48 protein-coding genes and 3 pseudogenes (2 of these 51 running past the window's edge) are annotated in these 57,671 nt (G+C 70.8%); 22 read left to right on the forward strand and 29 right to left on the reverse strand.

Annotation, left to right across the window (positions count from 1 at the left end; translation table 11 throughout):
• The 3 genes in view from AB0F77_RS10430 to AB0F77_RS10440 are tightly spaced (at most 54 nt apart) and all read left to right on the forward strand, a layout consistent with a single transcriptional unit that may run on beyond the window.
• Window positions 1-538, forward strand: partial view of a carboxylesterase family protein gene (locus AB0F77_RS10430; RefSeq protein WP_361944603.1) — the end only. 887 nt of this gene lie to the left of the window's left edge; only the last 538 of its 1,425 coding nucleotides appear in the window; its start codon lies beyond the left edge, outside the window; it ends in the stop codon at window positions 536-538.
• Between the two features lie 54 nt (window positions 539-592).
• Entirely contained in the window at window positions 593-1,774 is a 1,182-nt protein-coding gene (locus AB0F77_RS10435) for a CaiB/BaiF CoA-transferase family protein (protein ID WP_361944606.1), read from the forward strand.
• Window positions 1,771-2,616 (forward strand): mesaconyl-C4 CoA hydratase, encoded by an 846-nt coding sequence (locus AB0F77_RS10440; protein ID WP_361944609.1) that lies wholly within the window; start codon window positions 1,771-1,773, stop codon window positions 2,614-2,616. The genes AB0F77_RS10435 and AB0F77_RS10440 overlap by 4 nt, the downstream gene beginning before the upstream one ends.
• Here the strand turns inward: AB0F77_RS10440 and AB0F77_RS10445 are convergent.
• From AB0F77_RS10445 to AB0F77_RS10455, 3 genes are all read right to left on the reverse strand, one after another.
• Window positions 2,600-3,361: an IclR family transcriptional regulator gene (locus AB0F77_RS10445; RefSeq protein ID WP_361944612.1), complete on the reverse strand. Its 762-nt coding sequence runs from the start codon at window positions 3,359-3,361 to the stop codon at window positions 2,600-2,602. The genes AB0F77_RS10440 and AB0F77_RS10445 overlap by 17 nt on opposite strands.
• 112 nt (window positions 3,362-3,473) lie before the next feature.
• Complete coding sequence (locus AB0F77_RS10450) at window positions 3,474-4,298, reverse strand: CoA ester lyase (RefSeq protein ID WP_361944615.1); 825 nt, start codon at window positions 4,296-4,298, stop codon at window positions 3,474-3,476.
• A gap of 112 nt (window positions 4,299-4,410) precedes the next feature.
• Window positions 4,411-5,859, reverse strand: coding sequence for an aldehyde dehydrogenase (locus AB0F77_RS10455; RefSeq protein WP_361944618.1), 1,449 nt, complete (start codon window positions 5,857-5,859; stop codon window positions 4,411-4,413).
• 245 nt (window positions 5,860-6,104) lie between these two features.
• On the opposite strand from AB0F77_RS10455, the gene AB0F77_RS10460 reads away from it, so the two are divergent.
• Window positions 6,105-6,620: a flavin reductase family protein gene (locus tag AB0F77_RS10460; RefSeq protein WP_361944620.1), complete on the forward strand. Its 516-nt coding sequence runs from the start codon at window positions 6,105-6,107 to the stop codon at window positions 6,618-6,620.
• A 128-nt stretch (window positions 6,621-6,748) separates the two neighbouring features.
• On the opposite strand, the gene AB0F77_RS10465 is transcribed toward AB0F77_RS10460, so the two are convergent.
• Window positions 6,749-6,883, reverse strand: a complete 135-nt coding sequence (locus AB0F77_RS10465; protein WP_361944623.1) for a hypothetical protein — start codon at window positions 6,881-6,883, stop codon at window positions 6,749-6,751.
• Window positions 6,884-7,012: 129 nt separating this feature from the next.
• The gene (locus AB0F77_RS10470; RefSeq protein WP_361945111.1) at window positions 7,013-7,645 is read right to left on the reverse strand and encodes an aldehyde dehydrogenase family protein; all 633 of its coding nucleotides are present in this window, start codon (window positions 7,643-7,645) and stop codon (window positions 7,013-7,015) included.
• A 364-nt stretch (window positions 7,646-8,009) separates the two neighbouring features.
• Here AB0F77_RS10470 and AB0F77_RS10475 point away from each other — a divergent pair, with 364 nt between their 5' ends.
• From AB0F77_RS10475 to AB0F77_RS10485, 3 genes and pseudogenes are all read left to right on the forward strand, one after another.
• Entirely contained in the window at window positions 8,010-8,897 is an 888-nt protein-coding gene (locus tag AB0F77_RS10475) for a helix-turn-helix transcriptional regulator (RefSeq protein ID WP_361944626.1), read from the forward strand.
• A 13-nt stretch (window positions 8,898-8,910) separates the two neighbouring features.
• Window positions 8,911-11,145 carry an ATP-binding SpoIIE family protein phosphatase gene (locus tag AB0F77_RS10480; protein WP_361944629.1) on the forward strand — a complete coding sequence of 745 codons (2,235 nt, stop codon included), beginning with the start codon at window positions 8,911-8,913 and terminating at the stop codon, window positions 11,143-11,145.
• A 179-nt stretch (window positions 11,146-11,324) separates the two neighbouring features.
• Window positions 11,325-12,205: pseudogene (locus tag AB0F77_RS10485) on the forward strand (NADH:flavin oxidoreductase/NADH oxidase).
• Between the two features lie 15 nt (window positions 12,206-12,220).
• Here AB0F77_RS10485 and AB0F77_RS10490 read toward each other — a convergent pair.
• From AB0F77_RS10490 to AB0F77_RS10510, 5 genes are all read right to left on the reverse strand, one after another.
• Window positions 12,221-14,803 (reverse strand): glycoside hydrolase family 2 TIM barrel-domain containing protein, encoded by a 2,583-nt coding sequence (locus AB0F77_RS10490; RefSeq protein ID WP_361944632.1) that lies wholly within the window; start codon window positions 14,801-14,803, stop codon window positions 12,221-12,223.
• The gene (locus AB0F77_RS10495) at window positions 14,800-15,678 is read right to left on the reverse strand and encodes a carbohydrate ABC transporter permease (protein WP_361944635.1); all 879 of its coding nucleotides are present in this window, start codon (window positions 15,676-15,678) and stop codon (window positions 14,800-14,802) included. Before AB0F77_RS10495 ends, AB0F77_RS10490 begins: the two co-directional genes overlap by 4 nt.
• Complete coding sequence (locus AB0F77_RS10500; protein ID WP_361944638.1) at window positions 15,675-16,694, reverse strand: sugar ABC transporter permease; 1,020 nt, start codon at window positions 16,692-16,694, stop codon at window positions 15,675-15,677. Before AB0F77_RS10500 ends, AB0F77_RS10495 begins: the two co-directional genes overlap by 4 nt.
• Window positions 16,695-16,751: 57 nt before the next feature.
• On the reverse strand, window positions 16,752-18,065 hold the full coding sequence (locus AB0F77_RS10505; RefSeq protein WP_361944641.1) for an extracellular solute-binding protein: 1,314 nt from the start codon (window positions 18,063-18,065) through the stop codon (window positions 16,752-16,754).
• Between the two features lie 172 nt (window positions 18,066-18,237).
• Window positions 18,238-19,098, reverse strand: a complete 861-nt coding sequence (locus AB0F77_RS10510; RefSeq protein WP_361944644.1) for a substrate-binding domain-containing protein — start codon at window positions 19,096-19,098, stop codon at window positions 18,238-18,240.
• 86 nt (window positions 19,099-19,184) lie between these two features.
• On the opposite strand from AB0F77_RS10510, the gene AB0F77_RS10515 reads away from it, so the two are divergent.
• From AB0F77_RS10515 to AB0F77_RS10525, 3 genes are all read left to right on the forward strand, one after another.
• Complete coding sequence (locus AB0F77_RS10515; RefSeq protein ID WP_361944647.1) at window positions 19,185-20,561, forward strand: ROK family transcriptional regulator; 1,377 nt, start codon at window positions 19,185-19,187, stop codon at window positions 20,559-20,561.
• A gap of 146 nt (window positions 20,562-20,707) precedes the next feature.
• Entirely contained in the window at window positions 20,708-23,044 is a 2,337-nt protein-coding gene (locus tag AB0F77_RS10520; protein WP_361944649.1) for a discoidin domain-containing protein, read from the forward strand.
• A 16-nt stretch (window positions 23,045-23,060) separates the two neighbouring features.
• Complete coding sequence (locus tag AB0F77_RS10525) at window positions 23,061-25,991, forward strand: glycoside hydrolase N-terminal domain-containing protein (RefSeq protein WP_361944652.1); 2,931 nt, start codon at window positions 23,061-23,063, stop codon at window positions 25,989-25,991.
• Between the two features lie 102 nt (window positions 25,992-26,093).
• Here AB0F77_RS10525 and AB0F77_RS10530 read toward each other — a convergent pair whose 3' ends face one another.
• A complete protein-coding gene (locus AB0F77_RS10530) occupies window positions 26,094-27,614 on the reverse strand; it encodes an NAD(P)/FAD-dependent oxidoreductase (RefSeq protein WP_361945114.1) in 1,521 nt (506 codons plus the stop codon).
• 585 nt (window positions 27,615-28,199) lie between these two features.
• Here AB0F77_RS10530 and AB0F77_RS10535 point away from each other — a divergent pair.
• From AB0F77_RS10535 to AB0F77_RS10550, 4 genes and pseudogenes are all read left to right on the forward strand, one after another.
• Window positions 28,200-29,275: pseudogene (locus tag AB0F77_RS10535) on the forward strand (Glu/Leu/Phe/Val dehydrogenase dimerization domain-containing protein); the annotation flags it as partial.
• A gap of 183 nt (window positions 29,276-29,458) precedes the next feature.
• Window positions 29,459-29,995: pseudogene (locus AB0F77_RS10540) on the forward strand (acetate--CoA ligase family protein); the annotation flags it as partial.
• Between the two features lie 52 nt (window positions 29,996-30,047).
• Window positions 30,048-31,649: a thiamine pyrophosphate-binding protein gene (locus AB0F77_RS10545; protein WP_361944655.1), complete on the forward strand. Its 1,602-nt coding sequence runs from the start codon at window positions 30,048-30,050 to the stop codon at window positions 31,647-31,649.
• 34 nt (window positions 31,650-31,683) lie between these two features.
• Window positions 31,684-32,841 carry an acyl-CoA dehydrogenase family protein gene (locus AB0F77_RS10550; RefSeq protein WP_361944658.1) on the forward strand — a complete coding sequence of 386 codons (1,158 nt, stop codon included), beginning with the start codon at window positions 31,684-31,686 and terminating at the stop codon, window positions 32,839-32,841.
• Between the two features lie 43 nt (window positions 32,842-32,884).
• Here AB0F77_RS10550 and AB0F77_RS10555 read toward each other — a convergent pair whose 3' ends face one another.
• Both AB0F77_RS10555 and AB0F77_RS10560 read right to left on the reverse strand, forming a co-directional pair.
• Window positions 32,885-33,532, reverse strand: a complete 648-nt coding sequence (locus AB0F77_RS10555) for a TetR/AcrR family transcriptional regulator (RefSeq protein ID WP_361944661.1) — start codon at window positions 33,530-33,532, stop codon at window positions 32,885-32,887.
• Between the two features lie 39 nt (window positions 33,533-33,571).
• Window positions 33,572-33,706, reverse strand: a complete 135-nt coding sequence (locus AB0F77_RS10560; RefSeq protein WP_361944664.1) for a hypothetical protein — start codon at window positions 33,704-33,706, stop codon at window positions 33,572-33,574.
• Window positions 33,707-33,891: 185 nt separating this feature from the next.
• Here AB0F77_RS10560 and AB0F77_RS10565 point away from each other — a divergent pair, with 185 nt between their 5' ends.
• Together AB0F77_RS10565 and AB0F77_RS10570 are read left to right on the forward strand one after the other, a co-directional pair.
• A complete protein-coding gene (locus AB0F77_RS10565; RefSeq protein ID WP_361944667.1) occupies window positions 33,892-34,674 on the forward strand; it encodes a hypothetical protein in 783 nt (260 codons plus the stop codon).
• A gap of 47 nt (window positions 34,675-34,721) precedes the next feature.
• Window positions 34,722-35,327 (forward strand): class I SAM-dependent methyltransferase, encoded by a 606-nt coding sequence (locus AB0F77_RS10570; protein WP_361944670.1) that lies wholly within the window; start codon window positions 34,722-34,724, stop codon window positions 35,325-35,327.
• 71 nt (window positions 35,328-35,398) lie between these two features.
• Here the strand turns inward: AB0F77_RS10570 and AB0F77_RS10575 are convergent, their stop codons facing one another.
• Genes AB0F77_RS10575 through AB0F77_RS10585 form a run of 3 tightly spaced genes read right to left on the reverse strand, consistent with a single transcriptional unit; the run spans window position 35,399 to window position 39,275 of the window.
• A complete protein-coding gene (locus AB0F77_RS10575; RefSeq protein ID WP_361944673.1) occupies window positions 35,399-37,897 on the reverse strand; it encodes an FtsX-like permease family protein in 2,499 nt (832 codons plus the stop codon).
• Window positions 37,894-38,709: an ABC transporter ATP-binding protein gene (locus AB0F77_RS10580; protein WP_361944676.1), complete on the reverse strand. Its 816-nt coding sequence runs from the start codon at window positions 38,707-38,709 to the stop codon at window positions 37,894-37,896. Before AB0F77_RS10580 ends, AB0F77_RS10575 begins: the two co-directional genes overlap by 4 nt.
• A gap of 41 nt (window positions 38,710-38,750) precedes the next feature.
• A complete protein-coding gene (locus AB0F77_RS10585) occupies window positions 38,751-39,275 on the reverse strand; it encodes an SRPBCC domain-containing protein (protein WP_361944679.1) in 525 nt (174 codons plus the stop codon).
• A 215-nt stretch (window positions 39,276-39,490) separates the two neighbouring features.
• Between AB0F77_RS10585 and AB0F77_RS10590 the strand changes: the two genes are divergently transcribed.
• Window positions 39,491-40,216: a dienelactone hydrolase family protein gene (locus AB0F77_RS10590; RefSeq protein WP_361944682.1), complete on the forward strand. Its 726-nt coding sequence runs from the start codon at window positions 39,491-39,493 to the stop codon at window positions 40,214-40,216.
• A gap of 121 nt (window positions 40,217-40,337) precedes the next feature.
• On the opposite strand, the gene AB0F77_RS10595 is transcribed toward AB0F77_RS10590, so the two are convergent.
• The 9 genes from AB0F77_RS10595 to AB0F77_RS10635 all read right to left on the reverse strand — a co-directional run bounded on the left by AB0F77_RS10595 (window position 40,338) and on the right by AB0F77_RS10635 (window position 49,558).
• The gene (locus AB0F77_RS10595) at window positions 40,338-41,411 is read right to left on the reverse strand and encodes a maleylacetate reductase (protein WP_361944685.1); all 1,074 of its coding nucleotides are present in this window, start codon (window positions 41,409-41,411) and stop codon (window positions 40,338-40,340) included.
• Window positions 41,408-42,301 carry a dioxygenase gene (locus AB0F77_RS10600; protein ID WP_361944688.1) on the reverse strand — a complete coding sequence of 298 codons (894 nt, stop codon included), beginning with the start codon at window positions 42,299-42,301 and terminating at the stop codon, window positions 41,408-41,410. Before AB0F77_RS10600 ends, AB0F77_RS10595 begins: the two co-directional genes overlap by 4 nt.
• Before the next feature lie 191 nt (window positions 42,302-42,492).
• Window positions 42,493-43,491, reverse strand: a complete 999-nt coding sequence (locus tag AB0F77_RS10605; protein ID WP_361944691.1) for an amidohydrolase family protein — start codon at window positions 43,489-43,491, stop codon at window positions 42,493-42,495.
• Window positions 43,491-44,123 (reverse strand): hypothetical protein, encoded by a 633-nt coding sequence (locus AB0F77_RS10610; RefSeq protein ID WP_361944694.1) that lies wholly within the window; start codon window positions 44,121-44,123, stop codon window positions 43,491-43,493. The genes AB0F77_RS10605 and AB0F77_RS10610 overlap by 1 nt, the downstream gene beginning before the upstream one ends.
• A 32-nt stretch (window positions 44,124-44,155) precedes the next feature.
• Complete coding sequence (locus AB0F77_RS10615; protein ID WP_361944697.1) at window positions 44,156-45,601, reverse strand: aldehyde dehydrogenase family protein; 1,446 nt, start codon at window positions 45,599-45,601, stop codon at window positions 44,156-44,158.
• 259 nt (window positions 45,602-45,860) lie between these two features.
• Window positions 45,861-46,652 carry an IclR family transcriptional regulator gene (locus AB0F77_RS10620; RefSeq protein WP_361944700.1) on the reverse strand — a complete coding sequence of 264 codons (792 nt, stop codon included), beginning with the start codon at window positions 46,650-46,652 and terminating at the stop codon, window positions 45,861-45,863.
• 72 nt (window positions 46,653-46,724) lie between these two features.
• Window positions 46,725-47,087 (reverse strand): helix-turn-helix domain-containing protein, encoded by a 363-nt coding sequence (locus AB0F77_RS10625; protein WP_361944703.1) that lies wholly within the window; start codon window positions 47,085-47,087, stop codon window positions 46,725-46,727.
• 75 nt (window positions 47,088-47,162) lie between these two features.
• Window positions 47,163-48,119, reverse strand: a complete 957-nt coding sequence (locus AB0F77_RS10630; RefSeq protein ID WP_361945117.1) for an alcohol dehydrogenase catalytic domain-containing protein — start codon at window positions 48,117-48,119, stop codon at window positions 47,163-47,165.
• Window positions 48,120-48,205: 86 nt separating this feature from the next.
• On the reverse strand, window positions 48,206-49,558 hold the full coding sequence (locus AB0F77_RS10635; protein WP_361944706.1) for an amidohydrolase family protein: 1,353 nt from the start codon (window positions 49,556-49,558) through the stop codon (window positions 48,206-48,208).
• Between the two features lie 276 nt (window positions 49,559-49,834).
• Here AB0F77_RS10635 and AB0F77_RS10640 point away from each other — a divergent pair, with 276 nt between their 5' ends.
• The 4 genes from AB0F77_RS10640 to AB0F77_RS10655 all read left to right on the forward strand — a co-directional run bounded on the left by AB0F77_RS10640 (window position 49,835) and on the right by AB0F77_RS10655 (window position 53,744).
• Complete coding sequence (locus AB0F77_RS10640) at window positions 49,835-50,863, forward strand: aldehyde reductase (protein WP_361944709.1); 1,029 nt, start codon at window positions 49,835-49,837, stop codon at window positions 50,861-50,863.
• A 133-nt stretch (window positions 50,864-50,996) separates the two neighbouring features.
• Window positions 50,997-51,374, forward strand: coding sequence for a VOC family protein (locus AB0F77_RS10645; RefSeq protein ID WP_361944711.1), 378 nt, complete (start codon window positions 50,997-50,999; stop codon window positions 51,372-51,374).
• An 88-nt stretch (window positions 51,375-51,462) separates the two neighbouring features.
• Entirely contained in the window at window positions 51,463-52,617 is a 1,155-nt protein-coding gene (locus AB0F77_RS10650) for a serine hydrolase domain-containing protein (RefSeq protein ID WP_361944714.1), read from the forward strand.
• A 62-nt stretch (window positions 52,618-52,679) separates the two neighbouring features.
• Window positions 52,680-53,744: an aldo/keto reductase gene (locus AB0F77_RS10655; RefSeq protein WP_361944717.1), complete on the forward strand. Its 1,065-nt coding sequence runs from the start codon at window positions 52,680-52,682 to the stop codon at window positions 53,742-53,744.
• Window positions 53,745-53,890: 146 nt separating this feature from the next.
• Here AB0F77_RS10655 and AB0F77_RS10660 read toward each other — a convergent pair whose 3' ends face one another.
• From AB0F77_RS10660 to AB0F77_RS10675, 4 genes are all read right to left on the reverse strand, one after another.
• Window positions 53,891-54,223 (reverse strand): hypothetical protein, encoded by a 333-nt coding sequence (locus AB0F77_RS10660; RefSeq protein ID WP_361944719.1) that lies wholly within the window; start codon window positions 54,221-54,223, stop codon window positions 53,891-53,893.
• A gap of 46 nt (window positions 54,224-54,269) precedes the next feature.
• On the reverse strand, window positions 54,270-54,785 hold the full coding sequence (locus tag AB0F77_RS10665) for a hypothetical protein (RefSeq protein WP_361944722.1): 516 nt from the start codon (window positions 54,783-54,785) through the stop codon (window positions 54,270-54,272).
• A 93-nt stretch (window positions 54,786-54,878) separates the two neighbouring features.
• Window positions 54,879-56,162 (reverse strand): MFS transporter, encoded by a 1,284-nt coding sequence (locus AB0F77_RS10670; protein ID WP_361944725.1) that lies wholly within the window; start codon window positions 56,160-56,162, stop codon window positions 54,879-54,881.
• 179 nt (window positions 56,163-56,341) lie between these two features.
• Entirely contained in the window at window positions 56,342-57,208 is an 867-nt protein-coding gene (locus tag AB0F77_RS10675; RefSeq protein WP_361944728.1) for a class I SAM-dependent methyltransferase, read from the reverse strand.
• Between the two features lie 427 nt (window positions 57,209-57,635).
• Between AB0F77_RS10675 and AB0F77_RS10680 the strand changes: the two genes are divergently transcribed.
• Window positions 57,636-57,671: the start of a RiPP maturation radical SAM C-methyltransferase gene (locus tag AB0F77_RS10680; protein ID WP_361945120.1), read on the forward strand. 1,968 nt of this gene lie beyond the right edge of the window; the window shows 36 of its 2,004 coding nt (coding positions 1-36); it begins with the start codon at window positions 57,636-57,638; its stop codon lies beyond the right edge, outside the window.

Consider the following 57,671-nt stretch of genomic DNA (forward strand, 5'->3'; position numbering starts at 1 on the left):
TCTCGTCAACACGACCGCAGACGAGGGCACCTTCCTCCTCGTCGACGAACGGTCCTCGCGCGCCGTCACCCGCGCGGAAGCAGTCTCCCTGCTCGACGCCCTGCCGGGGGGAGGGGGAGGCGAACGGTACGCACGGGCCGAGGGACAGGTGAGCGGTGACCGGAAGGGTGATCCGCACTGGGTGCTGTCGCACGCCCTCACCGATGCCCTGTTCGACCGCCCGGCCGACGACTGGGCCACTGCCGCCGCCGCCCGCGGAGCGCCGGTATGGCGTTCACGCTATGGCCGTCCCGCCAGGAAGTGGGACGGCCGGCTGGGAGCGACGCACACGCTCGACGTGCCGGTGCTGTTCGGCAACCACCGTGCGGGAGAGCTCGCTTCCCTGTTCGACGGTGATGCGTCGATCGACGACGTCTCACGCGACCTCCAGCGTTCGCTGCGGTTGTTCCTCCACACCGGAGTGCCGGACGCCGGCTGGCCCCGGTGGACCGCGGAGGAACGGCACACCGTCAACGCCGCGGAACGCCCGCTCACTTGATCCACCCTGGGAACACGCGTTCCCGACCGCCCGACCGGAGCAGAGAGAACACCCATGCACACACTTGACGGGATCACCGTGGTCTCGCTCGAACAGGCCGTCGCGGGACCGTTCGCGACCCGGCAACTGGCCGATCTCGGCGCCAGGGTCATCAAGGTCGAGCGGCCCGGGACGGGGGACTTCGGCCGCGACTACGACCGGACGGTCCACGGCGAGGCCAGCTACTTCGTGTGGCTCAACCGCGGCAAGGAGAGCGCCGCGCTCGACATCAAGGCGGCCGAGGACCGCGAGCTGCTCGACGCGATGATCGCCGGGGCGGACGTGTTCGTGCACAACCTCGCTCCCGGCGCCGTGGACCGGCTCGGACTCGGCTCGTCCGACCTGCGGGAGCGGCATCCGCGCCTGATCACCTGCACGATCTCCGGATACGGGTCGTCGGGGCCCTACCGGTCGAAGAAGGCCTACGACCTGCTGGTGCAGTGCGAAGCGGGCCTGGTGTCGGTCACCGGCACGGCGGAGACACCCTCGAAGGTGGGCATCTCCATCGCCGACATCGCCACGGGCATGTACGCCTACACCGGCATCCTGACGGCGCTCTACGAGCGCGAGCGCACCGGCCGGGGCAGCGATGTGGAGGTCGCCATGCTGGACGCCCTCGGTGAGTGGATGCAGCAGCCGTTCTACTACTCGGTCTACGGCGACCGTCCGCCGCACCGGACCGGCGCCCGCCACGCGTCGATCGCGCCCTACGGCCCGTACACGGCCGCCGACGGGGCCGCGGTGTTCATGGGACTGCAGAACGACCGCGAGTGGGCCGTCCTGTGCGAGAAGGTGCTCGGCCGACCGGACCTCGTCCACGACCCGCGCTTCGCCCACAACCCGGACCGGGTGGCCCATGTCGACGAGCTGACCCCCGTCATCGAGGACGCCTTCGGGAGTCTGACCGCGGACGCGCTCGTCGCGCTGCTCGACGAGGCGGGCATCGCGAACGCCCGGATGCGCACGCCCGCGGAGTTCGGCGAGCACCCCCAGCTGGAGGCCCGCGACCGCTGGCGGTCCGTCGACACCCCCGGTGGGACGATCAGGGCACTGCTGCCACCGGTGACGATCACCGGACGGGAAGCGGTGATGGGACCGGTGCCGGCTCTCGGCGCGCACAACGCCCCGCTGCGTGCGGAGTTCGGCCGTGCCGGGCAGGCAGTGGGACAGTCGACGGAAGAGGACAACGAGCTGTGAGCGAGACCATGGAGTTCTCGGAGATCCTGACCCCCGCGCCCGCCAGGGCCCTTGCCGGGCTGCTGGGCATCGAGGAGCCCGGCGAGAGCGGGGGACTGCCGCCGCTGTGGCACTGGGTCTATCTGCTGGACCGGCCTGCGCAGGCCGAACTCGGACGGGACGGGCACCGCGCGACGACCGGTGTGCCGCACCCGCCGGAGCCCGGCCGGCGGCGCATGTGGGCCGGCGGTCGCATCCGCACGCTCGGCAGGCTCTGCTTCGGCGAACCGACCGTCCGACGCTCCTACGTCCGCAAGTCGGTCGACAAGCAGGGCAGTTCGGGACGTCTGACCTTTGTGACGGTGGGCCACGAGATCAGCCAGGACGGCCGGATCGTCGTCGACGAGGAGCAGGACATCCTGTACCGGGACGCCACGACGAGCGCCCTGGAGCAGGCGCCGGCCGCCGCCGAGGCCGAACTCCAGCCTCATGAACGGCGCGTGGAGGTGGGTCCCGTCCTGCTGTTCCGTTTCTCGGCCCTGACCTACAACGGGCACCGCATCCACTACGACCGTGACTACGCCCGGGACGTGGAGGGCTACCCCGGTCTTGTCGTCCACGGACCCCTGCAGGCGCTCCTCATGGCCGAGGCGGCACGAGCGCTGCGCCCGGAGGCGGACGGCACGGCGGCGGTGTTCGACTACCGCCTGGTGTCGCCCCTGTTCGACCACCAGGGCCTGGTGGTCGGAGCGTCGCCGGACACCGGTGACGCGCAGGACGCTTCCCTCGTCAGGACGACCGTCCGCGACGCGGCAGGACGCACGACGGCCGTCGGAACGTTCCGCGTCAGTCCCGATCGGTGATGGACCGGGAGATGAGTTCGGCGTACTTCCGCAGGACCGGCGCCAGCTTCGGCAGGTCGGCCTGTGTCGTGGGGACCAGCGCCGTGAGCGCCATGGGTGTGTGATCGATGCCGGTGGAAACGGGAACGGACAGGGAGGACTGGCCCATCGTGCTCTCCGAGTGCGAGACGGCGAATCCCGCCTGACGGGCCGCCTCCAGTTGGGCCAGCACCAGTTTGGGCACGACCTGGGTGTACTGCGTCCGTCGTTCCAGACGCGTGCGCAACGCGTCGGTGAGAGCCGTCCGGTCCACCGTGGACATCAGCAACTTGCCGGCACTGGTGGCGAAGAGCGGTATCTCGTCACCGGGCTGGGCGAGGTAGATGCTGCGCAGCCGGCCGCGGATGGTGTCGAGACAGATCAACTGGTCACCGACCATGGCACTGATCGCCACCGCCGCGCCGGTACAGGAGGCGAGCTCCCGGGCATGGGGGAGCGCCGCCCCTCTGAGGTCGCGCTCCCAGGACGAGGCCGCCCCGAGCCGCCAGATCTTGTCACCGAGCCGGTAGAGCCCGCCGTCCATGCGTTCCACACCGCCCCAGGCGACCAGTTCGCCGAGCAGCCGGTGCGTCGTGGAGACGGGCAGTCCGGCTTGACGGGCGATCTCGCTGAGGGTGACGGGGGAGGTCTGCCGCCCGAGCAGGTCCAGCAGACTGAAAACCCGGCCCACATGGCTTGCGGGAGCGGTGTGAATAGGCTGTTTCATAACATACTCCGGCGACAATGGCGGATCTACGTTATATCGCACGTATCCAATAAAAAGAATACCTTGGGACGTATCGTTTCTTCTTGAACGGTGCGTTTCTCGGTGTCCCCTTTCAGTGTCCCGCTCGGGCGTCCGGCGCGGCCTGAAGGATCCTGCGCGCCGACATCAGCCGCGGATGGTCGATCATCTGTCCGTCGACGCGCACGGCGCTGCCGCCGGACGCGCTCATGGCCGCCACGACCCGCTCGGCCCACCGAATCTCCTCCGCGCTCGGGGTGAAGGCCGCGTTCACGGATTCGGCCTGTCGCGGGTGGACACACAGCTTGCCGCCGAATCCCAGCCGCCGGGCGCGCACCGCGTCGGCCGTCGTCCGGCGGGCGTCGTCCAGGTCGGTGGTCACCCCGTCGACAGGTGCGGCGATCCCGGCCGCACGGGAGGCGATGACGAGCCTGGAGCGGGCGTAGAGCATCTCCTCGCCGTCACCCAGGGCGGCGACGTCCAGGCCGAAGTCGACGCTGCCGAAAGCGAGCCGGGCCGTGGCCGGGTGGGCCGCGATCAGGGAGGCGTTCTCGACGCCGGCAGCGGTCTCGACGAGCGCGACGACCGGGACGTCCGTACGCAGGTGCCGCACCGTGCGGCTGACGTCGTCCGGATCGTCGACCTTGGGCACCACGAGGCCCAGCACCGCGCTGCCGGCGCCGAAGGCGGCGACGTCGGCCGCATGGAACTCGGTGTCCGCCGCGTTGACACGGACGTAGGCCGGGTGGGCGGCGGTGTACCGCGCGACCTCCGCGCGGGCCCGGTCCTTGTCCGCCGGGGCGACGGCGTCCTCCAGGTCGAGGACCACCACGTCCGCCGCGCTGGCCGCGGCCTTGGCGAACAAGGGCGGACGATCGCCCGGCACGAACAGCCAGGACCTCGCCTGGGGGACCTTCACTGCGTATCTCCTCGTCGTCTGTCACTCACTTGCACGCGGGCCGCCGCATTCCCTGAATCACCCTCTTTCGGGGCGGCCATACGGCAGAACACGGATATGCGGGCTTTCCGCCCTAAGCGGGCTGGTAGATCGACTTCAGTTCCTCGTACGAGGCCAGGCCCTGCGGGCCCAGCTCCCGGCCGAGTCCACTGGCCTTCACACCGCCGAAGGGCGCGCCCGGGTCGACCCGGTAACCATTGACTCCGAGCGTGCCGGACCGGATACGGCGCGCGACGGACATGCCACGCTCCGGGTCGGAGGTCCAGACCGTGCCGCCGAGCCCGTACTCACTGTCGTTGGCGAGACGGATCGCGTCGTCCACGTCCCGGTAGGGGATGACCGTCAGCACCGGGCCGAAGATCTCCTCACGCGCCAGGGTGCTGGTGTTGTCCAGGCCGGTGAAGATCGTCGGCTCCAGGAACCAGCCCGCCTTCGCCCACGCGGGACGGCGCCCACCGGTCACCACCTTGCCGCCCTCCTCGTGCCCCACGGTGATGTACCGCTCGACCCGCTCCCGGTGCTGCGCGCTGACCAGCGGCCCGAGCTGGGTGGTCGGGTCGAGCGCGTCACCGATCACCAGGGAACCGACCAGGTCCGCGAGATACTCCACGATTTCGTCGTGGCGGTGGGACGGGACCAGGACACGTGTGCCCAGGTAGCAGGTCTGGCCGGAGTTGGCGATCGTCGCGGCGGGGAGGGCCGACGCCAGTGCCGGGTCGCTCAGGTCGATGTCGTCGAGCATGACCGCGGCGGACTTGCCTCCCAGCTCCAGCGTCACGGGACGCAGCAGCTTGCCGCACACCTCCGCGATGGCGCGGCCCGCCGCGGTGGACCCGGTGAAGGCGACCTTGTCCACTCCCGGATGGCCGACCAGATAGGCGCTGACGTCCCGGTCCGCGGGCAGCACCGAGAGCACCCCAGGCGGCAGGCCCGCCTCCGACGCCGCCACGGCGATCAGGTTCGCGTCGAGCACCGTTTCGGGGGAGGGCTTGAGCACCACGGTGCAGCCGGCGGCGAGAGCCGGGGCGTACTTGAACACCGACAGGGCCTGGGGGGCGTTCCACGGCGCGATCGCCACCACCACGCCCACGGGCTCGCGGCGCACCGTCGTCATGCCCGAGCGCAGGCCGGGCCGGGTGCTCTCGACGGCCGTCGCCTCGGCCAGGTCCGCGTAGTAGCGCAGCACCATGGGCGGCAGGCTGCCTTCACCGATCGACGAGACGGCGATCGGCATGCCGTTCTGCATGCTCACGCACCGCGCGATCTCCTGGGCGCGGCGCTCCATGGCCTCCGCGAAGCGCCTGAGTGCGGCACCCCGCCGCTCGGGCTCCCAGGAGGACCAGCCGTGCGGATCGTCGAACGCCCTTCGGGCCGCCGCCACGGCGGCATCGGCGTCGGTTCGATCGGCGCTGGGGGCGACACCGATGAGTTCGCCCGTGGTCGCCGACATCACCTTGAAGGAATGCGTCGAGGACGGTGGGCGCCAGGCGCCGTCGATGAAAAGCGATGAGTACTCGATCATGACCGCTGACCCCTGCCGGTAGGTGTCTGCCCGCACGTTCGGCTCAGGAGGTGTTTCTCCACGGCGCGCGGACGCCGCCGGGATCGTCCCGCCGCCCGAGTCGGCCTGTCCACAGGACGATTCCGTGGAATGGAAAACGAACGAACAGTTCTGCATTCCCACACCATGGAAGACGAACGTCGACAACTGTGCTATCGGAGGGCGAAGCTGACGTCAACGAGCCACCGATTTCGAGGTGTTAAGCCATGACGACACAGGCAGCGGCCCCGGTCGCCGACCATCAGGATCTCCGCCGCGCGTTCTCGCTGTTCCCTTCCGGGGTGACCGCGGTATGCGCACTCGTCGACGGCGCACCCGTCGGCCTCGCGGCGAGTTCCTTCACGTCCGTCTCGCTCGACCCCCCATTGGTGAGTGTGGCATTCGGGAGCAAGTCGCGGACCTGGGCGCGACTTCGCCGGGCGACACACATCGGGATCAGCGTGCTGGCGGAGCAGCACGCCGAGTACTGCCGGGTGCTGGCCGGCCCCGAGGAGGAACGGTTCACCGACGTGGACTGGTCGGCCACCGCCGAGGGCGCCGTGCACATCGGCGGCAGCGCTCTGATGCTGACCTGCTCGATCGCGGACGTCGCCACGGCCGGTGACCATGACGTCGCCTTCCTCGAAGTGCACAACATCCTCGGGCAGGCCCCGGTCGAACCGCTCCTGTTCCACGGAAGCAAGTTCCGTCGTGTCGCCGACCGCCCGCCGGTCGGCGTCTGACACCCGCGAACCGTCCACGGCCCGACGCGGCGTTGACGCGCGCCGGGCCGTGGGGCCGTGGGGCGGGGGAGGCACGCAGGTCACCGCGGCGTACGGCGTCACCGGGCCTCGTGTCCTCATCAGGGCCATTACTGGTCCGTCTCCGCGACCGCCGCTCGCGACTCGGCGATGCGCTTCAGCGCGGTGATGTCCCACCAGAACGGGCGGATGTCGGTGACCTTGCCGTCCTCGATCCAGAAGAACTCCGCGAGGAGCTGGGACACCGGTTGCCCTCACCGTCGAGACCCGTGGGCTCCAGCAGGGCGATGACACGATGGGGGCCGTCGGCGATCATCTCGTGCGGCGTGACCCCGTCGATGCCGAGGGAGCCGAAGATCTTGTTCCGGGCCGCGTCACCCGGTAGTTGCGGTCTCGCACTTCGAAGAGTGCCGGGCGATCCGGCCGCCGAGGAGCGAGCCGATCCGGCGCCCGGCGGCCGTGGACCCGGTGAAGGCGATCTTGTCGACCCGCTCGTCCTTGACCAGCGACTCGGACACCTCTCGCCCGGCGCTCAGGACGTTCAGGACACCCTGAGGGAGCCCGATCGTCTCGGCGATCTCCGCCATGCCGTACGCCTCGCCCGGTGCCTCCGGAGCGGGCTTGAGGACGACGGTACAGCCGGCCGGCAGGGCCGGGGCGAGCTTGTACGTGATGAGGCCGACCGGGTGGTTCCACGCGACGATGGCCCCCACGACACCGACGTGTTCCCGGACGAGCAGACCGAACTCGCCGTACGCCGCGGGCAGTTCCTCCTCGAACGGGAAGTCGGCCGCGAGACCGGCGTAGAACTCGAAGCCGGACGCGCCGAGATCTCCGACCCCGGAGGCGATGGTGTGCAGCACACCGCTCTGCCGCGACCAGAACTCGGCGAGGTCCGTCGAGCGGCGTCGCAGCTCGGCGGCGAACGCGCGCGGGTGACCCGCCCGCTCCTCGTGCGAGAGACGGGGCCAGGGACCCTGATCGAAAGCGGTCCTCGCCGCCGCGATCGCACGGGTGCCCGAGCGGCACTTTCTTCGTGGGACTGTTCATTTCCCTTTGGTCCCATGCGCTTTCGCGATCTGGGGCAATCCGACAGTGGACAGTGGGGCCGCCGAGTGTCGCATTTCCTTTTCGCGTGGTGGAAACGATGCGAAGATCCTCGGGTGGGGCGCTTCGCCGCCGCGTTCTTCCGGGCGGACCGGGGGATTGTCTGTCCGGCTGTCTTCCACCGGGCATGCAGCAACATTGCGCGACGTCGCCGCCCGTAGCCAGACCACTCTGTTGCTTACGACTCAATTTCGTACTACTGGTAGGGACAGGCTGCCGAACGGACGATCACGTGAATCGACGCATAATGAGGGTATGGAGTCTTTGGACCTGGACGGCTCGGTCGGCCGCACTCCGGATCACCGTGCCGAGCTGAACGAGTTCCTGCGCACCCGGCGGGCCCGGCTCAAGCCTCAGAACGTCGGCCTGCCCGTCTCCGGGCGCAAGCGCCGGGTGCCCGGGCTGCGGCGGGAGGAGCTGGCACAGCTGGCGGGTGTCTCGGTCGCGTACTACACGCGTCTTGAGCAGGGCAACGCGCAGGGTGTCTCCGTGGAGGTGCTGGATTCGATCGCCCGTGCCCTGCTGCTGTCCGACGCCGAGCACACCCACCTCACCCGTCTCGCCAAGGCGAAGCCCAGGACGAAGCAGGTGGTGCGCCCCCAGGAGGTGCGCACGCCACTGCGTCACCTCCTGGACATCCTGGACGCGGTTCCGGCCTATGTGGTGGGGCGCCGCGCGGAGATCCTGGCATGGAACCGGCTGGCGGCAGCGCTCTTCGGTGACTGGGAGGAGCTTCCGGTCGCGGAGCGCAACTGGGCGCGGCTGGTGTTCCTGCGGCCCGAATACCGTGATCTGTACGTCGATTGGGAACGGAAGGCGAGAGAGATCGTCTACGCGCTACGGATGGACGCCGGTCGTCATCCCGACGATCCGCGATTGTCCGTGTTGGTGGGCGAGCTGTCCGTGAAGAGTGACGACTTCCGGTGGATGTGGGCCACGCACGACGTCCGGGAGAAGATCCACGGCGTGATGGAATTCCATCACGGCCTTGTGGGCGAGCTGTCGTTGGCCTACGAGTTGTTCAAGGTCGGCAATGACAACGACCAGTCGCTGGTGGTCCATTACCCCGTGCCGGACTCTCCTTCCGTGGAGGCCCTTCGCCTGCTGGCGAGCTGGGGGCCTGGGGCGACCAGGCGCACGCCGGTGGCGTGAGGCGTGAGGCACCGTGGACACCAGGTCAGATGCAGCGCCGGTCTACGGGAGCCCCGGCTCGCCCCGTGACCTGGCCCTCGCCTCGGCCCTGCTCGATCTCAGCGGCAGGCTCGACGCCAGCACCTACGCCGCCTACCTCCCCGTCGCCGGTCGATCCGCACTGGGAGTCGCCATGGCGGTCGACACCCCCTGCGCGTTCACCGTTCCCTCGGAACTGGACGTCAACGATCTGCGGCTGCCGACGGCTCGGGCGTACCGGAACGGCGAGCTGGTCGTGGCCGAAGCCGCGGAGCTGCAGGAGATCTGCCGCCAGGTGCCGACCCTCCGTCTGCACGGCCCCTTCCCGTTGGCCCTGGCATCCGTCCCGCTCATCGCCGCGGGACGGAACTTCGGCTGCCTGAGCGTGCGCTGGTCGCGCACCCAGAACCCGGACGCCACGGTCCCGCCGGAGGAACTGCGCGACATGCGACGGGTCGCCGAGCACCTAGCGGGCGAACTGCTGGCCCTTGCCGAAAGACATCTACCGATGGACGCGCCGCCCATCCCGATGTTCATTCCGCAGGTTCCTGCGGAGCCGCCCGAGGCCGATGTCACCGGCACCTCGGGCCGGCGCGACTGGGGTCTCACCGCCACCACCTTCCTCTTCAAGCTCAAGCGCCTCTCCACGGAACTGGCCACCGCCGTGCACGCCCGGGACGTCCTCACCGCCGCCCAGGATCAGGTCATGACCCCCTTCGGCGCCGACGCGCTGATGCTCTGCCGCGTCCAGGACGGACGCCTGCGCGTCGTCGGGGCCTCCCACTTCTCCCGCGAGGAGATCGGCCAGGTCGACGGCACCCCGCTGTCGCGCACGACCCCGGCGACCTTCGCTGTGACCCACGTGAGGACGCAGCTGACGGGCGAGGTGTTCGCCTCCACGGCCACCCCGCGCACCGTCCCCGCCTCCGACGACCATCCGCGGGCGTACGTCCCCCTCATCGCCAACGGCCGGGCCACCGGCTGCTGCATCCTCCAGTTCCCACCGCGGTGGCGCCGGTTTCCGGCCGACGAGGACATCGCCCTCGCCACCCTCATGCTCGGGCTGATCGGCCAGACCCTGGAACGCATCCGTGTCTCCGAAGCGGAACACGCCTTCGTACGCGCCATGCAGCGCAGCCTGCTTCCGGCGATCCTGCCCCTGCGCCCGGAGGTGGTGGTGACCTCCCGCTATGTGCCGGCCAGCGCGGGCGTCGCGGTGGGCGGGGACTGGTACGACGTCATTCCCCTGCCCGACGGCCGGCTCGGGCTCTGCGTCGGGGACGTCGAGGGACACAGCGTGGAGGCGGCGGGGGTGATGGGACATCTGCGCAGCGCGGTCTTCGCCTACGCCTCCGAGGGCCACGCACCGGCGACCGTCCTGGAGCGTGTGGACGGACTGCTGCACGTCCTCGGCGCCTCCAGGTACGCCAGTTGCTGCTGCCTCTGGCTCGATCCGTCGACCGGTGTCGCCCAGATCGCGACCGCCGGTCATCCACCGCCCCTGCTCAGCCCGGCCCGGGGTGAGGCCGCGACGGTCGATGTGCCGGTCGGTCCGCCACTGGGCCTCGGGAGAGGTCACCGTCACGAGCAGCGGGAGATCACCCTGGCACCGGGCAGTGTCCTCGCCCTGTTCACGGACGGTCTCCTCCAGATCCGGGCACTGGGCCCCGACGGCGCGTTCGCGCGGCTGGCGGACGGCCTCGCCGGTGGCGACCGGGAGAACATGGACGTACTCGCGGACGGTCTGATCGGGGATCGCCGGCTCCACGAGACACTGGACGACGACCTGGCGCTGCGGCTGATGAGATACGACGGCGCCCGGGCAGGGGGCCGACGGGATGTCGCGCGGTTGCCCATCCAGCGCGACGACCTCAAGGCGGTGGCGTCCGCGCGTGGTTGTCTGCGCGAGTTGCTGACGCGCTGGGACGCCGAGGCGATCCTCGACGACCTGCAACTCATCCTGTCCGAGGTGGTCACCAACGCGCTGATCCACGCGCACAGTGACGTCGAGGTCCGCATGCGCCGTCACGCCGGCGGTGTCCGGCTCGAAGTGCAGGACAAGAGCTCCCAGCCACCCGTCCCGACGGTGATCCTCACCGACGAGTCGATGAACGCCGAGGCGGAGTCCGGACGCGGTCTGGTCATCGTCGACGCCTTGGCCACGGCGTGGGGCAGTTCGCCCGTGGGCCGGGGCAAGACCACCTGGATCGAGATGGCACTGCCCGAATAGCCCGAGTGGTTCGCGAGTCGAACTGCGTCATCGGCTGATGCCAAACAGATGTGACGTTGACCGTACCTTCGAAGACGTCATCAAGCAGGGCCAGAACGACGTGTGGACCCGGGGCGTCTGACCCCGAACGCTTCGAGCCCTTCGCCCTGCGGGACGTGACCGTACCGAACCGGGTGTGGATGCCCGCGATGTGCCAGTACTCGGCCGAACCCGAGGGCCCCACGGTCGGTGCTCCGAACGACTGGCACCTCGCGCACTTCGCCGCCCGTGCCGCGGGTGGCACCGGGCTGATTCTCATGGAGGCCACGGCGGTCTCACCCGAGGGCCGGATCACCCCCTACGACCTGGGCCTGTGGAACGACACCCAGGTCGAGGGCTTCCGAAGGATCACCCGTTTCCTGGCCGCCCAGGGCGAGGCGCACGGGTGGCAGCCGATCGGCCCGAGCGCGGTCGCCTTCAGCGAGCGTCACCCCGTGCCCACGGAGATGACGGTCGATCAGATCCGTGAGGTCGTCCGGCAGTTCGCGGACGCGGCCCGCCGGGCCCTCGCCGCCGGATTCGAGATCGCCGAGATCCACGGCGCCCACGGCTACCTGATCAACCAGTTCCTGTCCCCGTACTCCAACCACCGCACGGACGCCTACGGCGGCTCGTACGAGAACCGCGTCCGGTTCGCACTCGACGTCGTGGACGCCGTACGGGAGGTCTGGCCCGAGAACAAGCCGCCGTAGGCGTCCGTCTCGCCCACGATCTGCACGCCCACGGGATCGACCTCCTCGACGTCTCCTCCGGCGGCATCGCCTCCGGGGTGAGCATCCCGGTCGGCCCCGGTTACCAGGTGCCCTTCGCCGCGCGGGTGAAGGCCGAGTCCCCGCTGAAGGTCGCGGCCGTAGGACTGATCACCGAGTCGGGACAGGCCGAGAAGATCATCACCAATGGGGAGGCCGACGCCGTCCTGATGGGCCGCGAACTGCTGCGCAGTCCCTCTTGGGCCCGCCACGCGGCGCGCGAACTGGGCGCCGAGGCCCATGTGCCGGATCAGTACCACCTGTCCGTCTGAACCGGCGTGTGTTGGTCATGAGGTCAGCTCCGAGGCCGATCGGACCGCCAGGCGGACGAGGGACGAGGGAATCGGAGCGTCCCGCAGGGGCTCGCCCGCGCGGGAGGTGACACGGAAGGTGTGGGACTCCCCAGGGAGGAGGGTGACCACGCAGGTGTCGACCGACAGGGTGTGCGGTGGAACGCCGAGGGTCGCGGCGAGGCGGTCGGGGAAGACACAGATGTCGCGGACGACCGTCCGCGCCGTGACCGTCACATCGAGGGCGCCGTCGGCGAAGGCCGTGGTCACCTCGCGGACGGGAGGCGGGGCGTTCAGGGCGCGGTCGGTGCGGTAGGCCCACGTCGTGCGTACGCCGTCCGCGTCCACGACCAGCAGCTCGGCGTGCGGGTCCGTCGGTGAGGCCACCGCCGGGTCCAGCCGCAGAGTGACCAACTCGCCCGCCGGGCAGGACGCTTGGAGCCGGGTGCGGGCCAACTCGCGGCCGTCGAGGCCGATGCGCAGGACGCTGACGTCCGGGGCCCAATCCGCCACGGTGTCGTTGACCAGGGTGAGCGCCAGCCCCTCGTCGCCCGTCGGATCGTGCGTCGGGCCCGGGGCGACGGGCTGCACGGTGGCCAGGCGCGGTGCGAAGGAGTGACGCAGCGCGTGCCAGAGCGGCTTCTCGATGCCGGCGACGTCGACCGCGGACCAACTGATCGCCGGCCAGCAGTCGTTGAGCTGCCAGACGACCGCCCCGCCGCAGCGCTCCCGCGAGCGCAGCCACTCGACCCCGGCGGCGACCGCGCGGGCCTGCACCAGTTGGGTGGCGAAGTGCCAGTCCGCGCCCTCCGCGGGTGTGGGCACATACGGCTGGAGGCCCCGGGTCAGCTTGTGCATGCCGTCGATGGCCCGCAGATGGTGCCGGGTCAGCGGGGAGGCGGGGCCGGGCGTCTCGCCGCCGAGCACCCGCTCCAGGGTGGTCCAGGCGGCGGGCCCGCACCAGCCCATCTCGGCGACGAACGACGGGTCGTGGTCCCGGTAGTGGGCGTAGTCCGCCTCGTTCCAGGCGTCCCAGAGGTGGCTCAGCCCGTGCGTGTCGGCCGCCGGGTCGGTGTCGAGGGTGCCGGACCAGGGCGAGTTGGGCACGTACGGCCGGGTCGGGTCGAGACGGGCGAGCACACCGGGCAGCACGTCGAGGTAGTAGCGCGCGCCCCACCCGCGCTCGCCGATCTGGTCGCCCCACCCCCAGTGGTGCCGGCCCAGTACCGTCTCGTTGCCGCCGCACCACACCACCAGGCTGGGGTGCGGTGCCATACGGGCGACGGCCTGTTCGGCCTCGGCGGTGACCAGCGCGGCGGTGTGCTCGTCCTCGCAGTAGGCGGCGCAGGCGAAGAGGAAGTCGTGCCAGACCAGGACGCCCCGTTCGTCGCAGGCGTCCAGGAACTCCTCGGTGGCGAAGTGGCCGCCGCCCCAGACCCGCAGCAGGTTGGCGTTGCCTGCGACGGCCTGGTCGATACGTTCGACGACGCGCCGCGGGGTGGCGCGACTGGGCAGGGTGTCGTCGGGGATCCAGTTGTACCCCCGGACGCGGACCCTGCGGCCGTTGACCACCAGGGCCCAGCGGGTGCCGAGCGCGTCGGGGGATTCGTCGACGGCGACGGAGCGCAGGCCGATGCGTACCGTGACCTCGTCCAGCGGTGCGCCGTCCAGGTCGAGGCGGGCGCGCAGCCGGTAGCGGGGCTGGGATCCCAGGCCCACCGGCCACCACAGTTCGGGATCGGCGACGGCGAGCGTCACCGCGACCTCCTGCCCGGTGACCTCGCCCGTGGCGTGTCCGGCCGCTCGCCCGTCGGGGCCGGTCAGCTCGACCAGGACGCGGGAGCCGGCGGGTGCGTCGACCCTGACATGTGCGGTGACCTCCGCACCGCGGTGGTCGTCGGCGAGCCGCACGAGCGGGCGGAGGTGGTCGATCCGGCCGGTGTACGTCTCCAGCCCGATGTCGCGCCAGATGCCGGCGGTGACGTAGTGCGGCCCCCAGTCCCAGCCGAAGTTGGCCGCCGCCTTGCGGACGTGCGGGTACGGTTCGTCGTACGGGGAGGGCAGCGGTCCGTGGTCGCGCTCGTGCGCGAGGGCGGCGTCCCAGGCGGAGGCGAATCGCACCTCGACGGTGTTGTCGCCGGGCGTCAGCACCTCGTCGACCGGCCACCGGTAGGTGAGGTGCTGGTCGCGGGCGGCACCGACGTGGTGTCCGTTGACGTACACCTCGGCGACGGTGTCCAGGCCGTCCGCGACCAGGTCGGTGCGGGTGCCGGGGTTCGGCCTCCAGTGGAAGGAGCGGCGGTACGACCACTGGGAGCGGCCCACCCAGTCCTGGGCCAGTTCGCCCAGTCCCACGTCGGGGTCGGCGAGATGACCGGCGGCGAGCAGCGCGGTGTGCACCTCGCCGGGCACCCGGGCGGGCAGCACGGTGTCACGGACCGCGGCCGGTGTGCCGTCGGGACCGTCCAGCCAGCTGAGTTCCCACTCGCCGCCGAGGTCGTGACGGGTTGCCGGTGGTGTCGGGGCGGCGGTGTGGGTGTGGGTGGGGGCAGTGGTGCTGAGTTCGGAACCGAGCGTCATTCCTTGACTGCTCCTGCGGTGAGGGCTTCCTGCATACGGCGGTTGGCGAGCGAGTAGGCGACGTACACCGGCAGAAGGGTCAGCACGGTGCCGGCGGTTAGCACACCGAAGTCGGTCGCGTCGGAGACCAGGCTGGGCAGCGCCACCTGGACGGTGCGGACGTCGGGCGCGGTGCCGGTGATGGTGAGGGAGAAGAGGTATTCGTTCCAGAAGGTGAGCAGTTGGAGGATCGTGACGCTCACGACGCCCGGCATGGCGATCGGCAGGAACACGTTGAACAGCAGCCGCCAGTTGCCGGCGCCGTCCAGCGCGGCCGACTCCACCAGCGCGGGCGGCACGGTCCTCATGAACTGGGTGAGCAGCAGCACCGACAGCGGCAGGGCGCTCGCCGGCAGCAGGAGCATCTGGAACTCGAGCGTGTAGAACAGGCGCATCTTGATGGCGAGGATCACGGTGGGGATCAGCGCCGCGAACGGCGGGATCAGGAAGCCCACCGAGAAGGCCCCGGTGACCAGGCGCGAGAGCCGGTTGTCCAGCCGGGCGAGCGCGAAGGACGCGGGCACCGCGAGGCCGAGCGTCAACAGGATCGAGACGACGGACACCAGCACCGAGTTCCACAGCGCCCGGCCCAGGTCGGCGGTCTGCCAGGCGGTGCGGAAGTTGCTCCAGAGCCAGTGCCCCGGCAGCGCGAAGGGGTGGCTGAAGATCTCGATGTTGGTCTTGAGGGCGCTCACCACGAGGTAGTAGAGCGGGGCGGCGAGCAGCAGCGCGTACAGCCACGACAGCGGGGTGGCGACCGGGCCGCCGCCGCGCCGCCGTGCGCGGCGCACGGTACGGCCACGGGTGCGGGCGGGCGAAGGAGTGGGGGCCGTCATCGGATCTTCTCCCGGGGGCTGCGCAGCAGCGCGCGGATCAGCAGCATCCCGGCGACGCCGATCAGCAGCAGGACGACACCGACGACCTGGCTGTAGCCGAGGTCGCTCTGCGAGAACGCCTTCGCGTACACCAGGTACGACAAGGTGGTGGACGAGGTGCCGGGGCCGCCCTTGGTGAGCAGCAGGATCAGCGCGGCGGAGGTGAACAGGGTCCACAGGAACTGGAGCATCGTCAGCGTGCGGACGTAGTCCTTGACCATGGGGAAGACGATCTGCCACATGATGCGCAGGCGCCCGGCGCCGTCGATCCTGGCCGCCTCGACCACGTCGCCGGGGACGCCGGCCAGCCGGGCGGCGAACAGCACGGCGGTCCAGCCGACGCCGCGCCACAGGTCGATGGCGATCAGGCTGGGCAGCGCGGTGCCGGGGTCGGCGAGCCAGGAGTGCGTGAGCGAGTCCAGGCCCAGCGCGTGCAGCAGGCCGTTGGCGCCGCCGTTCGGCGAGAGCACCCCGTAGAAGATCATGCCGGTGATGGAGATCGAGATCAGCCCCGGCGAGAAGTACAGCACGGACAGCACGCGGTAGCCGCGGGGTCTGGTGCTCAGGTGGTAACCGAGCATGAAGGCCAGCGGGATCATCACCGGGATGACGACGGCGACCTGCACGGCGCTGTTGCGCAGCGCGTCGCGGAAGACCGGGTCGCCGAGGACGTGCCGGACGTTGGCGGTGCCGACGTAGCCGGGGTCGTAGATGAGGCCCTTCCAGCGCAGGGTGGCGATGACGAACATCGCGACCAGCGGCCCCACCGAGAAGACGGCGAACCACACCAGGGACGGGACCGTCAGCCACAGCAGACGGGGGGTGTTCAGGCCGCCGCCGCCGCGGCGCCGTCGGCGGTCGGTGGGTGGTGGCGCGGCCGTGGGCGCGGCGCGGGTGCCGGCCGGGGTACCGGTCGAAGACGTCGGAAACGTCGAAGACGTCGAGAACACCGAGAACGCCGAGAACGTCGAGAACATGGACGGTTTCTTTCGGCCGGGGCGGAAGGGGTCTGGACGAGGAGGCGTCGGGCGGTGTCAGCCCTTGGTGGCGTCGTCGAGGCCCTTGCAGATCTTGTCGGGGGAGGACGTGCCGTAGGCCCCCGTCAGGACCTGGATGACCGGATCGGACGCGGCGCCGATCCACACGTCGGGCACCACGGCGTAGTCCACCGAGGTGTCGAGCTTCAGCGACTGCGACAGCAGCGGGTCGGTGGCGTAGGCGGAGAAGTCGCCGTCGGTGGGCGGCAGGATGCTCGCGTCCTTCACGAAGCGGCCGACGGTGGCGTCCTGGTAGAAGGAGGTGATGAACTTGCGCACGTTGCCGATGCGGTCCTTCGACGCGCCCCGCTTGGTGATCATGAAGCCGACGCCGGTGAAGCCCTGGAAGGCGGTGGGCTTCTTGAACGTCGATCCGGACGGGACGGGCAGACCGGCGAGGGTGGTGTGTGTCTCGATGCCGGTCCTGGAGCCCTTCGCCTCGGTGTACGCCCAGGAGCCGGCGGACATCATGGCGGCCTTGCCGGAGTAGAAGGCGGCGTACATCGCGTCGGCGTTCAGGCCCGCGGAGTCGTCCGCGAAGACCCCGGCGTCGCGCAGCCGTGTGAAGAGCTTGATGCCCCGCATCACCGACGGGGTGGCGCAGTAGCCGCCGCCCTGCATGACCTTCTCCATGGTCGCGGCGTCGGTGTAGGACTCGGCGATCTGGTAGAAGAGCTTCTGGCCGCTCCAGTCGTTGCCGCCCACGGTGAGCGGCTGGACGCCCTTGGCGCGCAACTTGGCGGCGGCGTCGACCAGTTCGTCGGTGGTGGCCGGGATCTTGTCGACGCCGGCCTTCTCGAGCAGGTCGGTGTTGTACCAGACCGGCCAGCTGAACCCGGAGAACGGCAGGCCCTGGAGCCGGCCGCCGGGTTTGCCGCCGACCCGCCACTCGTCGAGCGCGGCGGGCTTGAGCCGGTCGGCCAGGCCCCACTCCTCGACGTAGTCGTCGACCGGGACGGTGACACCGGCGTCCAGCCAGCCGAGCGTCTTGTCGTAGAGGTTGACGATCACCACGTCGGGGGACTTGCCGGCCGCGACGGCGTTCTCCACCTGGTCGTCGATGGTCTCCAGGCCGTCGGTGGCGTTGACCCTGACGCCGGTCTTCCTGGTGAACGCCTTGAACGTGTCGGCCTGCGCCGCCGCGGCGGTGTTGCCGGCCGACCAGCGTGTCACGACGTCGATCGAGTCGCTCGCGCCGGTGTCGCCCGCCTGGTCGCCGCCGGTGCCGCAGCCGCCCAGGCCGAGGGCGAGGGCGCTGACGACGGACACGGCCATGACGCGCAGGGCCCGGGGCCTGGTGCGGTGGTTCATGGAGCTCTTCCCTTGTTCGGAGACGTGCTCGAAGGTTGGAGATGTGCTCGAACGCGACACAGCGTCCATGAGGGGCAACCGGAAGTCAATAAGAAAGATTAGTAATCTATGTAAGTCGATCTCGGACGGACGGCCGCCAACGGCTCTGTGCGCAGCGGTCCGAGACGGGTCGTCAGATGCTGCCGCGGACCACCAGGCGGGCCGGCGGGGCGACGACGGTGGTGGCGGGAGCGCCGGCCAGAGCGCCGGCGAGGGTGTGGCCGGCCAGTTCGCCCAGGTCCTGCACGTCATGGCCGACCGCGCTCAGCGGCGGCACCGCCAACTGGCACAGCGCCGAGTCGTCCCAGGCCACCAAGGACAGATCGGTCGGCACGGCGAGCCCTAGCCGGTCGGCCTCGTGCAGGGCGCCCAGCGCCATCACGTCGTTGTCGAACACCACCGCGGTGGGCCGGTCGTCGAGTCCCGCCAAGACGGACAGCGCCCGTACGCCCGCGGCCTGGGAGTAGTCCCCCTCGAAGGTCGTGGTCCGCACGCCGTACGCCTCGGCCGCGGCCCGGAACGTCCGGCGCCGGATGATCGTGTGCGCCATCTGCGCCGGCCCGGCGACATGTCCGAGGTGGGTGTGTCCGGCGGCGACCAGCTCCGCCACCACCTCCCGCATGGCCACGTCGTCCTGCGTCCACACCGCGGGCAGGCCACCGGCGGTCTCCGGGTCGCCGATGACCACCGTCGGCATGCTCAACTCCTTGACCAGCGCCACCCGTTCGTCTCCGGGAAGCAGGTCGATGAGGATCACGCCCTGCACCTGGCCGTGCCGCGCCCAGGCCCGCATGCGCTCGCCGGCCCGCGCCACCGTGGCGACGACCTGGAGCAGCACCGGCACCCCGAGCGGCGTCAGGGCCCGTTCCATGCCGGCGATGAACTCGTGGAAGAACGGCTCCGCGCCCAGCACCTCGGCGTCCCGCACCAGGGCGAGCCCGACCGGGATGCCGCGCTTCGGCCGGGCCTCGGCGCTGGTCGCGGGCGCGGGCATGGGAGCCTCCCGGTGGTGGGTCTCGTCTAATGTCGTCCGTAACGTGGTCGTGCGACAGCGTACGGCGAACCGGGAGGTGGACGAGGGTGGCCCGTCGGGAGTCTGCGGCTGCGGGACCCGGCAGCCGCGCGCTCGTCGTCGACCTCATCAGGTCGTCGGGACCCATCAGCCGGGTGGAGTTGGTGAAGGCGACCGGGCTGACACAGCCGACGATCTCCAACATCGTGCGGCGGCTGATCGACGACGGCGTCGTGCGCGAGACCGGGGACACGGTCGCGACCGGCGGCAAACCGCGCACCATGCTGGTCATCAACTCCCGCGCGGCGTACGGCGTGGGCATCCACGTCGGAGCCGACGCGCTGACCTGTGTGGTGACCGACACCCGCGGTGGCACGGTGGGCCGCGAACTGGTCGCGGGGCCGGGCGGAGGGCCGGGCGCGGGCGGGGGACCGGGCGCGGGCCCGGACGGGCCCACGCGTGCGGGGGATCCCGGCCCCGACGGTCCCGGTCCCGGCTCCGACGGTCCCGGTCCCGGCTCCGACGGTCCCGGTCCCGGTTCCGACGGTCCCGGTTCCGATGGCGGTGCCCACGACATCGTGGACCGACTCGCCGCGCTCTACCGGGACGTGACGGAGGGCCTGGGCCTGGAGCCGCAGAGCGTCGCCGGGCTGGCCGTGGTCGGTCCGGGCCCGGTGGACGTGGCGCGCGGCGGCTTCCTCGCCCCGCCGGGGCTGCCGCACTGGGCGGGCCGGGACCTCAGCGCCGCCCTGGCCGCCCGGCTGGGCGTTCCCGTGCTGGTCGACAGCGACGCGGCGGCCGCCACGGTCGGCGAGTTCTGGGGACGCCAGGTCTCCCGGGAGCGCACGTTCGGATGCCTGTACATGAACTCGGGCATCGGCTCGGGCCTCGTGCTCGACGGCTCACTGCACCGCGGCGCCAGCTCCAACGCGGGAAAGATCGGACATGTGGCGGTGATCCGCGACGGTGAACCGTGCCCGTGCGGCAATCGCGGCTGCCTGGAGATGTACGCGGCGCCACGCGTGATGGTCGGACGCGCGCGTGCGGTGCCGGGGCTCGCGGAACGCCTGCGGATCCATCCGGCCGACCCGGACGGGAGGGCCTTCGACGTACTGGCGCGGGCCGCGGTCTACGGCGACGAGGCCGCCCGGGCGCTGGTCGACGAGTCGGCGGCGCTGCTCGCCGAAGGCGCGGTGGCGCTGGCCAACCTGTGGGACCTGGACACGTTGGTGCTGGCCGGACCCGGTTTCGCGGTCGCCGGATCGATCTACGTCAGCGAGATCCGGCGGCGGCTCGGCGAGCGGGCGTACACCCGCGACGTGCACGGCGTGCGCGTCCATCTGTCGAGCAATCCGCGGGACGCGGCGGCGATCGGCGGAGCCGCCCTCGTCCTCCAGGGCTCGGTCGCCCCGGGGCACGGTCCTCAACTGGCGGCCCGCGCCTAGCGGTTGCGCGGACGCGTGCACGGCCCGGATCGCGGACCGGTCACCAGGCATCCGTGCCAATTTTCGTCGGATGTATTGATGCCCGCCCTTTCATAGATTACTTATCTAACGATCGTGCGCCGCCTCTCCCTTCGTAGGAGCCCCCCATGAGACGCCTCTTGAAGCACCCCTGGAGTCCGTTGTCCGCCGCGGTCGCCGCCGTCGCACTCGCCGTCCTCGCCCTGCCGGGGGCGGCACCGGCGCACGCGGCTGCCGCTCTCCGCGTCATCCACGTCGCCAAGAACGGCAACGACGCCAACTCCGGTACCCAGGCCGCTCCGTACCTGACCATCAACCGCGCGGCCCAGGTGGCGCAGCCCGGTGACACCGTGCTGGTGCACGCCGGGCTCTACCGCGAGACGGTCAAGCCCGCGCGCGGCGGCACCGACGAGGCACACCGGATCACGTACACCAACGCCGGGGACGGCGAGGTCACCGTCAAGGGCTCCGAGGAGGTCAACTCCTGGGCGCGCGGCAGCGGCAACGTCTGGAGCGTCACCCTGCCCAACAGCTATTTCGGCGACTACAACCCGTACGCCACCGGTCAGCCGCAGGGCGGCGGCGGAGGCACGTTCCCCGGCTACACCGCGGGTGACGTCTACCTCGACGAGACCGCGTACTACGAGAAGCCGTCACTGAGCGGTGTGCAGAGCGCGCCCGGCACCTGGTACTCCGAGGTGGGTTCGGGCGGCACCACCATCTGGGCCAACTTCAACGGCGCCGACCCCAACGCCCGCCTCGCCGAGATCAACGTACGCCGGCAGGTGTTCGCCCCCGACGTCTGGGGCCTGGGCTACATCACCGTCAACGGCTTCACGGTCAAGCACGCGGCCAACACCTACTCGGACTTCCCGGACAGCCCGACACGGCGGCAGGCCGGCGCGATCAGCGTCTACGGCGGACTGAAGTGGGTCATCGAGAACAACATCGTGATCAACGCCCGCACCATAGGCATCGACATCGGCCTCAGCAACGACGAATGGGCCGGCAACCGACCGGGCACGACACGCACGGACTTCCACAACACCGGCGCGTACGGCTCGCACGTGGTCCGCAACAACTACATCGCCAAATGCGGGCAGTCGGGCATCGCGGGCGTCTTCTCGTGGCACTCGCAGATCCTCTACAACATGATCGAGGACACCAACTACCGCAACGAGTTCAGCGGCGCGGAAACGGCCCCGATCAAGGTCCACTACATGAACGAGGGCCTGATCAAGGGCAATTACGTCAAGAACTCCAAGGGCGGCAACTCCGCGGGCATCTGGACCGACTGGGGCAACCAGAACGTCCGCATCACCGGCAACATCGTGATGAACAGCCCCTGGGGCTACTACGCCGAGGCGGTCTTCGGGCCGATCCTGGTCGACAACAACGTCTTCATCGGCAACAGCGACATCCGCACGCTGGACGCGACCGGTGTCGTCTTCGCCAACAACCTCTTCATCAACAACGGGACCATCCGCAACGACGGCGGCGGCCGGGACGCGTACTACTTCCAGCCCGGCACCATGAACCAGACGACGGCGCGCACCTCGCCGCAGAAGTTCTTCTGGTACAACAACGTCGTCCAGGGCTCGGCACTGCCCGACAACACCACGGACAAGACGCAGGTCAAGGAAGGCAATGCGACCGGCGCCGTGTCCAACGTCCAGTACACGGCGACCAACACCCGGATGAAGCTCAGCTTCGACCTGGACGCCTCCGCCATCCACGGCAACACCCCGGTCACCCAGGCCCGCGTGGGCACCATGCCGCTGGCGAACCAGCGCATCGCCGCGGACGTGACCACCGACTTCTTCGGCCGGCCGGTCGCCACCTCCGACACCATGGCCGGGCCCTTCGCCGCCGCGCACGACGGCGGCAACTCCTTCACGCTGTGGCCGCCCGCCGGCCAGACCGTCCCGACCCCGCCGGCCCCGCCCGCCGGTACCCCGGTGAACCTGTCACTGGGCGCCGCCGCCAAGGCCACCGCCTCCTACCAGGACGGCGACCACCTCGCCTCCGCCGCCGTCGACGGCAATGGCTCCTCGCGCTGGTCCAGCGACCACAGCAACGACCCGGGCGCCTGGATCCAGGTCGACCTCGGCGCCGAGTACGCCGTCTCCACCGCGGTGCTCAACTGGGAGGCCGCGTACGGAAAGGCGTACAAGGTCCAGGTCTCCGACGACTCCACACACTGGAGCGACGCCTACTCCACCACGAGCGGGCAGGGCGGCACCGAGACGGTGGGCGTCAACAGGAACGCACGCTACGTACGCATGCAGGGCGTCACGCCCGCCACCCAGTACGGCTACTCCCTCTGGGAGTTCGAGATCTACGGCACCGCCCTCGGCGGCCAGGCGGCGGTGTTCGGCGCCGGAAGCCACGATCTGCCCGCGCTCCAGGCCAAGGGCATCGCCAACGATTCGATCTCGTCCCTGCGTGTCACCTCCGGCAGTTGAGGAGCGAGCCCCCCTCATGAATCCCGCAATGAATCCCGCACCCCCACGCACCAGCACCGGCGGAAGACGACTGCTCGGCGTCGCCGTGGCCCTCTTCCTGCTGCCGACGACGGCGCTCGGCTCGCCCGCCTCGCGCGCCGCCGACACCCGGGCCGCATCGGCCGTCGGCGCAGCCGCCGTCGGCTCACCGACCGTGGCACCCTCCACCACGTATCCGACGACGTACGGCAACTGGCAGGACGGGCTGCTGGCGGGCAACGGCAAGCAGGGCGTCATCGTCTTCGGCAACCCGCGCAACGACACCGTCGTCTTCGACGACAAGGACTTCTTCATGGCGCGGACGGAGGCCCGCCCGCACCGCACCTTCAACACCGTCAGCCAGAACGACATCAACAAGATCCGCGACCAGTTGATCGCCGGTCAGTACCAGCAGGCCAACCAACTCGCGGCGGACGTACAGGGCTACCAGGGCGGCGGCGAGGGCAGCAAGCACCCCGGCTACAAGATGACCCTCCAGATGCCCGACGCCGGACAGGTCAGGAACTACGTCCGCTCCACCGACTACGCGGCGGGCGTGGTGAAGGTCAACTGGACCGACGACAAGGGAGCGTGGGAACGGGCCTCGTTCGTCTCCCGCACCGACGGCGCCACCGTCCAGTACCAGGCGGCGCCACCCGGCCAGAAGCAGACCGTCACCCTGGGCCTGTCCATCGACCCGGGCATGAACCTGCTCAACAAGGGCGTCACCTACACCACCAACAACAGCACCGACTTCCTCGACCTGCGGGCGAAGTACCCGGCCGGCAGCTACAACGCCGGCTACGAAGGCGTCACCCGCATCATCACCGACGGCACCAAGACGCTCAGCAACGGCCAGGTCACCGTCTCCAACGCCGGCTACGTCCTGCTGCTGACCCTGACCCAGCGCTACAACGGCACCTACAACGGCGGTGTCCCCGCCGAACAGGACTGGGGCAAGAACCTGCTCCAGCAGAAGCTCGCCGGACTGAGCACCAGTTACCCGACCCTGCTCAGCCGGCACACCACCGCCCACAGCGCGATCTTCAACCGGGTCTCGTTCGACCTGGGCGCCAGTGCGCAGGACCGCGCCAAGTCCACCGAGCAACTGCTCGCCGAGCAGAAGGCGTCCTCGTCCCCGGTCCCGGCGCTGTACGAGCGGATGTTCTACGCCGGTCGCTACCACCTGCTCGGCTCCAGCAACGAGAGGGCCGCACCCGACCTGCTCGGCAACTGGACCGGTGACAGCAACGTCGGCTGGGACGGCTACTACCATCTGGACGCCAACCTCAACCTCCAGATCTCCAGCGGCAACATCGGCAACATGCCGGAGGCCATGGCGGGCTACTTCTGGCTCAACCAGCAGTGGCAGAAGGACTTCGAGACCAACGCGAAGAAGCTCCTCGGCACCCGCGGCATGCTCACCGGCGGCAACACCCCCAACGGCGAGGGCCTGATCTCCAACATCAACTACGACTACCCCTACCAGTACGTCACCGGCGGGGAGTCCTGGCTGCTCCAGCCGTTCTGGGAGTACTACGAGGTCACCGGGGACAGGGCGTTCCTGGCCGACAAGTACTACCCGCTCATCCGTGACATGGGCGACTTCTACGAGGACTTCCTCGTCAAGAAGGACGGCAACGGCGACTACGTCTTCGCCGGCTCCATCTCACCGGAGAACACCCCGCCCGGCGGAACACCGCTGACGGTCAACTCCGTCTACGACATCTCCGGCGCCAGGTTCGCCCTCACCACGCTCATCCAGACCGCCAAGACCCTCGGCCGCGACGCCGACAAGATCCCGGTCTGGCAGGAGAAACTCGACAACCTGCCGCCCTACCTGATCAACAACGACGGCGCGCTGGCCGAGTGGGCCCGGCCCGACCTGGCGAACAGGAACAACTACCAGCACCGCCACTCCAGCGGTCTCATGCTGGTCTGGCCCTACCGCGAGATCACCCCGGAGACCAACCTCGCCCAGTACAAGGCCGCCCAGGTCTTCCTCCAGAAGAAGGACCAGGGCAGCTACGAGAACGCCGGCCACGGGCTGCTGCACGGCGCGCTCGTCGCCGCCGACCTCAACCAACCGGACTCCGTCGGCGCCAAACTGCTGAGGTTCGCCAAGGACGACTACTACTACAGCAGCATGGCCACCTCCCACTACAACAACCACAACACCTTCGCCACCGACGTCGTCAACTCCGTGCCCACGGTGATGATGGAGATGCTGGCCGCCACCCGGCCGGGCACACTGGAGCTGCTGCCCGCACTGCCCAGGGGCCTGGACAAGGGCTCCGTCTCCGGCATGCTCGGCAAGGGGCAGTTCACCATCGACAACCTGAGCTGGGACACCGCCGCCCACACCGCGAAGGTCACGCTCACCTCGAAGACCGACCAGAACCTGACGCTGATCCAGCGCTCGGGCATCTCGTCGATCACCGGTGACGGCGTGACCGTCCAGAGCTCGCCCCTGGGCGCCATCGCCCGCGTCCTGCCGCTCCAGGCGGGCAGGACCGTCACCGTCGACCTCACGATGAACGCCCCGAGGACCAACCTGGCCCAGGGCAGGCCGGCGACCGCCCTCTCCCAGTCCAACGCCGACCAGTCCGCCGCCAAGGCATTCGACGGCGACCTGAACACCCGCTGGAGTGCCGGCCAGGACCCGAACAACTGGATCCAGGTCGACCTCGGCAGCACGTACACCCTCTCCGAGGTGGATCTGCTGTGGGAGGCGTCGTACGCGAAGTCCTACAGGATCCAGGGGTCCACGGACGGCTCCACCTGGCACGACCTGTACACCCGGACCGACTCGTCGGGCGGCACCGAACGCATCCCCGTCAGCGGCCAGGCGAGATACGTCCGCATGCAGGGCAGCCGACTGTCGGGCCAGTGGGGCTACTCGCTCTACGAGATGCAGGTGTACGGCTGACCAGGCGCGGGTGATTCCCTCGCACCGATCCGGAGCGAGGGAATCACCCGCGGCATCACAGCGAGGCGCGGGATCACGGGAGGAGGAAATCCCGTCGCGGACTCAGTGTCCGAGGACCGCCATGGCGGCGTTGTGCCCCGGGATGCCACTCACTCCGCCGCCGCGCACCGCGCCCGCCCCGCACACGAAGACGTTCTCGTGCGCCGTCTCGACACCCCAGCGCCCGGTTGTCTCGTCGCCGTGGGGGAACGACAGGTCGCGGTGGAAGATGTTGCCGGCCGGCAGTCCCAGTTCCGCCTCCAGGTCCAGCGGCGTCCTGGCCTCGACGCAGGGGCGACCCTCGGAGTCGAGGCCCAGACAGTCGGCGATCGGCTCCTCCAGACAGGCGTCCAGCGGGGCCAGGACGGCGCGCAGCGCCTCCTCGCGCGACACGGCACGGGCACCCTCGAAGAGCCTGGCCGGCATGTGCAGACCGAACAGCGTGAGGGTGTGGTACCCGCGTTCCACCAGGTCCGGTCCGAGGATCGAGGGGTCGGTCAGTGAGTGGCAGTAGATCTCGGACGGCGGCGCGCTCGGCAGCCGACCCGCCGCGGCCTCCCGGTAGGCGGAGTCGAGTTGGGCGTACGACTCGGCGATGTGGAAGGTGCCGGCGAACGCGGCACGGGGATCCACGGCACGGTCGCGCAGCCGCGGCAGGCGGCGCAGCAGCATGTTGACCTTCAACTGCGCGCCCTCGGGCGCGGGTCGGGTCGGTTCGTCACCCAGCAGGTGGGCCAGTGCCGAGGGTGCGACGTTCGCCAGGACCGATCCCGCCGCCACGGTCCCCTCGCTCTCGTGGGCGCGGTAGCGCACCTCGGCGGTGGCGCCGTCGGTGGCGATGCCCACCACCGTGTGGTCGACGAGGATCTCGGCGCCCGCGGCGAGGGCGGCGTCCCTCAGGGCGTCGGTCAGCGCGCCCATCCCGCCGAGGGGGACGTTCCAGTCGCCGGTGCCGTTGCCGATCACGTGGTACAGGAAGCACCGGTTCTGACGCAGCGACTCGTCGTGGGCGTGGGTGAACGTCCCGATCAGCGCGTCGGTGAGGACCACACCGCGCACGAGGTCGTGCGAGAACCTCGACTCGATCGTCTCCCCCAGGGGGCGCTCGAACAGCGCCTCCCACGCCTCCTTGTCGTCGACGACGCGCTCCAGTTCGGCGCGGCTCGGCAACGGACCGGTGAGCGTGGGGAAGACCCGCTGGGCAAGCCGATGGGTCATGCCGGAGAAGCGCTGCCATGCCGCGAACTCGCTGTCCGAGCCGGTGAGTTCACGGAACGAGTGACGGGTCCGCTCGTCGTCGGCGTCCACCAGCAGCCCCGTCGGCCGGCCGTCGACCAGGGTGGGCGTGTAGGAGGAGACCTGGCGCCTGCGGACCCGGAACCGCAGCCCGAGGTCATCAACGATCTTGTTCGGCAGCAGGCTGACCAGGTACGAGTAGCGCGACAGCCGGGCGTCCAGGCCGCTGAACGCCTGGGTCGACACCGCGGCGCCGCCGGTGTGGTCCTGTCGTTCCAGGACGAGGACGCTGCGTCCGGCGCGGGCCAGGTACGCGGCGGCCACGAGCCCGTTGTGGCCGCCTCCCACGACGACGGCGTCGTAGGAGGAACGCGCGGGCCGGGCGGGCTCGCCGGCGCCACGGGCGGAGGGGGAGGGGAAGGGGAAGGGGGAAGGGACAGCGGAAACGGGGGAGTGCACCAGAACCTCCAGAGGCTGATGTGCTGGGGGATCGGACGGCTTCGTCCGCCTCCCGGTCGACACGCTCCCGCAGGGGCACAGGCCGGTCCGGCCCGCCCTCGAAGCAGGAGATGTGCACCGGGAAGCGGTGGTCTAGAGCCCGGTCTGCCAGTGCGGTTCGGGGATCACGGGGCACATGACCTCGCGAAGGCGGACGGTCACCACCCCGGGTACCGTCGCCTCGTCGAAGCTCCATCGGCCTGCCACCCGCACTGTCTAACAGGTGAGCCGATCCCGGGCAATACCACCGCCCGTTACCGCACCGTCGCCCGCCCTGTCGGAGGCACGTGTCGGAGCACTTGTCCCGGCAAAGCTGAACCCACGATCAGCACGCTTCTGGAGACGCGCCGATCGGTCGGCCTTAAGTGCGCACTATTGACAGGGGATCGTGTCGGACCGAAGACTGAATGACGATTCAGTAGCTTGGGTTCCGTCAGCGGCGGGCTGAGGGTGCGAGAGGGCTGCACCCTGGACGAGGTGCGGGGTCCGGCCGCGGGCATGACCGCCAAGGAGGCGCTCTACTACTCCCCGCGGAACCGGTACATCCCGTTCGGAGGGGCCAAGGGCGGCATCGACTGCGATCCGCACGACCCCCGGACGCGCGGGATCCTGACCCGCTACCTCCAGGGCGTGCGCGCCATCGTCGAGCGGCACTGGACCACCGGTGAGGACCTGGGCCTCCAGCAGTCCTTCCTCGACGAGGTGATGACCGGCATCGGCCTCGAGTCCTCGATCCAGGCGGTGTATCCGCTGCTGGAGGACCGGGACGAGGCCGTCGACCGACTCGCCCGCGCCTTCGACCTTGAAGTGGACGGGATCGGGCTCGGAGAACTCGTCGGCGGATGCGGCGTCGCCGAGAGCGTCCTGACGGCCATGGAGGAACTGGGCAGGCCCGTCACCGGCGCACGCGTGGTCGTCCAGGGCTTCGGCTCCATGAGTGGTGCCTCCGCCCGCTACCTGCACCGCGCGGGAATGAAGGTGGTCGGTGTCGCCGACGGTGTGATCACCAACCCGGACGGGCTCGACGTCGAAGCGCTCCTGCGCGCGCGGAGCCCCCTCGGCGAGATCGACCGCGGTGTACTGCGCCCCGGCGACGTCGAGTTGCCCTGTCGCGGTGGCACTCCGTGGACACCGACGTCCTCGTACCGGCCGTCGTGTCCTACTGCGTCACCGCGCGGAACCAGGACGAGATCAAGGCGTACCTCGTCGCCGAGGCAGCCAACATGCCGGTCCTGCCCGACGCGGAGGCGGCCCTCACCGCCCGCGGTGTCACGGTCGTTCCGGATTTCGTGGCGAACTCCGCGACCAACGCGTGGTGGTGGTGGACCCTGTTCGGCGACATCGACGCCTCGGTGGACGAGGCCGAGTCGAAGATCCGCGGTGAGATGCGGCGCATCGTGCACGATCTCTTCGCCCGTGGCCGGGAGACCGGACGCACCCTGCGTGAAGCCGCCCGAGAGTTCACCACCGTGCAACTCGCCGCGATCGACGAGCGCTTCGGACTCGCATGAGCGGCGCGCCCGCGGCCTCCGACAGCGGGAACCGGGCCGCGTCCGGCTCCCTCACGCCCTTCTCCGCACCTCGCTCCGTCGCGGTGATCGGGGCCACCGAGGCGGAGTCCAAATGGGGCTACTGGCTCGCGAAGGGCGCCCTGGCAGGGGCACACCGACGACACCGGTCACACCCTTCGATTCCCCGTGGTCCTGAAGGCCAATTGGCTCGACCACAAGAGCGAGCACGGTGGCGTCCGGCTCGGCATCACGGCACCCGCGGCCCTCGCGCGCGCACTCGACGACATGCGGGCCCGGCTGGGGAACGGACCCTACGTGGTGGAGGAGCAGGACGTTCGGCACGACGTCGTCGAGATCCTCGTCGCCGGGCGCAGGGACCAGGACTTCGGCCCGACGATCACCGTCGGCGCCGGCGGCACCGAGACCGAACTGCGCCGCGACGTGATCACCGAACTGGCGCCCGTGACCCCCGAGGTCGCGCGGGCGATGGTCGGACGACTGGCCTGCCATCCCCTGCTGACGGGCTGGCGGGGCAAGCCGGCCACCGACGTCGACGCCCTGGTCCGGGCCGTCGTCGCCGTCTCCCGAGCGATCGCGTCCCGCACCACCCTCGCCGAACTGGAGATCAACCCCCTGAGCGTGGCGCCCGGAGGAGTGCTCGCCGTCGACGCGCTCACCGTCGCCGTGCGGGACTCCCACCAGGAAGAGAGCGAACGATGAACGACCCCGACCCCTCCGCCGGGTTCCGGAACACCGCCGAGGCGGGCACCTCATGACGCGTCTCACCGGCGGCGGGGCCCTGGTCGCCGCCCTGGCCGCACACGGCGTCGACACGGTCTTCGGCATCCCCGGCACACACAACCTCGCCGCCTACGCCGCGATGCCCGCCCATGGGATCAGACACATCTCCGCGCGCCACGAACAAGGCGCGGGCTACGCCGCCGACGGCTACGCGCGCTCGACCGGCCGAACCGGCGTCGTGATCACCACGACGGGACCGGCCCTCCTCAACGCCGCCGCCGCGGCGGCCCAGGCCCACTCCGACTCCGTACCCGTCCTCCTCGTCTCGCCCGGCATGCCCCTGACCCACCCCGGCCTGGGCAACGGACTGCTCCACGAGGCCAAGAACCAGACCGGCGCCATGGCCGCCCTCGTCGGCTACAGCCACCGGGTCGCGAGCATCGCCGAGATCCCGTACGCCGTGGCGCGGGCGTTCACCGCCATGGCCTGCGGACGCCCGCGCCCGGTCCACCTGGAGATCCCCCTCGACCTCCTCGTCGCGGCCGCCGACGTCGAGATCGTCCAGGCCGCCGCACCACCGGTCGTGACCCCCTTCGCCCAGGTGCTGGCCGCTGCCGCCGAACGGATCGCCGTCGGCCGTCTCCCGCTCGTCATCGCGGGCGGTGGCGCCGGTGGGGCACCGGACCAGGTCCGGCGATTCGCCGAGACACTGGGCGCACCGGTCATCACGACCGCCAACGGCAAGGGAACACTCCCCGAGGACCACCCGCTCGCGGTCGGAGCCGGTGTCCAGCACCCCTGCGTCCACGACGCCGTCGCCGAGAGCGACTGCGTCATCGCGATCGGCACCGAGCTGGCCCCTGCGGACTGGTGGACCGGCCTTCCCGGCTTCGGCACCGAGCTGATCCGTATCGACATCGACGCCGGCACCGTCAACACCAACGCCGTCGCCTCGCACGCACTCGTCGGAGACACGGCCGCGACCCTCGACGCGCTCCTCGAACTGCTGACGTTCGACACACCACCCGACGCCGAGGACCGGGCCACACGACTGCGGCGGCGCCACCGCGCCGACGCCGCCCGAGAAGGCGCGCCCTGGCTCGACATCACCGAGGCACTGCGATCCGCGCTGCCCCGCGACGCGATCGTCGCGGGCGACAGCGCCATGGCCTGCTACTACGGAGCGCTGTCCAACCTCCCGCTGCACCGGCCCCGAGCGTTCCTGTACCCGACCGGATTCGGCACGCTGGGCTACGGGCTCCCCGCCGGCATCGGCGCCAAGGTCGCCGCCCCGGACACACCCGTGCTCGTCCTCCAGGGCGACGGCGGCACCATGTTCACCGTCGCCGAACTGGCCGTGGGAGCGGAACTCGGCCTCGCCCTCCCGGTCCTCGTCGTCGACAACGGCGGCTACGGCGAGATCCGCGACGAGATGGCCGACCGGGGCGAACCCGTGCACGCCGTCACCTTTCCGGGCCCGGACTTTCCCGCACTGGCCCGGTCGCTCGGATGCCACGGCCGGCACATCGGAACGGTCGCCGACCTCGGGCCCGCGATCACCGAAGCGTTCGACGCCGACCGGCCCACCGTGCTGCACGTGCACGAGGACAGCCGGTCGTCGTCCCGGATGTGAACCCCCACGGAACCCCACGGCAGGAGCACCGACCATGGCGACACCATCGACCGAACCCTGGCCGCTCACCGACGAGCAGCCCGCGATCGTCCAGCTCACCCGGGAATTCGCGGCCGAAGTGATCAGGCCCCGGGGCCGCGAGGTCGACGAGGCGGACGTGGTGTCCCCGGTCGACATCTTCCGGGCGGCGTCCAGAGTGGGCATCACCGACTTCATGATTCCCGAGGAGTTCGGAGGCGGAGGGTTCACCGACGTCTTCACGCAGTGCCTCGTCCAGGAGCAACTGTGCTGGGGCGACCCGGGCATCGGGAACTTCGTGTGCTCGGGCGGTTTCTTCGCCGACCCCGTACTCGCCCTCGGTACCCCCGAGCAGAAGGAGCGGTGGCTCCGGCCGATCACCGGAGTCGACCCGCTGATCACGGCCCTCGCCACGACCGAGCCGGAGTCCGGTTCGGACTCCGCGTCGATCGTCACCAGAGCGGTCAGGGCCGACGCCGGATACCGGCTCACCGGCCAGAAGGCATGGATCTCCAACGCCGGCCTCGCCGACCAGTACGTCGTCTTCGCCAAGACCGCCCCCGGCCTGCGTGCCAGGGGCGTGACGGCCTTCCTCGTCGGCAAGGACACCGCCGGACTGACGTTCGGCGAGCCGATGAAGAAGATGGGGCAGCGTGCCATCGTGTGCCGCGAGATCCTCCTCGACGGGGTCTTCGTACCGGACGAGAACCGGCTCGGCGGCGAGGGGGAGGGGTTCTACGGGCTCATGCGCACCTTCGACATCTCCCGGACCGTGCTCGCCGCGGCGGCCACCGGCGCCGCACGCGCCGCCTACGAGTTCGCCCTGGACTACGCGCGCACCCGCTCCCAGTTCGGCAAGCCGATCATCGAACACCAGGCGGTCGCCTTCCGCCTCGCGGACATGGCGACGCGCATCGAGTCCGCCTGGCTGCTCACCCTGCACGCCGCCCGGCAGCTCGACGCGGGGCAACCGGCCACCGGACTCGCCGCGATGGCGAAACTGCAGGCGAGCGAGACGGCCATGTTCGTCACCTGGGCGGCCGTCCAGACCCTCGGGGGCTGGGGCTACTCACGCGAGTACCCCGTCGAGCAGTGGATGCGCGACGTGAAGCTGGAGGAGATCGAGGAAGGCACGTCCGACATCATGCGGCTGGTCATCTCCCGCAACCTCTGAACCGCGATGTGGGCGGGTGCCCGCTCACGGCCGTGGGGTCGGGTCACTCCCGAACGGTTGCCGGGGCCGTGGTGTCGCGTGTCCCGGTCCGGTCCGACAGGGGTGTCTCCACTGCCAGTTCGCGGGTGATCTCGTCCTGGAGCCACTTGCGCAATTGGTCGCGCGAGAGGCTGGTCCGCTGGACGAGGGACCGCACCGCGAGGCCGTCCAGCAGCGCCGTGAGGCGGGTGGCCGACGTGCCGGGGTCCTCCGACGCGAAGACGCCGTCGGCGACGCCGTCGGAGATGACCCCGGCGATCTCTTCGACCCAGCGTTCCTGCAGCTCACCGACCACCTTGGCGATGTTCTTGTCGCGCAGCGCCAGGGACCACGCGTCGATCCACACCTGCCAGCCGCGGGCCTGCCCGGTGGGCCCGTACCACTCCAGGGCCTCGGAGAGCCTTTGGAGCGGTGACCTCGCGGAGCGCACGATACGCCCCAGGGTGGACAGATCACGCTCGGCGGCCCTGATGAGGGCCTCGCTCAGCAGCCGCTCCTTGGTGTCGAAGTGATACATGATCAGCGCTGGGCTCACACCCATGGCGGAGGCGACGTCCGACACCCGCACGGATGACATCCCGAGCACCCTGATCTGGTTCAGGGTCTCCTCAAGCACTTCGAGTCGGCGATCGTCAGCGTTCTTGCGAGCCATGCCCGAACTATCTCACCCTCCGCATCCGAGGAGTCGCCGTCACGCGAGCCGGCGCCGGGGCTTCCACCCCGGTCCCGGCACACTGGCCCGCAGGGCCCTGGTGTACTCCTCCGCGGGGTTGTCGAGCACGGCACCGGTGTCGCCGGCCTCCACCACCCGTCCGTTCCGCATCACGACGCAGGTGTCGGTGATCTGCCGTACGACGGCCAGGTCATGGCTGATCAGAACGTAGCTGATGCCGGTGGCCTCGCGGACGTCCGCGAGCAGATTGAGCCTTCGACGAGCAGTTCGAGTGGACCTTCCACCGGGCCGGCCTGCCCGAGCCGGGGCTGTCCTCGACGCCCGAGAGCCGGTCGGTCATGGCGGTGATCGACACCCTCCGCCCCGAACTGCTCGTCTCGATGCACAACAGCGAGGTCGGCGGCCTCTACTGCTACGTCACCGACACGGGCCCGGCGCTGGGCGACGGCCTCGCCGAGACCGCCGTCGCCACGGGCATACCGGTGGACCACGGCATCCCCGAGGAGCCGGCCACCACCCTGGCACCCGGAGTCCTCCACGTACCGGCCAACCTCACGGGCGGGGCGATGCTCTGCAGCACGGACTACGCCGGGCAGTACGGAACCTACGGCGTCATGTGCGAACCGCCGCTGTGGCTCGACCCCCGGGCCGACGACGTCCCCGCCGTGTCCACGTCGAGGGCCGACCTCCGCGCACGGGTGGAGTCCCGGCGCGCACCCCTGCGCGACCAGCACCGGAGCTGGACGGAGCGACTTCGCGGGCGGATCGCCACCGACACCCCGCGCTGGCGCGCCGTCCTGGCGGGAGCGGCCACCCTGGAACAGCCGTGGGTGGCCGAACAACTCGCGGGCTCGGCCGAACCGACCCTGGCGGAGGCCATGTCCGTCCTGCGCGCCTTCGACCTGGAGCGGGTCAGACTCGCCGGTCATGTGCTGGCGGCGACGGACGACACCCCCCACCGGCCGGGCGACCCCGTCGACACGGTGAGGGCCGAGGCCGAAGGCGCACTCGCGGTTTGGGCACGCACCTCACCCCGTGAGCCGTTCGTCGGCCTGGACGCCTCGGTCGCCGCGCACTTGGGGGTCGCCCTGAGCAGCGCGGTCGCGCTCGCGGCACTGTAGATGCCGGTGGTCCGGCCGGGGACGGCCGCCCGCCTATGCTGGCGGTCATGAGCCGTTGGGAAGAGTTGACCGGTGGGACGTCCGGAGAGGATTACGCGGCGCGGTTCGCCGCTCTCGCCGCCAGTGGTAAGGACATGCACGGTGAGGCGCGGTTCTGTGCCGCGCTCGTGCCCGAGGGTGCCCGGGTGCTGGACGCCGGATGCGGCACCGGCAGGGTCATGATCCGGCTCGCGGAGCTCGGGTACGACTGCGTCGGGGTGGACCTCGACGCGTCCATGCTGGCGGTGGCGCGGAAGAAGGCGCCGGAACTGCCCTGGATCCAGGCCGACCTGGCGACGTTCGACCCGGCCGAGGCCGGTGTCCCCGCCGACTTCGATCTTGTGGTCGCCGCCGGCAACATCTTTCCGCTCCTCGCCCCCGGCACCGAGGCCGCGGTCCTCAGGCGCCTGACCGCGACCCTGCGCCCGGGCGGCCTCCTGGTCTCCGGATTCGGCCTGGACGAGGCCCATCTGCCCGTACCGCCCAGCATCACGCTGCCGGAGTACGACACCTACTGCACCGCTGCCGGCCTCACCCTCGTCGACCGCTTCGCCACGTGGGACGCCGACCCCTACGACGGCGGCGGCTACGTCGTCAACGTCCATCGGCGCTGACGAGCCGAGGACACCGACGCGGACGGGACGGGGCACCGAGCGTCGGTGCAGTGCCCGCCGCGACGGCGCTCTCAGACCTTCCGATCACGCAGCGCCGCACGGGCCGGGAGGCTGACCGCGAGCAGGCCGAGGCCCACCGCGGTCGCGGCGAACGCCCCGTACACCAGCGGGGGGACATACGGGGATTCCCCCGTCAGGCCGCGCATCATCGGAACCAGTGTGACCACGGCTATCGCCGTGCCCAGGACCACGCCCGCCACCGACACCAGCAGGCTCTCCCAGCGGAGCATCCGCATCACCTGACGGCGGGTGGAGCCGACGAGACGGAGCATGCCCAGCTCACGACGGCGGTCGAGGACCGTCATCACGAGCGTGTTGACGGCGGCCACGGCCGCGAAACCGCCGAGGACACCGGCCATCGTGTAGTTCGCCCAGGCGTTGAGCTCGTGGTCGACGTCCTGCTCGACCGCGTAGCCGGAGGCGTCCGTGACCTCGCCGCCCAGCGCGGCGAGGGACTTGCTGTCTCCGCCCCGTACCAGCAGCGTCGTGTCGAAGCCCGACGTGACGTGGGCGGCCAGGGACGCGCGGTCCATGGTCACCGCCGCCAGGCCGAGGCCGCGGCCGTACACGGCGACGACCTCGGGGCCGACCCTGGTGCCGTCCGGGAGGTAGATCGTCAGCCTGTCGCCGACCTCGGCCCTCGCCGCCATGGCGAGCGTCCTGTCGATGGCGATGCGGCCCCTGCCGACCCGGTCCAGGCTGCCACTGCGCACATCGAGGTCCTGCACCTTCGTGAGCTGCGCGCCGGAGCCGGAGATGCCCTGGGCCGCCGAGCCCTGGAGCCATCGGTCGCCGCCGGAGCCGACGGGCACGAGCACCTGTGTGTCGAGCAGGCCCACGGCCGCGTCGACACCGGGGAGGCGGGCGGCCCGGTCGACGGTGCCGGCGGGCAGCCCGGCCGGGTCCGTGACCACATGATCCGCGACGACGCCCGCGCGCAGCTGCCGCGCCGCGACGTGACTCTCGCTCGTGTGCATGAACACGAGCGTCGAGGAGAAGGCCATGGCCAGCACGATCGGGGTGATCGCGGAGGCCAGACGACGGGCGTTCGTACGGGAGTTGGCGGCCGCTAGCGACGCCGAGGCACCGCCGGCGCTCAGCGGGAGCCCGAACAGCGCCGCGCACAGCCACGCCAGCAGCGGGCCGAGCAGCGCGACGGCGAGCATGAAGAGCATGACGACACCGAGGGCGGCGTTGGCCGCGTCGTCCCCGGCCGAGCGGGCGGCGAGGACGGTGAGGAACCCGCCGCCGACGACGGCGGTCAGACCCAGCACGGTACGGACCACTCCCGGCCGAAGCCGCTCCACCGACGCCTCGGTGAGCGCCTGCCCCGGCTTGATCTTCGAGGGCCTGCGTCCGGCGGCCCAGCCTGCGGCGAGCGCCGTCAGCAGCCCCGTGCCGACGGCTACGACGAGCGGGACGAAGGTGACGCGCAGGTCCACGGCCTCGGGAACGGCCCCGCGGTCCTTCAGCTGCCCGAACCACCAGTGCGCGAGCCCGATCCCGGGCAGACAGCCGACCGGCCCGGCGAGTGGGGCCACGAGCAGCGCCTCGGTGGCGACCGCGCGGCGGACCTGCCGCGGAGTGGCGCCGACGGCACGCAGCAGCGCGAACTCCCGGGCGCGCTGGGCGACGGACAGCGCGACCGTCCCGGACGCCGTGAAGACGGCGACCACGGCGGCGATCCCACCGAAGGACCCACCGAGCCCGGTGAGCAGTTCCTTGGCGTACCCGACCCCGCGGTCCTCGACGGCGCCGCGGCCGTCACCGGTGTGCACCTCGGCGGCGGAGCCGGCGAGCGCCTTCCGCACGCCGGTGGCGAGGGCGTCGGCGTCCGCTCCGTCCTTTGCCAGTACGGCGATGGCGTCGGCCTTGCCGGGATGTCCGGCGAGGGCAGGGGCCCGGGTGTCGGCGAACCAGCCCGTGGCGCCCTCGGCCACGTCGCCGGGTCCGGCCTTCGCCACCCCGGAGACGCGGAAGCCGACGCGCCCGGTGGCCGTTTCCAGCGCGACGGTGTCGCCGACGCCGGCCTTCGCGGCCCGAGCGGCGTCGGCGTCGAGCACGACCTCGCCGGTACGGGGAGCGGCCCCGGAGGTGAGGACGGCACCGGTGAAGGCGTGTGATCCCCAGCCGTGGCCCGTCAGCGTGCCGTCGCCCAGGCGGGCCGGGAACGTGACGTCCGGAACCGCCGCCGCCACGCCGGGTACGCGGGCCGCCTCGTCCGCCAGTGCGGTGTCCACGCGCGCCGTGCCCGGCAGCAGGGTCGCCGACTCGGAGCGGCTGTCACCGCTGCCCGTGACGAGGCGGGCGTACTGGTCCGCCGCCACGACGACCGGCGCTTCCGCATACCGCTGCGGTGGTGCCGAGGCGCGGACGCCCGTCTCCAGGAGGATGCCGCAGGCGGAGACGATCAGCGCCGCCATCATCAGCGCGACGAACGTGCCCACGAACGACGCGGGCTTGAAGCGGACGGCCGCGCGGGCGAGGCCGTTGGGGGCGGGGCTCCTCACGCCGCGGCCCCCGCCAACGCGCCGGTGCGAGCGGTGAGGGCGGCCATGCGCGCCGCGATCCGTTCCGCCGGGCCCCGGTCGAGGGCGTCGGCGAAGACGCCGTCCGCGAGGAACAGCACACGGTCGGCCCACGCGGCGGCGGCCGGATCGTGGGTGACCATGACGACGGTGGCGCCGAGGGCGTCCACCGCGTGCCGGAGCAGCCCGAGGACTTCGGCGGCGGTGCCGGTGTCGAGGGCGCCGGTGGGTTCGTCCGCGAAGATCACGTCCGGCGCCGTGATCAGCGCGCGGGCGATCGCGACACGCTGCTGCTGGCCGCCGGAGAGCTCGCCGGGCCGACGCCCCGCCTTGTCGGCGAGCCCGACCTGCGCCAGTACCTCGGCGGCGCGGTGGCGGTCCTGGCGCCGCCCGGCGAGGCGCATCGGGAGCAGCACGTTCTGCTCGACGGTGAGGGAGGGCAGCAGGTTGAACGCCTGGAAGACGAAGCCGAGGCGGCTGCGGCGCAGCTCGGTGAGCCGGTTCTCGCGCATGCCCGTGATCTCCGTACCGCCGAGGCGCACGGAGCCGGCCGTCGGCCGGTCCAGGCCGGCGGCGCACTGGAGGAAGGTGGACTTTCCGGAGCCCGAGGGCCCCATGACGGCGGTGAACGTGCCGCGCGGCAGGGCGAGGTCGACACCCGCGAGGGCGTGCACGGCGCCGGCACCACGGCCGTACCGCCGCCGGACACCGCGCAGTTCGACGGCGAGACCGAGCGGGCCCCGGGGCTCCGGCAGGTCGTCCGTCTTCTGCCGCTTGCCGCTGCGCAGCCTCATGTCCCGTCCTCTCACGATCTCCCCGTGCCGATGCCTCGAAGCTACGGATCGTGGTCACCGCGGACCATGACGGCTGCTGGCGGATCGGGGGTGGGGATAACCCGAGGTGGAGCGGCGAGGACGGGACTGCCGACGAGTACGTGGCGCCGCGTGGGATCATCGGCGTGGGGTAATCGGCGCAATCGGCGCACCTCCAGCGCCTCCGCGCGGCGGGCCAGGCGCGGCAGGGACACGTCCCAGTTGCGGAGGTGGTCCCGGTACCGCCCTTCCAGTACGTCGGGCTCCCAGCCCCGCTTCCGGAACCCGGTCTCCGTGAGCCGCAACAGGGTCCCGTCGCCGGACGGGGCCAGGTGGAAGGTGACGAGCAGCGAGTTGCCCTCGGTCGCGGTCCGGCCGGCCGGATGGGTCCAGCGGAACGAGAACGTGTGCGGCGGCCGTGCGTCGACCACGGCGAACGACTCCGTAGGCCCGCCCCGGCCGACGAGCTCGGGCCTGGCGACCACATCGAAGACGGTCTCGGGGGACGCGTCGATGTAGAGCTCGCGCCGGATGCATCCGAACTCCATGACCGCTCCGCAAGGTCCGGTTGCACAACACCGTAATCACGACACCACCCGTCTTCAACCGGCGCCTGCCGGCCAGGACGAAGAGGCTGATCGTCTCGGCACTGACGGTCGGCGGTCCCACCAAGGGGTGGCACCGGAATGCTCGCACCCAGGCTGTTCTGCCAGCGGCAGATCGCCCGCCCGACCGGACCCGACGGTCACTACAGTCCACACTCATGGTGACGATTACGACGCGTACGGTCGAGTACCCGGCAGACGGCCTCACGATGATCGGGCACCTCGCGCTCCCCGCCGGCGTCGACCGCCGGCCCGCGGTCCTGATCGGGCCCGAGGGGACGGGGCTCAGCGATGTCGAGCGCCGCCGGGCCGATGCGCTCGCCGAGCTGGGATACGTGGCGCTGGCCTTCGACCTCCACGGCGGACGCTATCTGGGCGACCCCGAGGAGATGCTGGCCCGTTGCATGCCACTGCTCGCCGACCCCGACCGGATGCGGGGCATCGGCCACGCGGCGCTCGACGTGCTGCGCGCCGAACCGCGGACCGACCCCGACCGGATCGCCGCCGTCGGCTACGGCACCGGGGGCGCCATCGCGCTGGAACTCGGGCGCGACGGTGTCAACCTGCGCGCGATCGGGACGGTCAACGCACTGACCACGGGCCGACCGGGCGAGGCGGAGCGCATTCGCTGCCCGGTGTGGGCCGGGGTCGGGTCGGAAGACCCGATCATGCCGCCCGCGCAACGCGACGCGTTCACCGCCGAGATGCAGGCCGCGGGCGTCGACTGGCGCCTCGTGGTCTACGGCGGAGCCTTGCACGCCTTCCACCACCCACCGGTCGACCACACCGTGCTCCCCGGCGTCGGCCACCACCCACGGCACGCACAGCGGGCCTGGCACGACATCGTCGACCTGCTCGCCGAGTGCCTGCCCGTGACGGAGTGACCGGTCCCCCACCACCAAGTGCCGTTCGAATTCTGACCTGGAACAGGCACTCAGGGCCTGAACCGGGCCCGGTATACGCCCGGACGGCAGCGTCCGGTGACCGGGCCGGTCGAGCCCCGGGTCATGGGTTCGGGGCGTCGCCGGACCATGCGCGGCGCAGGAGCCCGGTGAGACCGTCGGCCGTGACCACTCGCGGATTCGCGTACGGATCGGCCAGGGCGACCGTGACGATCTCGTCGATCGACTCCTCCTTCATGCCGAGGTCGCGCAGCGACCGGGGGACGTCGAGACCGCGGGCGAGTTCCCACAGGGCCGTCGCCGGGTCCGGGTGTCCGCCCAGCGCGCGGACGAGTGCCGTGTGTGCCTCCGGGGCGCTCGGTTGGTTGTAGGCGAGGGCGTGCGGCAGCACCACGGCGTGCGTGTCGGCGTGCGGCAGGTCGAGAGCGCCGCCGAGGGCGTGGCACAGCTTGTGGTGCAGGGACATCGTGGTGGCGCCGAGGCAGGCACCGCACAGCCAGGCACCGTACTGCGCCCGGGCGCGGGTGGACAGGTCGGCGCCGTCCGTCCGGAGCGCGGGCAGGGCGGCGGCCAGCGCGCGGACGCCCTCTTCGGCCATCAGGCCGACGACCGGGGAGGCGTCCGGGGCGTAGAGGGCTTCGACGGCGTGCGCGATGGCGTTCAGCCCGCTGGTCGAGGTCAGGGCCGACGGCAGATCCACGGTGAGTTCCGGGTCGTAGACCACACTGACGGGGAGGACCCGTGGGTCCCTGCCGGTGCGTTTGCGGCCGTTCTCGGTCAGGCCCCACACCGGTGTCATCTCGGACCCGGCGTACGTGGTGGGGACCGCCACGATCTTGAAGTCGTGCTCCAGGGCGATGGCCTTGCCCAGCCCGACGGCCGAACCACCGCCCACGGCGACGCAGCCGTCGGCTCCCAACTGCCGTGCCCGTTCACGGGCGTCGACGGCGGACCGCACCGGCACGTGCGTACGCGCATGGGGGTACACGCCCACGGCGCGGTCTCCGATGAGCTCGGCGGCGGCTCGGCCGAGGGGTTCCTGGTGGGGAGAGCACAGGACGAGCACCCGGGTGAGTCCCGCCTGATCGAGTTCGTCGGCCAGGCGCGCGAGCGAGCCGGCGCCCATCACCACGCGCATGGGCTGTGCCTGGTAGGTGAAGTGCGGTGCCGGGGTCATCGGTCGGCCTCCTGCTCGCCCTCGCTGAGCAGGACGACGTCGAAGTGGGCGGCGCGGTAGGGGTTGTCCAGGCCGAGGAGGGCCGCGCGTTCGGGGTCGTCGACCCGGGCGAAGTCCCGCACGAGGCTCTCCTTCACGCCGAAGACCACGTCCGATTCGACGTACGGGCTGTCCTTGACGAACAGATGGGTGGTCAGCGGGCGGTGTCCCTCGGCGGTCACGAGGAGGTGGACGTGCGCGGGCCGGTTCGGGTGGCGGTGGGTGGCTTCGAGGAGGCGGCCCACGGGACCGTCGACGGGCACCGGGTAGTAACGGGGGACGATGGAGCGGAACCAGAACTCGCCGTTCTCGTCGGTGGTGAAGAGGCCGCGCAGGTTGCGATCGGGTTGGAGATCCGGCTGCTGCACGTCGTAGAAGCCGTCGGCGTTGGCCTGCCAGACGTCGACCCGGGCGTGCGCGAGAGGGGTGCCGTGTTCGTTCACGACCCGCCCCGTGATGAGACAGGGTTCGCCCTTGCCGTCCAGGGCGATGGTGTCGCCGAGCCGGCGGGGCGGTGACTCGACCATGTGGAAGGGGCCGAGGACGGTCGACTCGGTGGTGGTCTCCAGGGACCGGTTGTTGATCGTTTCGACCAGCATGGAGATGCCCAGCACGTCCGACAGCAGGATGAACTCCTGCCGTACGTCGTTGCAGGTCTGGCCGGTGTCGGTGAGGAAGCCGACGGCCGCCTCCCATTCCTCGACGGTGAGGTCGACTTCCTTGACGAAGTCGTGCAGGTGCCGGACGAGAGCGCTGAGGGTGTGTTTCAGCCGCGGGTCGGTGTCCTCGCCGAGGCTCGCGATGAAGATGTCAGCGGACCTGCTCTCGGTGAACAGCGAAGAGGCGTTCATCGCGGACTCACTCGGCCTTTCGTGGTGCCGTTCGTGCGTGGGGAGGTGCAGCGGGGGGCTCTGGTGGCGTTGGCGTCGAGTCGGGCCATGTGCCGGCCGTGGACCGGACGCATGGCCCGACTTCGCGAGGAGGACGTGTCCGCGGGCCCGGCGGTGGACGGGAACCGTCCCGCCGGACGCCCGGAGACGGGTCAGGCGACCACGGTCGCGGTGTCGTCGAGGCGGAAGAGGGCGCGTGCGTTGTCCCGCCCTATCTTGACCCGGTCGCGTTCGCTGATGGCGGCGGTGTCGAACCAGGTCGCCGCGTGGTCCACGTTCTCGAACGGCCAGTCCGTCGAGAAGAGGATCCGGTCGGCACCGACTTCGAGGACGGCGTCCACCAGCGTCTGGGTGCGGAAGTTGCCCGACGTGGTCAGGTAGAAGTTCTCCGTGAAGTAGTCGGCGACCCGGCGTTCGGCCGCGTACGGGTGCTTCTGGCCGATCCAGGCGTTGCGGTTGTCGATCCGCCACATGCTGTACGGCAGGCCCTCGCCGAGGTGTCCGAGGACGACGCGCAGGCGGGGATGCCGGTCGAAGAGCCCTGAGCCGATGAGCCGCAGCGCGTGCACCGCGGTCTCCTGCCCGAACCCCCAGGAGGGTCCGAGCAGCCACTCGTGGCCCGCGTAGATCCTGGCGTCCTGGGGCAGCGGATTACGGGGGTGGAGGTAGAAGGGGACGTCGAGCCGTTCGACCTCGCTCCAGAACACGTCGTGCTCGGGTGTGTCGTAGTACGTGGTGGTGCCCACGTCGTCCAGCTCGGAGAACCCGTTGACCAGCGCTCCGACGAAGCCGAGCTCGGTGACCGCTCGGCGCAGCTCCGCCGCGGCGAGCTCAGGGTCCTGCAACGGCACCGCGGCGAATCCGCGGAAGCGTTCCGGTCGCGCCGCGACCTGCTCGGCCAGGAAGTCGTTGGCGCGACGGGCGAGTTCGGCCGCCTTGGTCGCGTCGGGAATCCCCTGTACGGCGGGCGAGTTGAGCGACAGGAGCATCATCTCGATGCCGTGCTCGTCCATCAGGCGCAGCCGGCGGTCCTGGATGTCCAGCAGCCGTGAGCGCAGTTCGGGCCAGTGGCTGGGCGGGGCGTACCTGCGTGAGTCCTCCAGGGTCTCGTCGAGGGCGAAGTGCTCTTCGAGGGCGATCTTTCCCCGCATCACTGTCCCATCCGTGTCATCGGTTCGGTGTTGGTGCCGGCCAGCAGTTGTTCGTCCTCCAGCCGGATACGGGCGACGCGGCCGGGGTTGTAGAGGGCCGCGATGTGCACGCCGAAGAGCAGGTGCCAGACCAGGACGGCGAACGGGAACTTCCAGCCGTGCCCGAAGGAGAACAGCCCGTAGCCGGCGTCGGGTGCGTAGATCTTCGGCACGAGCAGCCCGGCCGCGATCAGGGTCAGGCCCACTACGTACACGATCGCCTTGAGGAGGTTCCCGAGTTCCGTGTCGCGGAACGGCAGCCGGGGGTGGACCAGCAGTCCGAAGACCAGGACGAACGCGATGCCGTTGAGGTAGTGCATGAACTGGCCCACGAAGTACGAGGCGGCGGTGCCCTCGGGTGTCGCGGGGGCGGCGACGAAGCCGTTGTGCAGGGGCCACGCCAGTTGCGGCAGTCCGAACGCGGGCATGTAGTAACCGACCGTGGTGGCCACCTGGGTCGCCACGAACGCGGTCACCAACAGCGCCCCGACGGGGTGCCGGCCCGCCCAGCGGAACCACTCCTTGTCCGGGCGGACCTCTCCGAGTTGCCGCGCGGCGGACACGTCCCCGCTCCGGGTGATGATGCTTGCCATGAGATTCTTCCTCTCCGAGTGAGGTGTCCGGCCTACCGTGTGACCGCGTGGACGAGGTGCTTGATCTGCTGGAACTCCTCCAGCGCGCGCTTGCCGTTGAGGCGGCCCACTCCGCTGTGCTTGAAGCCGCCCTCTTCGAACTGGTCGTTGACCAGTCCCCAGGTGTTGGTCCAGACGGTTCCGGCGTCGATCCGCCGTGCCACCCGCAGCGGTCGGTCGACGTCCCGGCTCCAGACGCTCGCGGCCAGTCCGTAGTCGGTGGCGTTCGCGAGCCGTACGGCGTCGTCCTCGTCGTCGAACACCTCGAACGTGCCGACAGGTCCGAAGACCTCCTGCTGGACGAGTTCGACCTCGGCGGAGTCAACCTCCAGCAGCGCGGGTCGGAAGTAGGCGCCGCCGGCGAACTCCTCCTCCTCGGGGATTCCCCCGCGGACCACGGGCTTGGCGTAGTCCAGTGCGGCCGCGACCATCCGGTCCACCCGCTCGGCGCTCGCACGGTCGATCAGGGGGCCCATGTCGCTGCGCGGGTCGTCGCCCGGCCCGATGCGCACGGCCAGCAGCGACTCGGCCAGCCGTTCCCGGACCCGGTCCGCGATGCCGCGCTGGACGAGGACGCGGCTGCCCGCCATGCAGAACTGGCCGGCGAACGTCGTGATGCCCTTGGTCAGCACGGGTATCACCGCGTCGAGGTCGGCGTCGTCGAAGACGACCATCGGGGACTTCCCGCCGAGTTCGAGCGACACCGGCACGAGGTTGCCCGCGGCCTGACGCATGATGACCTTGCCGACGGCCGCGCTGCCGGTGTAGCTGATGACACCGGTCCGAGGATCGTCGACGAGCAGGGGCGCTCCCTCGTTGCCGGTCTCCGTGAAGGAGTTGACGACTCCCGCGGGCAGGCTCTTGGACGAGGCGACGATCTCCATGAGCAGCCCGTTCACGAGGCCGGTCTGCCCGGGGAGCTTCATGGCCACCGTGCAGCCGGCCGCCAGCGCGGGGGCGAAGGAACGGATGGCCAGGACGACGGGCGAGTTCCACGGCACGATGACCGAGGCGACCCCCATGGGCTGGCGGAGTGAGAACGAGTAGAGACCGGGCCTGACCTCGGCTGCTGCCCCGAGATCGGACAGCGCGAGTCCCGCGTAGTAACGCAACTTCGGGATGGCGAGGTCGACTTCGAACCCGGCCTCGCCGAGGACCTTGCCGTTCTCCCGTGCCAGCGCGAGGACGACCTCGTCCCGACGCGCCTCCAGGGCGTCGGCGATCTCGAAGAGGACCCGGGCCCGCACCTCCCGGTCCTGGGCCCACGAGGTCTGCGAGAAGGCACGGTGGGCCGCGGCGAGCGCCGCGTCGGCCTCCTCGGCGCCCCCGTCGGCGAAGGTGCCCAGCACCTCACCCGTCGCGGGGCTGAGCGAGTCCGCCGTGCCGCTGCCGACGGTCAACTCGCCGTCGATGAAATGTCGTCCCAGTACACCTGTCATGTCTGTGTCCCTTCAGACCGGTGGTTCCGACAGGTATCGGCCCCTGTGCGGCCGTATGTCACGAGGGGTGCACCACCCCTCGGCGTTCACCAATGTGCAGCGAGTTTACGAACCGTGAATCTGGATGTCCATACTTGGGCATGCCGATGTGCCGGGATGTGTCCTGGGCGCACAAAAGCGGCAGGACGGACTCGGTGGGGGAGGAGAAGGCTCCGTGAAGGGAAGGTGGTCCGGAGCCGGTCGCGCGTCCGGGTGTCGCCTACTCCGCGGTGGGAGTACGGCCGCCGAGTTCCCCGGCCGCGGCCGACGTGGCGTGCAGCAGCTCCTCGGTCACGTGCTCAAGGGATTCCGGGTCCGCTTCCCGCGTGGGCAGCGCCACGGCGATCACCAGGGGGAGCGGCGTCAGTTCGGTGAACACCGCGGCCGCGACCGAGGTCACCCCGGGGATCATGGCGTTGCTGGTCACGGCCACGCCCGTGGCGCGCACCTCGGTCTTGATCCGCTCGATCTCGGCGGCGTCCAACTCGGCCGCGGTTCCCGACTCCACCTCGCTCCGCAGCACGGGCTCCGTGATCACGGCCGGCAGATGGGTCAGGAACATGCGCCCCGCCGACGAGGCGGCCAACGGCATGACGGCGCCGATCCTGATGGTGATGGGCAGCGCGTGCGAACCGTAGAGCCAGCGCACCACCACGGGCCCGTGGTCACCCCAGACCGTGAGGTTCACGGAGTGCCCCGTGCGGTCACGAAGACCGGGCAGATGGTCGGACACCACTTCGACGTCGTCCGTCCGCCGCAGTGCCTCGATACCGAGCCGCCGTGCCGCGGGACCCAGGTCGTACCGCCCCGAACTGGCGGACTGCGCCACGAGTCCGGCCCTCGACAGACTGACGAGGTACCGGTGGGCCTTGCTGGACGCCATCCCGCTGGCCTCGGCGACCTGCTTGAGGCTCATCGGCCCGGGGCCCTGTTCGAGAGCGCGCACCACGGTCATGGCGATCTCGACGGACTGAATGCCCTGACGCTCGTCTTCAGTTCCCCGGGGCAGCACGTCATGAACTATACGGGACCGTTACTTCGGTGCTCGCGGCACGAGTTCCGAGCCGTTGTGGTGCGAGGGACGTCAGGCGACCTCGTGGGGGCGGGCGGCGTCGTACCCGGCACGTGAGCTCTGGATGTGCGACAGGTTGTCCTCCGTCCAGGTCACGAGCTGGGCCAGTACGGTGTGCAGGCTGCGGCCGCTGGCGGTGAGGGCGTACTCGACCTGCGGGGGCACCGTGGGGTGGACGGTGCGGGAGACCAGACCGTCGCGCTCCAGCCGTTGCAGGGTCGCGCTGAGCACACGCGGGGTGATGCCCTCGGCGGCGCGGCGCAGCGCGTTGAACCGCATCGGCTCCGGATCGAGCCGGCAGATCACGACGACCGACCACTTGTCACCGATACGGGCCAGCACCTCACGCACGGCCGCACCGCTGTTCGCTTCCACCGCTCCTCCGCCCTCGCCCGACAGCTGTGTCCTCCAGTATCCACCTTCCTTCCTGATATCCGGGGGATACCGCTGTCAGAGGACGACGACGGCCCTTCCGTGCACGCGCCCCCGGCGCAGCAGGTCGTACGCCGAAGCGGCTTCCTCGAAGGCGAACGTCCGTGTCTCGGCGGTCAGTTCACCGTGCTCCGCGAGAGCGAGGACATGTGACAGTTCGCTCCTGGTGCCCCAGAACGACTGGCGGACGTTCGCCTCGGCGGGGAAGGAGCGGCTGCCGGGTGCCGGGCTGAGGGTGAGGCGCCCGCCACCGAGGCCGACCAGGAGCAGGTAGCCGCCCCTGGCGAGGACGGCCCGGGACAGTTCCAGGGTGGCGTCGCCGCCCACGCAGTCGAGGACGACGTCGACCCCACCGGGTACGGGCTCGGTGAGGTGCCGGATGCGCTCGGCCGCCGAGGGTCCCGCCGGGAGCACGTGGTGCGCGCCGACCCGTTCGGCCAGCCGCAGGCCATCCTCGGCGGTGTCGACGGCGATGACGGTCGCCGCGGTCGTGGCGCGCAGGATCTGCACGGCCATGTGCCCCAGTCCGCCGACGCCGATGACCAGGCAGGTGCTTCCCGGTCCGAGGGCCCGGCGGGCGGTGGTGACGGCGTGGTAAGGCGAGAGCCCGGCGTCGGTCAGCGGAGCCACCTGCGCAGGCTCCAACGTCTCGGGTGCGAGGAGCACTTGGGCCGCCGGCACGGTGACGTAGTCGGCCAGTCCACCGTCCCGGGTCAGCCCGACACCCCCGACGGGGCTCACCCGGCACTGGTTCTCCCGTCCGGCCAGGCAGGCGGTGCACCGGCCGCAGTGGCCGAGACCGTACACCGCGGCCGTCCGCCCCGGCTGCCGGTCGACGACGCCGCTGCCCAGCGCCTCGATCCGGCCGGCGATCTCGTGGCCCAGGGTCAGGGGGACGGGGAAGGAGTCCGCCGGGGCGTCGAGGATGTGCAGGTCCGTGTGGCACAGGCCCGCTGCCGTGACCTTCAGCAACACCTCTCCCGGACCCGGGACCGGCCGAGGGATCTCCGTCAACTCCAGTCTCCCGGGAGCCGTACGACGAAACGCGCGCATGACGGCCCTCACGCGGCCGCGCGCCGGCGGATGCGGTGCCGGGACGACTCGATCAGGTCGCGGGCGGTGTCGGCGTGCGGGCCGACGAGGCGGCCGCCGGCCTTGACGACCTCGCCGCCCACGACGACCGTCTCGACGTCGGAGGGGCCCGCGCCGAGGACCAGGGAGGCGACCGGGTCGCCGTAGCCGTCCAGGTGCGGGGCGCGCATGTCGACGACGACGATGTCGGCCCGCTTGCCGACGCTCAGCGTGCCGATCTCCGCGTCCAGGTGCCAGGCCGCGGCTCCGCCGACGGTGGCGAGGCGCAGCATGTCCCGCTGGTCGAGGGCGACCTCGGCGACGGCCTCGTCACGCGCCACGTCCGGTGCGGTCGCCCGGGACCGCTCGGCGGCGAGGGCCAGCCGCATCTCGCCGAACAGGTCGACGCCGCTGCTGGTCGTGGTGTCGACGCTCAGTCCGGCCCTGATGCCGTGCCGCAGGACGTGGCCGGTGGCGGGGTGGGTGCCGAGCGCCATCAGCATCTCCACCGTGGCGGAGACGGCGACGGAACCGCCGCTGTCCGCGATCAGCTCGAACTCGCGTTCAGTGAGCTGGTTGGCGTGCGCGTGGTTCACGTCCGGGCCGAGCAGGCCCAGGCGGTCGAGGGCGGTCACGGTGTGCGGGAAGCCGGCCATGCCGACGTGGACGGAGATGGGCAGACCGAGATCGCGGGCGAACGCGAAGTCCGCGGCGGTGGCCTCCGCACTGGTGAAGGCGGTGCCCCGCAGGGCCAGCCCCATCCTCAGCCGCCCGGCCGCACCGTCGGGGAAGTGCTCGTCGCGCACGCGCGCCGCGTCCCGCGGGTGGCCCTGCGGGGGCTGTCCGAAGAAGCCCGCGGCATCCGGGCCGGGACCGCCGTGCAGGAAGATCCCGCGGATGCCGGAGTCGTGCAGCGCCCGGATACCGGCGTCCGTGTGCGCGGGGGTGCGCAGGTTGTGCGCCCAGTCGGCCACCGTGGTGACCCCCGCGCTCAACGCCTGGAGCGCGCCCCAGAGCGTGCCGGCGTAGATGTCGTCCTCGGTGTAGCCGGGGGCGATGTCCTGGACGACCCGCCGCACGTAACCCAGCAGCGAGGCGTCGGCCGTGCTCGCGCCGAGGGCGCCCTGCCAGACGTGGCGGTGTGTGTCGACCATCCCGGGGATCACCAGCCGCCCGCGTGCGTCGACGCGCCGGACGTCGGTACCGGCCTCGGCCGCGGCGGTCGGTCCGACGGCGGCGATGTGTCCGCCCCGCACCAGGAGGTCGCCGCCGGGGAGGTCGCCCAGCGCGGGGTCGAGCGTCACGAGGTGTCCGCCGGTGATCAGCAGGTCTTGCTCAGTCACAGGTCCGTGCCTTCTTCCGTCCGGCAGGAAGCATGCGTGCCACAGCCACCGGTATCCCATCGATATCGCCTCTGAGCTTGGGCGACACGTTGCTGTCGGACAAGAACGCACTTCGACATGCCCTGGTATCCCCCAGGGAACCGGGCCGTCTGAGGCCGCTCGCGCGACACGTCCGTGGTTCGGCAGGAGTCCGTTTGCCATGCGGAGGATTCTCCGCTAGTTTGCTCTGCAAGTGGAGAGCTCTCCACTTAAAGGGCGTCAAGAAGGACGGGAACCATGGCTGAAGTGCTGGTGACGGGCGGGTCGGGTTACATCGGCAGCTGGTGCGCCCTGGCCCTGCTGGAAGCGGGACACTCGGTGCGCACCACGGTCCGCAACCTGGCTCGTGAGCCCGAACTGCGCGCCATGTTGCAGCGAGGAGGAGCCGCACCGGACGCACCACTGCGCGTCATGGCCGCCGATCTTACACAGGACGCGGGTTGGCACGAGGCCGTCCAGGGATGCGACGCCGTTCTGCACGTCGCGTCGCCGACCCTCACGAGCGCCCCGCGTTCGGACGACGAGATGGTCACCCCGGCGCGCGACGGCGTCCTGCGGGTCCTGCGTGCCGCCCGGCACACCGGCGTCCGTCGTGTGGTGCTCACCTCGGCGATCGGAGCGATCGCTTACGGCCACCCCGATCGCACCACCCCGTTCACCGAGGAGGACTGGACGAACGTCGACGCGGGCATCGAGCCGTACCAGAAGTCCAAGACGCTCGCGGAACGCGCCGCCTGGGAGTTCGTCACGACGCAGGGCGACGGGATGGAGCTGTCCACGGTGAACCCCACCGGCGTCCTCGGCCCGGTGCTGGGACCCGACTACTCCCCGTCCCTGGGCCTCATCCAGCGCATGCTGGACGGCTCGATGCCGGCGTCCCTGAAGTTCGCCAGCGGCTACGTCGACGTACGGGACGTCGCCGATCTGCACCTGCGCGCCATGACCCACCCGGCCGCCGCCGGCGAGCGGTTCATCGCCACGTCGGGCCCCAGCCTGTGGGTGCGCGACGTCGCCGCCATCCTCCACGAACGCCTCGGCGAGCGTGCGCACAACGCGCCCACGAGGGAGATGCCCGTCTGGGCGGCCCGCGGCATCTCTCTGGTCAACCCCCAGCTCCGCGCGCTGCGCGCTCTCATGGGCAAGAACCTCGACGCCACCTCCGAGAAGGCCCAGCGCGTCCTCGGCTGGCGGCCGCGTCCCATCGAGGACACCATCGCCGAGACGGCCGAGAGCCTCCTCGCCCTCAACGTCGGCCGAGCGGCCTGACCTCCCGCCCGGGCCGGAGACCCCCTGACGGGACTCACCCGCAGACGTGGTCCGGCCCCGGCATCCGTCCCCCGCGCCCCGGCAACTCCTGCCGCGGACGCGACGAACGCACACAACATGAAAGGGAGTCCACATGACCGAGCCCGTGGGACGACTGGGGTCCGTGGCCCTGGACTGCGCCGATCCCCGCGCGCTGGCGGAGTTCTGGGCAACGGTGCTCGGCGGCACCGTCAGCATCGAGTCCGACGCCTTCTGCGGAGTCGCACTCGACAAGCTGTTGCTGGTCACCGTGCGCGTCCCCGACTACCGGCCGCCGCAGTGGCCCGACGGTGAGGCCAAGCAGTTCCATCTGGACGTGGCCGTGAGCGACCTCGACAAGGCCGAGCGCCTGGCCCTGGCCGCCGGCGCGACCAAGGCGGTCCACCAGCCCAATCCTGGCAGCTGGCGGGTGCTCCTGGACCCCGCCGGTCATCCGTTCTGCGTGACCACGCTCATCCCGGACCAGGAATGACGGACAGAGCAACCGGACGGAAAGAGTGCCGTGTTCGGCACATTCCGCATCGTCGTTTCGGCCGACTTGAATTACCGCGAGGAGAATGATGTCTGTTTTCGGCACGGTGCAGCCCGGTTACGAGGCCGTACGTGAGGCGTTCGCCGTCGGTCAGGAAGGAGACGCGGGTGACGCGCAGTTGGCCGTCTACCGCGACGGGCGGATGGTGGTGGATCTGTGGAGCGGCTCATGGTCCGGTGATTCCGCCGTCATTCTGATGTCGTGCACCAAAGGCATGATGGCGACCTGCGTGCACATGCTGGCCCAGCAGGGCCGGCTCGACATCGACGCGACGGTCACCACGTACTGGCCGGAGTTCTCCGCCGCCGACGTCACGGTCCGCCACCTTCTGACGCACTCCGCCGGCCTGCCCGGCTTCGCCAGGTCGACCGGCATCGACGCCGAGAAGATCCTCGACTGGGACGCCTGCACCGAGGTCCTCGCCGCCGCCGATCCGCTGTGGAAGCCGGGCACGGCCTACCGGTACCACTCCCTGACCTTCGGCCACCTGGTCGGAGAGGTCATCCGCCGCATCACCGGGCAGACGCCCGGCCAGTTCTTCCGCTCCTCGGTCGCCGAGCCCCTCGGGCTCTCCCTGTGGCTGGGGCTGCCCGCCGACGAGGAGTCGCGGGTCGAGCCGATCTTCAGCACGAACCCGCTGCCCAGCGTCGACGAGACGCTGGCCCAGCTCGCGTCGTTCGGGATCGACGTCACCGAGCCGGTGCTGCGTACGGTGATGGAGGACCGTCAGGCCGGCGAGGCGGCCGGGTCGCTGTTCAACAGCCGGGAGGGGCACGCCGCCGAGATTCCGGCCGCCAACGGCATAGGCAACGCCCGGTCGCTCGCCCGCATGTACGCCGCGCTGATGGGCGAGGTGGACGGCGTTCGTCTCCTCACCCCCGATCAGGCCGCGGTGGCCGCCGTGCCGCAGACCGACGACCTGCCCGCCGCGGGCGAGTTCGCCAGGATCCCCACCCCCCATCCCCTTCGCTTCGCCCTCGGGTACGAGGCGCCCCGACCCGGAAACCCGATGCTCGGGTCGTCCAGCTTCGGCCACACCGGACTGGGCGGCCGGCTGTCCTTCGCCGACCCGGACAGCGGGATCGCCGTCGGCTACACCTGCACGAACGGATCGTGGAACGTCTACGAGGGCGCCGACCCGCGCTGGCTCCCCTGGCTGGACGCCCTGCGCACCACCCTCTGATGCCCGGCCGAGGCCCGGCATCACCATCCGCAAGAACCGTTGGAACACGGAGAACACAGCACATGCGACTCGACTCCTACCGCACGCTCGGCAGATCAGGACTCCGCGTCAGCCCCGTCGCACTCGGCACCATGGCCTTCGGCGACCCGAGCTGGGGATCGGACGAACAGACGTCCGACGACCTCATGGCGGCGTACATCAACGCCGGCGGCAACCTCATCGACACCGCGAACGGCTACTCCGAGGGCGCCTCGGAAGAGATCATCGGCCGGTACCTGGCCAAGAACCCCGGCCTGCGGGACCGCCTGGTGCTCTCCACCAAGTTCGCCCGCGGCATGTTCCCGGGCGACCCGAACGGTGGAGGCGCCGGCCGGAAAGCGGTGATCCAGCAGGCGGACGCGTCGCTGCGGCGCCTGGGCACCGACTACATCGACCTCTACTGGCAGCACTGCTGGGACCAGCACACGCCCCTGGAGGAGACGCTGGCGGCCCTCGACGACCTGGTGCGCGCCGGGAAGGTCCGCTACGTCGGCCTGTCGAACACGCCCGCCTGGGCCGTGGCCCGCATGGCCTCGGTCGCGGAGTTCCGCTCCTGGGCGCCGGTCGTCGCGCTCCAGGTCGAGTACTCCCTGGTCCGCCGCACCGTCGAGGGCGAACTGTTCGGCGCCGCCCGCGAGTTCGGCCTCGGCGTGCTGGCCTACAGCCCGCTGGCCAGCGGCGTGCTCTCCGGCAAGTACTCCCGCGACCAGCGCACCCCGGAAGGCTCCGGTCGTGGCGCGCTCGCCCAGGCCCAGCTCGGCGAGCGGACGTTCGCGATCATCGACGTGCTGCGCCGGGTCTCCGCCGACCTCGGATGCGACGTCGCGGCGGTGGCCCTCGCCTGGGTGCGGCAGCAGCAGGTGATGACGTCGACCATCGTCGGTGCCCGCTCGCCCGAGCAACTCGCCATGAACCTCGGCTCGCTCGACGTGACGGTGCCGGACGAAGCCCTCCGGGAACTCGACGAGGTGAGCACACCGGACCTCAACTACCCCTTCCCGTGGCTGGCCACCATCGCCACCCCGCTGCAGCAGGGCGGGACGGAGATCAACGGCACCGGCGCGGTCACCTACCGACGGGAGCGATGAGCCGATCCCGAACCACCCGCAGTTCCGGCGCCACAGGCCGGAATTGCCTTTTCCCCCGGGCGATTCGACAGGGGGAGCCCCGTGCACGTACGTGGTCGACCGCCGGTGGGCCGATTCGGCACGGAATTCCGCGGGCCGTGTGACATTCACCGTGCGTGATACGGGGCGACGGCACGCAGACCGGGGGTGAAGCGGGCCATCACGCGCACCGCGGTGTCGGGCAGCCTGCGGGTGGGGACCCGGCTCGCCAACGGGCCTGCACCGGACCGTAGTTGGTCCACGATCTCCGACGCCCACAGGAACTCCCCGGTGGCGATGAAGTGTTCACCGCCCGCAGTGGGCGCCGTCATGGCGCGTACGTGCACGTCCGCCAGGTCGCGGACGTCGACGATCTCGAAGCCGATGTGCGGGATTGCTCTGCGTGGTGTCGCAGCCGTACGGGTTCTGCACCAGGACGACCGGGAAGGTGCCCGCGGCACGACGCCCGGTCGTCGTCCCCATCTGGCGGACGCTTCGGGGCGCCCCTCAGGCGTCGGCGGCGCCGATCCGCAGGAGGCGGCGGTACTCGACGGTGAAGTGCTCGGCGTGCTCGTCGAAGTAGGTGTCAGGGGCGGCGGTCGGCCACCACACGCCGAGGATGATCTGGCAGCCGTCCTCGGGTTCGGCCCTGAAGGGCGTCTTCATCGGGTACGCCTCGTCCAGAGCGGTGGTCACGAAGGACGGCAGGTCCTCGGTGACGACCAGGCGCATGCGGGTGGGCAGGCCGCCGATCGTCTCCACGACGCCGGAGTACGAGCCCGGGAAGGCGTAGTGCTCCGGGTGGGACGGGAAGAGCATCTTCGCCGCGGTGGCGAGCTGGTCGGCGTCGGACCCGCGCAGGCCGCTGAAGCCCGCGGCCGTCCACTCGTGGAACCGGGTCGCCGTGTAGCCCTTGACGGTCACGTCCACCCGGCAGGGGCGGAACCGCCCCTCCGACAGGGCGAGGAACTCCTCGAACCGGCTGTCCGACTCCTCGATCTGCGCCGCCGGCAACCGGCGCACGGGCTCTCCGTGCATGGGCTGCGGGCCGGGCGCAGGCGAAAGCCCCGGCTGGTGGGGGGTGAACAGCCGGGGCCCGCTTCGGTGTTGCCTCGGTCAGTCGGTGCGGCGGACGGCCGGGTCCGGGGCCGGCGCCGGGTTCGGGACGTCGGGTGCCGGGGCGGAACCGGCGAGGGCATCGGGCGCGGCGGGCGCGTTCAGCTGACGCAGGGCCGGGACGGCGAGGAGCAGCAGGGACACACCGCACCACGCGACGGCGAGCACCATGCCCGTCTCGCGGAGCCCGGCCCATTCCACCAGCAGACCCGCGAGCAGGGTGCTCAGCGGAACCGCCGTCATGGACACCGCGTTCTGCAGACCGAGGACCCGGCCGAGGGCGCTCTCCGGGGTGCGTTCGGTGACCAGGACCAGGAAGAGCGCGGGCAGCGGGCCCGCGCCGACACCGGCGACGACCGCGGCGGCCACCAGCACCGGTACGGGCGGCAGGAGCGCGAGTCCGGCCACGCCGACCATGGACACCAGCTGGGACACGACGAAGACCGTACGGCGCGGGAGCTTCCCTCCGATCGCCGAATACACGCCGGCACCCACGATGCCGCCCACCGCGAGGCAGGACACCACCAGACCGAAACCGCCCGGCGAGTTCTCGCCGACCAGATACACGGGGAGCACGAGGTTCTGGAGAGGCGCGAGGACCGCGACGCTCGCCGCGGCCACCACGATCACCGTGGCGAGGGTGCGATCGCCCCGCAGCACGCCGACACCGTTGCGCACATCGGCCCACAGACCGGCGGGCTTCTCGCCGCTCGGTGCCGGGCGTCGCCCGAGCCGCCCCGGCAGGGTGAGGGTGACCAGGCCGGCGAGGGCGGAGCAGGCGGCGGTGAGCCACAGCACCGTACTCGGATCGACCAGGACGATGAGACCGCCGGCGGCGGCCGGGGCGAGGATCACCACACCGCCGCCCACGCTCTCGCGCAGACCGGCCAGTCGGGACATGTCCACCCCCGCGGCCTCCGCCACGTCGGGGGCCAGGGCCTCCCGGGCGGTCATGCCGGGAACGTCGATGAGGGCACCGGCCACACCGAGGACGACGAACCAGGTCAGGGTCAGCCCGCTCAGACCGTCGACGACGGGGAGCGCCGCGACGCAGAGCGCGGAGGCGAGATCGGCGCCGACGGACATCCGCCGACGGCCGAACCGGTCGATGAGGACACCGCCGAGGACGGCGGAGAGCAGCAGCGGAACCGCGCCGGCGGCGGCCACTAAACCGACCGCCGCGGCGTCACCGGTGCGTTGGAGGACCAGCCACGGGAGGGCGATGCTCGCCACGGTGTTGCCCAGCAGGGACAAGCCGTGCGACAGGAGATAAGTGATTAACATGGGGGAATTATGGCGAACCATCTGTAATCGTCTGGAACTCGGTCGGCGGAAAAGGGATCACCGGAACAGGTGTGTGCTCCGGTGCCCTGCGGGGCGGGGGTGATCGGGGGCCGTCGATCGTGCGCGCTTTCTGTCTCAGAACCGTTCCCGGGCGTCGAGGAGTTGGGGCCGCTCCTCCCTCAGCGCCGCGCGCTCCCCGCGTCGAAGGTGTGGCGCGACAGATGGCCGACGCCCCCCAGCAGCGGGAGCCGCGCCATGACCTGGGTGTCGATCAGCATGCGGGCACGCAGCTTCCGGGGCAGCCCGCGCAGGTCGACACCCCGGCCGGTCGCGTACGCGCTGACCGATTCGACGAGTCTCAACCCCGGTACCTGCGCGGCGAGTTCGTGTGGGTCGTCGACGCCCCAGGCGAGTTGGGCGCCCGTGCGCCGGAACAGGGCGAAGCGGCGGGTGGAGCCGACGGCGAACCGTGAGTAGGTGTCGAGGACGAGGCTGCCGTGGGGGAAGCGGGCGACGGCCATGCGCAGCACCCTCGGTCCGTCCTCGGCCCCGAGGTACATCGACAGCCCTTCCGCGACGACCAGGACCGGGCGGTCCACCGGGATCCGGTCGGGCCAGTCCGGGTCGGTGACGGAGGCGGCGACGGTGTGCCGGCGCGGGTGCGCGGGGTGGACGCGCCGGTGGAGCTCGATGACCTCCGGCTGGTCGAGGTCGTACCAGTGGACGCCGGGACCGGGAGCGAGGCGGCTGAACCGGTCGTCGAGCCCGCAGCCGAGGTGCACCACGGTGGCCGCCTCGTGCGCCGCGAGGAACCGGCGCACCTGCCGGTCGAACCAGAGGGTGCGCAGCGCGACGCCCACGGCGTTGGTCTCGTTGATTCCCAGGCGGCCGAAGTCGTAGTCGGTGCGCGCCACCAGCTCGGCCGCCGAGCGGTCGCCGAGCAGGGGGTGGGGTGACCGGGCGTCCAGCGCCCGCGCGTAGAGCGGGGCGAGCAGTGTCTCGGCGGCACCGGTCAGGGTGATCCGCAGGGGAACCGGCTCGGGCACGCACTCTCCTCATTTCAAGTGGGGGCCGATGGCGAGTGACGGAAAAAACCTCGTCAGAAGCGAAGGTAAAGAGATTACCAAGGTGCGCCAGCCGGTGGACCCTATGAGGCCCTACTGGTCGCCGCAACCCCGGATAACCTCCGTCACGCTTCATGCACATTGCCCTACCGGGCGCACGGCGGTGCGCTTGACCTGCATGGATCGACGGACCGACCGACACGTCACGAGTCCGCACAGGTCGAACTTCTTCACAAGTCCTTCACAACCTGGATCTCTGCTCCGGTGCATGCTTTGCGCCAAAGCTTTACCAGTGCTTTGTCTTTCGTTGACATGTGAAGGCGGGTCCCGTGAAGCTTTTTGGTGACGCCGCGCCGGGCGCCCGAGGGGAGATTACGTGTCTGCTGCCCGAAAGGCCGCGCTGGTTTCCATGCCGTGGAACAGCGCGGTCCGTCCCTCGATCCAA

The organism is Streptomyces sp. NPDC026672, assembly GCF_040638185.1.
GTDB lineage: Bacteria > Actinomycetota > Actinomycetes > Streptomycetales > Streptomycetaceae > Streptomyces.

What these genes read in the sequence shown, in the direction of transcription:
- AB0F77_RS10435 (WP_361944606.1), top strand. Translation starts at nt 593, where the DNA reads ATGCACACACTTGACGGGATCACCGTGGTCTCGCTCGAACAGGCCGTC.
- AB0F77_RS10445 (WP_361944612.1), bottom strand. Translation starts at nt 3,361, where the DNA reads ATGAAACAGCCTATTCACACCGCTCCCGCAAGCCATGTGGGCCGGGTT.
- AB0F77_RS10455 (WP_361944618.1), bottom strand. Translation starts at nt 5,859, where the DNA reads ATGATCGAGTACTCATCGCTTTTCATCGACGGCGCCTGGCGCCCACCG.
- AB0F77_RS10460 (WP_361944620.1), top strand. Translation starts at nt 6,105, where the DNA reads ATGACGACACAGGCAGCGGCCCCGGTCGCCGACCATCAGGATCTCCGC.
- AB0F77_RS10490 (WP_361944632.1), bottom strand. Translation starts at nt 14,803, where the DNA reads ATGACGCTCGGTTCCGAACTCAGCACCACTGCCCCCACCCACACCCAC.
- AB0F77_RS10495 (WP_361944635.1), bottom strand. Translation starts at nt 15,678, where the DNA reads ATGACGGCCCCCACTCCTTCGCCCGCCCGCACCCGTGGCCGTACCGTG.
- AB0F77_RS10500 (WP_361944638.1), bottom strand. Translation starts at nt 16,694, where the DNA reads ATGTTCTCGACGTTCTCGGCGTTCTCGGTGTTCTCGACGTCTTCGACG.
- AB0F77_RS10505 (WP_361944641.1), bottom strand. Translation starts at nt 18,065, where the DNA reads ATGAACCACCGCACCAGGCCCCGGGCCCTGCGCGTCATGGCCGTGTCC.
- AB0F77_RS10510 (WP_361944644.1), bottom strand. Translation starts at nt 19,098, where the DNA reads ATGCCCGCGCCCGCGACCAGCGCCGAGGCCCGGCCGAAGCGCGGCATC.
- AB0F77_RS10520 (WP_361944649.1), top strand. Translation starts at nt 20,708, where the DNA reads ATGAGACGCCTCTTGAAGCACCCCTGGAGTCCGTTGTCCGCCGCGGTC.
- AB0F77_RS10525 (WP_361944652.1), top strand. Translation starts at nt 23,061, where the DNA reads ATGAATCCCGCAATGAATCCCGCACCCCCACGCACCAGCACCGGCGGA.
- AB0F77_RS10545 (WP_361944655.1), top strand. Translation starts at nt 30,048, where the DNA reads ATGACGCGTCTCACCGGCGGCGGGGCCCTGGTCGCCGCCCTGGCCGCA.
- AB0F77_RS10550 (WP_361944658.1), top strand. Translation starts at nt 31,684, where the DNA reads ATGGCGACACCATCGACCGAACCCTGGCCGCTCACCGACGAGCAGCCC.
- AB0F77_RS10555 (WP_361944661.1), bottom strand. Translation starts at nt 33,532, where the DNA reads ATGGCTCGCAAGAACGCTGACGATCGCCGACTCGAAGTGCTTGAGGAG.
- AB0F77_RS10565 (WP_361944667.1), top strand. Translation starts at nt 33,892, where the DNA reads ATGGCGGTGATCGACACCCTCCGCCCCGAACTGCTCGTCTCGATGCAC.
- AB0F77_RS10570 (WP_361944670.1), top strand. Translation starts at nt 34,722, where the DNA reads ATGAGCCGTTGGGAAGAGTTGACCGGTGGGACGTCCGGAGAGGATTAC.
- AB0F77_RS10580 (WP_361944676.1), bottom strand. Translation starts at nt 38,709, where the DNA reads ATGAGGCTGCGCAGCGGCAAGCGGCAGAAGACGGACGACCTGCCGGAG.
- AB0F77_RS10585 (WP_361944679.1), bottom strand. Translation starts at nt 39,275, where the DNA reads ATGGAGTTCGGATGCATCCGGCGCGAGCTCTACATCGACGCGTCCCCC.
- AB0F77_RS10590 (WP_361944682.1), top strand. Translation starts at nt 39,491, where the DNA reads ATGGTGACGATTACGACGCGTACGGTCGAGTACCCGGCAGACGGCCTC.
- AB0F77_RS10595 (WP_361944685.1), bottom strand. Translation starts at nt 41,411, where the DNA reads ATGACCCCGGCACCGCACTTCACCTACCAGGCACAGCCCATGCGCGTG.
- AB0F77_RS10600 (WP_361944688.1), bottom strand. Translation starts at nt 42,301, where the DNA reads ATGAACGCCTCTTCGCTGTTCACCGAGAGCAGGTCCGCTGACATCTTC.
- AB0F77_RS10605 (WP_361944691.1), bottom strand. Translation starts at nt 43,491, where the DNA reads ATGCGGGGAAAGATCGCCCTCGAAGAGCACTTCGCCCTCGACGAGACC.
- AB0F77_RS10610 (WP_361944694.1), bottom strand. Translation starts at nt 44,123, where the DNA reads ATGGCAAGCATCATCACCCGGAGCGGGGACGTGTCCGCCGCGCGGCAA.
- AB0F77_RS10615 (WP_361944697.1), bottom strand. Translation starts at nt 45,601, where the DNA reads ATGACAGGTGTACTGGGACGACATTTCATCGACGGCGAGTTGACCGTC.
- AB0F77_RS10640 (WP_361944709.1), top strand. Translation starts at nt 49,835, where the DNA reads ATGGCTGAAGTGCTGGTGACGGGCGGGTCGGGTTACATCGGCAGCTGG.
- AB0F77_RS10645 (WP_361944711.1), top strand. Translation starts at nt 50,997, where the DNA reads ATGACCGAGCCCGTGGGACGACTGGGGTCCGTGGCCCTGGACTGCGCC.
- AB0F77_RS10650 (WP_361944714.1), top strand. Translation starts at nt 51,463, where the DNA reads ATGTCTGTTTTCGGCACGGTGCAGCCCGGTTACGAGGCCGTACGTGAG.
- AB0F77_RS10655 (WP_361944717.1), top strand. Translation starts at nt 52,680, where the DNA reads ATGCGACTCGACTCCTACCGCACGCTCGGCAGATCAGGACTCCGCGTC.
- AB0F77_RS10670 (WP_361944725.1), bottom strand. Translation starts at nt 56,162, where the DNA reads ATGTTAATCACTTATCTCCTGTCGCACGGCTTGTCCCTGCTGGGCAAC.